This window comes from Pseudomonas marincola (genome assembly GCF_900116605.1).
Taxonomy (GTDB): Bacteria; Pseudomonadota; Gammaproteobacteria; order Pseudomonadales; family Pseudomonadaceae; genus Aquipseudomonas; species Aquipseudomonas marincola.
This window is the reverse complement of the sequence record NZ_FPBC01000004.1, coordinates 1-57,671: the sequence shown is the minus strand read 5'-3', so window position 1 is coordinate 57,671 and position 57,671 is coordinate 1. Positions and strand designations below refer to the sequence as shown.

At 53.2% G+C, this 57,671-nt stretch carries 51 protein-coding genes and 1 pseudogene (1 of these 52 running past the window's edge); 34 read left to right on the top strand and 18 right to left on the bottom strand.

Annotation, left to right across the window (positions count from 1 at the left end):
- Window positions 1-638, bottom strand: partial view of an AraC family transcriptional regulator gene (locus tag BM395_RS08145; protein WP_090511008.1) — the 5' portion only. The gene continues 106 nt to the left of window position 1, outside the view; the window shows 638 of its 744 coding nt (coding positions 1-638); the start codon lies at window positions 636-638; the stop codon falls past the left edge of the window.
- A gap of 160 nt (window positions 639-798) precedes the next feature.
- Between BM395_RS08145 and BM395_RS08140 the strand changes: the two genes are divergently transcribed.
- The gene (locus BM395_RS08140; RefSeq protein ID WP_244528951.1) at window positions 799-1,662 is read left to right on the top strand and encodes a UDP-2,3-diacylglucosamine diphosphatase; all 864 of its coding nucleotides are present in this window, start codon (window positions 799-801) and stop codon (window positions 1,660-1,662) included.
- Window positions 1,653-2,696: a glycosyltransferase family 4 protein gene (locus tag BM395_RS08135; RefSeq protein ID WP_090510468.1), complete on the top strand. Its 1,044-nt coding sequence runs from the start codon at window positions 1,653-1,655 to the stop codon at window positions 2,694-2,696. Before BM395_RS08140 ends, BM395_RS08135 begins: the two co-directional genes overlap by 10 nt.
- Before the next feature lie 9 nt (window positions 2,697-2,705).
- Here BM395_RS08135 and BM395_RS08130 read toward each other — a convergent pair whose 3' ends face one another.
- From BM395_RS08130 to BM395_RS08120, 3 genes are all read right to left on the bottom strand, one after another.
- Complete coding sequence (locus tag BM395_RS08130) at window positions 2,706-4,046, bottom strand: adenylate/guanylate cyclase domain-containing protein (RefSeq protein ID WP_418889746.1); 1,341 nt, start codon at window positions 4,044-4,046, stop codon at window positions 2,706-2,708.
- A gap of 206 nt (window positions 4,047-4,252) precedes the next feature.
- Window positions 4,253-4,837, bottom strand: coding sequence for an HD domain-containing protein (locus BM395_RS08125; protein WP_090510461.1), 585 nt, complete (start codon window positions 4,835-4,837; stop codon window positions 4,253-4,255).
- Between the two features lie 31 nt (window positions 4,838-4,868).
- Window positions 4,869-5,186, bottom strand: coding sequence for an Mpo1-like protein (locus BM395_RS08120; protein WP_069901858.1), 318 nt, complete (start codon window positions 5,184-5,186; stop codon window positions 4,869-4,871).
- A gap of 182 nt (window positions 5,187-5,368) precedes the next feature.
- Between BM395_RS08120 and BM395_RS08115 the strand changes: the two genes are divergently transcribed.
- On the top strand, window positions 5,369-6,403 hold the full coding sequence (locus BM395_RS08115) for an AraC family transcriptional regulator (protein WP_090510459.1): 1,035 nt from the start codon (window positions 5,369-5,371) through the stop codon (window positions 6,401-6,403).
- A 9-nt stretch (window positions 6,404-6,412) separates the two neighbouring features.
- Here the strand turns inward: BM395_RS08115 and BM395_RS08110 are convergent, their stop codons facing one another.
- Window positions 6,413-7,867, bottom strand: a complete 1,455-nt coding sequence (locus BM395_RS08110) for a TrkH family potassium uptake protein (protein ID WP_090510457.1) — start codon at window positions 7,865-7,867, stop codon at window positions 6,413-6,415.
- Between the two features lie 86 nt (window positions 7,868-7,953).
- Window positions 7,954-9,408 (bottom strand): TrkH family potassium uptake protein, encoded by a 1,455-nt coding sequence (locus BM395_RS08105; protein WP_069901861.1) that lies wholly within the window; start codon window positions 9,406-9,408, stop codon window positions 7,954-7,956.
- A 167-nt stretch (window positions 9,409-9,575) separates the two neighbouring features.
- Here BM395_RS08105 and BM395_RS08100 point away from each other — a divergent pair, with 167 nt between their 5' ends.
- Both BM395_RS08100 and BM395_RS08095 read left to right on the top strand, forming a co-directional pair.
- Window positions 9,576-9,947, top strand: coding sequence for a YkgJ family cysteine cluster protein (locus BM395_RS08100; protein ID WP_069901862.1), 372 nt, complete (start codon window positions 9,576-9,578; stop codon window positions 9,945-9,947).
- Window positions 9,948-10,171: 224 nt separating this feature from the next.
- On the top strand, window positions 10,172-10,747 hold the full coding sequence (locus BM395_RS08095) for an NAD(P)H nitroreductase (protein WP_090510456.1): 576 nt from the start codon (window positions 10,172-10,174) through the stop codon (window positions 10,745-10,747).
- A gap of 44 nt (window positions 10,748-10,791) precedes the next feature.
- On the opposite strand, the gene BM395_RS08090 is transcribed toward BM395_RS08095, so the two are convergent.
- The 5 genes from BM395_RS08090 to BM395_RS08070 form a co-directional block, all read right to left on the bottom strand.
- Window positions 10,792-12,129, bottom strand: coding sequence for a sensor histidine kinase (locus BM395_RS08090; RefSeq protein ID WP_090510453.1), 1,338 nt, complete (start codon window positions 12,127-12,129; stop codon window positions 10,792-10,794).
- 111 nt (window positions 12,130-12,240) lie between these two features.
- The gene (locus tag BM395_RS08085; protein ID WP_069901865.1) at window positions 12,241-12,642 is read right to left on the bottom strand and encodes a Spy/CpxP family protein refolding chaperone; all 402 of its coding nucleotides are present in this window, start codon (window positions 12,640-12,642) and stop codon (window positions 12,241-12,243) included.
- Window positions 12,643-12,786: 144 nt separating this feature from the next.
- Window positions 12,787-13,464, bottom strand: coding sequence for a response regulator transcription factor (locus BM395_RS08080; protein WP_069901866.1), 678 nt, complete (start codon window positions 13,462-13,464; stop codon window positions 12,787-12,789).
- Window positions 13,465-13,487: 23 nt separating this feature from the next.
- A complete protein-coding gene (locus BM395_RS08075) occupies window positions 13,488-13,910 on the bottom strand; it encodes an SH3 domain-containing protein (RefSeq protein ID WP_244528950.1) in 423 nt (140 codons plus the stop codon).
- A gap of 116 nt (window positions 13,911-14,026) precedes the next feature.
- Complete coding sequence (locus BM395_RS08070; protein ID WP_069901868.1) at window positions 14,027-14,326, bottom strand: YciI family protein; 300 nt, start codon at window positions 14,324-14,326, stop codon at window positions 14,027-14,029.
- A 140-nt stretch (window positions 14,327-14,466) separates the two neighbouring features.
- Between BM395_RS08070 and BM395_RS08065 the strand changes: the two genes are divergently transcribed.
- From BM395_RS08065 to rluB, 6 genes are all read left to right on the top strand, one after another.
- A complete protein-coding gene (locus BM395_RS08065; RefSeq protein ID WP_090510448.1) occupies window positions 14,467-15,342 on the top strand; it encodes a PHP domain-containing protein in 876 nt (291 codons plus the stop codon).
- A 1-nt stretch (window position 15,343) separates the two neighbouring features.
- Window positions 15,344-15,970, top strand: a complete 627-nt coding sequence (locus tag BM395_RS08060; RefSeq protein ID WP_090510446.1) for an L-threonylcarbamoyladenylate synthase — start codon at window positions 15,344-15,346, stop codon at window positions 15,968-15,970.
- A 104-nt stretch (window positions 15,971-16,074) separates the two neighbouring features.
- Complete coding sequence (locus BM395_RS08055; RefSeq protein ID WP_090510443.1) at window positions 16,075-17,289, top strand: tryptophan--tRNA ligase; 1,215 nt, start codon at window positions 16,075-16,077, stop codon at window positions 17,287-17,289.
- Between the two features lie 117 nt (window positions 17,290-17,406).
- Complete coding sequence (locus BM395_RS08050; RefSeq protein ID WP_090510441.1) at window positions 17,407-18,234, top strand: segregation and condensation protein A; 828 nt, start codon at window positions 17,407-17,409, stop codon at window positions 18,232-18,234.
- A gap of 2 nt (window positions 18,235-18,236) precedes the next feature.
- Window positions 18,237-19,214 (top strand): SMC-Scp complex subunit ScpB, encoded by a 978-nt coding sequence (scpB, locus tag BM395_RS08045; RefSeq protein WP_090510439.1) that lies wholly within the window; start codon window positions 18,237-18,239, stop codon window positions 19,212-19,214.
- 137 nt (window positions 19,215-19,351) lie between these two features.
- Window positions 19,352-20,455, top strand: coding sequence for a 23S rRNA pseudouridine(2605) synthase RluB (gene rluB / locus BM395_RS08040; protein ID WP_090510436.1), 1,104 nt, complete (start codon window positions 19,352-19,354; stop codon window positions 20,453-20,455).
- A 93-nt stretch (window positions 20,456-20,548) separates the two neighbouring features.
- Here the strand turns inward: rluB and BM395_RS08035 are convergent, their stop codons facing one another.
- The 5 genes from BM395_RS08035 to BM395_RS08015 all read right to left on the bottom strand — a co-directional run bounded on the left by BM395_RS08035 (window position 20,549) and on the right by BM395_RS08015 (window position 25,391).
- Window positions 20,549-21,475, bottom strand: coding sequence for a GGDEF domain-containing protein (locus BM395_RS08035; protein ID WP_090510433.1), 927 nt, complete (start codon window positions 21,473-21,475; stop codon window positions 20,549-20,551).
- Between the two features lie 248 nt (window positions 21,476-21,723).
- A complete protein-coding gene (locus tag BM395_RS08030; RefSeq protein ID WP_069901876.1) occupies window positions 21,724-22,464 on the bottom strand; it encodes a YciK family oxidoreductase in 741 nt (246 codons plus the stop codon).
- Window positions 22,465-22,553: 89 nt separating this feature from the next.
- Window positions 22,554-23,225 (bottom strand): N-acetylmuramic acid 6-phosphate phosphatase MupP, encoded by a 672-nt coding sequence (mupP, locus tag BM395_RS08025; protein WP_069901877.1) that lies wholly within the window; start codon window positions 23,223-23,225, stop codon window positions 22,554-22,556.
- On the bottom strand, window positions 23,225-23,923 hold the full coding sequence (ubiG, locus tag BM395_RS08020) for a bifunctional 2-polyprenyl-6-hydroxyphenol methylase/3-demethylubiquinol 3-O-methyltransferase UbiG (protein ID WP_069901878.1): 699 nt from the start codon (window positions 23,921-23,923) through the stop codon (window positions 23,225-23,227). The genes mupP and ubiG overlap by 1 nt, the downstream gene beginning before the upstream one ends.
- Before the next feature lie 145 nt (window positions 23,924-24,068).
- On the bottom strand, window positions 24,069-25,391 hold the full coding sequence (locus BM395_RS08015; RefSeq protein ID WP_090510431.1) for a TRZ/ATZ family hydrolase: 1,323 nt from the start codon (window positions 25,389-25,391) through the stop codon (window positions 24,069-24,071).
- 240 nt (window positions 25,392-25,631) lie between these two features.
- On the opposite strand from BM395_RS08015, the gene mtnA reads away from it, so the two are divergent.
- From mtnA to BM395_RS07910, 23 genes and pseudogenes are all read left to right on the top strand, one after another.
- Window positions 25,632-26,708, top strand: coding sequence for an S-methyl-5-thioribose-1-phosphate isomerase (mtnA, locus tag BM395_RS08010; RefSeq protein WP_090510427.1), 1,077 nt, complete (start codon window positions 25,632-25,634; stop codon window positions 26,706-26,708).
- Window positions 26,709-26,956: 248 nt separating this feature from the next.
- Window positions 26,957-29,602: a DNA gyrase subunit A gene (gene gyrA, locus BM395_RS08005; protein ID WP_090510424.1), complete on the top strand. Its 2,646-nt coding sequence runs from the start codon at window positions 26,957-26,959 to the stop codon at window positions 29,600-29,602.
- Window positions 29,603-29,757: 155 nt separating this feature from the next.
- Window positions 29,758-30,843: a 3-phosphoserine/phosphohydroxythreonine transaminase gene (gene serC, locus BM395_RS08000; RefSeq protein WP_090511006.1), complete on the top strand. Its 1,086-nt coding sequence runs from the start codon at window positions 29,758-29,760 to the stop codon at window positions 30,841-30,843.
- Complete coding sequence (pheA, locus tag BM395_RS07995; protein ID WP_170827798.1) at window positions 30,843-31,949, top strand: prephenate dehydratase; 1,107 nt, start codon at window positions 30,843-30,845, stop codon at window positions 31,947-31,949. Before serC ends, pheA begins: the two co-directional genes overlap by 1 nt.
- A gap of 104 nt (window positions 31,950-32,053) precedes the next feature.
- Window positions 32,054-33,163 (top strand): histidinol-phosphate transaminase, encoded by a 1,110-nt coding sequence (gene hisC / locus BM395_RS07990; protein ID WP_090510422.1) that lies wholly within the window; start codon window positions 32,054-32,056, stop codon window positions 33,161-33,163.
- On the top strand, window positions 33,160-35,415 hold the full coding sequence (locus BM395_RS07985; RefSeq protein ID WP_244528949.1) for a bifunctional prephenate dehydrogenase/3-phosphoshikimate 1-carboxyvinyltransferase: 2,256 nt from the start codon (window positions 33,160-33,162) through the stop codon (window positions 35,413-35,415). Before hisC ends, BM395_RS07985 begins: the two co-directional genes overlap by 4 nt.
- Window positions 35,415-36,101, top strand: a complete 687-nt coding sequence (gene cmk / locus BM395_RS07980) for a (d)CMP kinase (RefSeq protein ID WP_170860575.1) — start codon at window positions 35,415-35,417, stop codon at window positions 36,099-36,101. Before BM395_RS07985 ends, cmk begins: the two co-directional genes overlap by 1 nt.
- A gap of 181 nt (window positions 36,102-36,282) precedes the next feature.
- A complete protein-coding gene (rpsA, locus tag BM395_RS07975) occupies window positions 36,283-37,968 on the top strand; it encodes a 30S ribosomal protein S1 (RefSeq protein WP_069901883.1) in 1,686 nt (561 codons plus the stop codon).
- A gap of 272 nt (window positions 37,969-38,240) precedes the next feature.
- Window positions 38,241-38,525, top strand: coding sequence for an integration host factor subunit beta (gene ihfB / locus BM395_RS07970; protein WP_069901884.1), 285 nt, complete (start codon window positions 38,241-38,243; stop codon window positions 38,523-38,525).
- A gap of 230 nt (window positions 38,526-38,755) precedes the next feature.
- On the top strand, window positions 38,756-39,832 hold the full coding sequence (gene rfbB, locus BM395_RS07965) for a dTDP-glucose 4,6-dehydratase (protein WP_090510418.1): 1,077 nt from the start codon (window positions 38,756-38,758) through the stop codon (window positions 39,830-39,832).
- Window positions 39,829-40,722, top strand: a complete 894-nt coding sequence (rfbD, locus tag BM395_RS07960; protein WP_090510416.1) for a dTDP-4-dehydrorhamnose reductase — start codon at window positions 39,829-39,831, stop codon at window positions 40,720-40,722. Before rfbB ends, rfbD begins: the two co-directional genes overlap by 4 nt.
- The gene (rfbA, locus tag BM395_RS07955) at window positions 40,719-41,600 is read left to right on the top strand and encodes a glucose-1-phosphate thymidylyltransferase RfbA (protein ID WP_090510412.1); all 882 of its coding nucleotides are present in this window, start codon (window positions 40,719-40,721) and stop codon (window positions 41,598-41,600) included. The genes rfbD and rfbA overlap by 4 nt, the downstream gene beginning before the upstream one ends.
- Window positions 41,601-41,657: 57 nt before the next feature.
- On the top strand, window positions 41,658-42,578 hold the full coding sequence (locus BM395_RS07950; protein WP_090510409.1) for a glycosyltransferase: 921 nt from the start codon (window positions 41,658-41,660) through the stop codon (window positions 42,576-42,578).
- Window positions 42,575-43,537, top strand: a complete 963-nt coding sequence (locus BM395_RS07945; protein ID WP_090510406.1) for a UDP-glucose 4-epimerase family protein — start codon at window positions 42,575-42,577, stop codon at window positions 43,535-43,537. The genes BM395_RS07950 and BM395_RS07945 overlap by 4 nt, the downstream gene beginning before the upstream one ends.
- Window positions 43,537-44,541 carry an MraY family glycosyltransferase gene (locus tag BM395_RS07940; protein WP_090510404.1) on the top strand — a complete coding sequence of 335 codons (1,005 nt, stop codon included), beginning with the start codon at window positions 43,537-43,539 and terminating at the stop codon, window positions 44,539-44,541. Before BM395_RS07945 ends, BM395_RS07940 begins: the two co-directional genes overlap by 1 nt.
- A 75-nt stretch (window positions 44,542-44,616) precedes the next feature.
- Window positions 44,617-45,120 carry an acyltransferase family protein gene (locus tag BM395_RS23570; protein WP_244528948.1) on the top strand — a complete coding sequence of 168 codons (504 nt, stop codon included), beginning with the start codon at window positions 44,617-44,619 and terminating at the stop codon, window positions 45,118-45,120.
- Window positions 45,120-45,710: an acyltransferase family protein gene (locus tag BM395_RS23565; RefSeq protein WP_244528947.1), complete on the top strand. Its 591-nt coding sequence runs from the start codon at window positions 45,120-45,122 to the stop codon at window positions 45,708-45,710. Before BM395_RS23570 ends, BM395_RS23565 begins: the two co-directional genes overlap by 1 nt.
- A 120-nt stretch (window positions 45,711-45,830) precedes the next feature.
- The gene (locus tag BM395_RS07930; RefSeq protein WP_090510401.1) at window positions 45,831-46,649 is read left to right on the top strand and encodes an ABC transporter permease; all 819 of its coding nucleotides are present in this window, start codon (window positions 45,831-45,833) and stop codon (window positions 46,647-46,649) included.
- Window positions 46,639-48,009, top strand: a complete 1,371-nt coding sequence (locus BM395_RS07925; protein ID WP_090510399.1) for an ABC transporter ATP-binding protein — start codon at window positions 46,639-46,641, stop codon at window positions 48,007-48,009. Before BM395_RS07930 ends, BM395_RS07925 begins: the two co-directional genes overlap by 11 nt.
- The gene (locus tag BM395_RS07920; RefSeq protein WP_090510396.1) at window positions 48,002-51,538 is read left to right on the top strand and encodes a glycosyltransferase; all 3,537 of its coding nucleotides are present in this window, start codon (window positions 48,002-48,004) and stop codon (window positions 51,536-51,538) included. Before BM395_RS07925 ends, BM395_RS07920 begins: the two co-directional genes overlap by 8 nt.
- A gap of 681 nt (window positions 51,539-52,219) precedes the next feature.
- Window positions 52,220-52,324: pseudogene (locus BM395_RS23130) on the top strand (integrase core domain-containing protein); the annotation flags it as partial.
- 366 nt (window positions 52,325-52,690) lie between these two features.
- On the top strand, window positions 52,691-54,703 hold the full coding sequence (locus BM395_RS07915; RefSeq protein ID WP_090510393.1) for a polysaccharide biosynthesis protein: 2,013 nt from the start codon (window positions 52,691-52,693) through the stop codon (window positions 54,701-54,703).
- 105 nt (window positions 54,704-54,808) lie between these two features.
- The gene (locus BM395_RS07910) at window positions 54,809-55,612 is read left to right on the top strand and encodes an SDR family oxidoreductase (RefSeq protein ID WP_090510391.1); all 804 of its coding nucleotides are present in this window, start codon (window positions 54,809-54,811) and stop codon (window positions 55,610-55,612) included.
- Between the two features lie 141 nt (window positions 55,613-55,753).
- Here the strand turns inward: BM395_RS07910 and rfbC are convergent, their stop codons facing one another.
- Window positions 55,754-56,293, bottom strand: a complete 540-nt coding sequence (gene rfbC, locus BM395_RS07905; protein WP_090510388.1) for a dTDP-4-dehydrorhamnose 3,5-epimerase — start codon at window positions 56,291-56,293, stop codon at window positions 55,754-55,756.
- Between the two features lie 189 nt (window positions 56,294-56,482).
- Window positions 56,483-57,603, bottom strand: a protein-coding gene (locus BM395_RS07900) for an IS3 family transposase (protein WP_090510385.1) whose coding sequence is annotated in 2 segments (ribosomal slippage) — window positions 56,483-57,345 and window positions 57,345-57,603 — 1,122 coding nt in all. Because the reading frame shifts where the segments join, the coding sequence is not laid out codon by codon here.
- Window positions 57,604-57,671 lie beyond the last annotated feature (68 nt).

Sequence of the window (57,671 nt, the reverse complement as noted above, 5' to 3'; positions counted from 1 at the left end):
TGCACCGCCAACTGGGTGCTGATGAGTAATTGGCGACCCTGTTGCAGACGCCGTTGGCGTACAAAATCCATCGGCGTGATGCTGTTTTCGGCGAGAAAACGTGCATGAAAGCGCGCCGTTGATAAGCCGCTGATGCGCGCCAGATCATGAACTTGCAGCGGGTGCGCAAGATGCTGGTCGATGTAGGCGGTGATTGCCGCCATGGGCAAGCCGTGCGGCTCGCTGCGCACCTCGGCAGTCAGGCTGGCCAGCAGCAAGATGGTGCCTTGCTCGGCAATCAGCGGATCGTTGATCGGGCTGTTGGCCAGCCAATTGATCAACTGACCCTGGCGTGCGCTGAGGGCGCAGGTGCGGTTCTGTTCGAGCAAGCTGCGACTGGCATCAGCATGCCTGCCAAGGCGTTCTGTCAGCCAGGACTCTGAGGGCACATCAAGGACCAGGCAATCACTGCCTTGCGGGCTGCCACACGCATGTACAGCGCTGGGCGGAATCACGGCCATCATTTGCGGCGCCATCAGGCTCTCTTGTCCGGCGACTTCGAGTTGCAGGTCGCCGCGCAGGGCAAACACCACTTGCGAGTGCTCGTGGCTGTGGCTGAGCAACTCCTGATCGTAATGACGCAGTGTGAGTAGGGGCATGAACAACTCTCTCGGCAGAAGCGCCAGTTTATCAGGGCTGTAGTGCCGTTGGGCGGTTTTGCGCCAGCCTTGAGCTGCATGTAACCAATTTGCCATATGAGCTTCATATTCAGGTCATAGCGACCACTCAAGCTCAGGAAAACCCGCCCGGAGGTTGTCCATGAGCAGTGCTCAGATGATAAAACCCAGCCGCAAACAACGCGTCCGCACTCTGTGGATTTCTGATGTGCACCTTGGCACACGAGATTGTCAGGCCGAACATCTGGCCGCCTTCCTGAAACGCTATGAAGCCGACAAGATTTATCTGGTCGGCGACATCATTGATGGCTGGAAATTGCGCGGGGGCATCTATTGGCCGCAGGCGCACACCAACGTGATTCGTCGCCTGTTGACCATGAGCAAGCGCGGTACCGAGGTGATTTATGTCACCGGTAACCACGACGAGTTTCTGCGCGGTTATACCAGCCTGATGCTGGGCAATATCCAATTGGTAGATGAAGCTGAACACATCACCGCCGACGGCCGTCGCTTGTTGGTAATTCACGGCGATCAGTTTGATGTGATCACCCGCTATCACCGCTGGTTGGCGTTTTTGGGTGATTCAGCCTATGAGTTCACGCTCACTCTTAACCGCTGGTTGAATCACTGGCGGCGCCGGTATGGCTACGGTTACTGGTCACTCTCGGCGTATCTCAAGCACAAGGTCAAAAGCGCCGTCAGTTTTATCAGCGACTTCGAAGAGGCAATTGCCCACGAGTGTGTAAAGCGCGGGTTTAACGGCGTGGTTTGCGGGCATATTCACCATGCGGAAATTCGCCCGATGGGTGACGTCGAATACATGAACTGTGGCGACTGGGTCGAGTCCTGCTCGGCGTTGATCGAGCATATCGACGGCCATATCGAGCTATATCGCCTGGCTGAAGATCAGCAGCAACAGGCTGATTTGCACAAGCCGGCCAGCGCTGCCAGCACGCCAGAGGCCGGTACGGTGACGCCGAAAAGTGAGCCTGCTGCATGCGATTGATGATTGTGACCGATGCCTGGGCGCCGCAGGTAAATGGTGTTGTTACCAGTATTGCCGCGCTGATTGGCGAGTTGCGCGCGCTGGGCCACGAGGTCGAGGTATTGGCGCCGGATCGATTTCGCTCGGTGCCTTGCCCGACCTATCCGGAAATTCCACTGGTGTGGAATATTTGGCAGGTAGGTGCCGCTATTCGTCAGTATCAGCCTGACTGCGTCCATCTGGCCACGGAAGGTCCACTGGGCTGGGCTGCCAGACGCTGGCTGATCAGGCACAACATGGCGTTCTCCAGCGCCATTCATACGCGCTTTCCCGAATACATCAGTACGCGATACCGCTGGGTGCCGCTGAGCTGGGGTTACGCCTACCTGTGCGCATTTCACCGGCCCAGCAGGGCGGTGCTGGTGACCACCGAACGGATGCGGGATGCGTTCAAACAACGGGGCTTGCAGCGTTTACAACTGTGGCGCAAAGGCGTGCAGGGCGATGTGTTCACCCCCGCTAACAACGCTGCAAAGGCGCATGACCGAGCGGTGCAGTTTCTGTATGTCGGGCGCATTGCCCCGGAGAAAAACCTGCAAGCGTTCCTCGAGCTGGATCTGCCCGGCAGCAAGCATGTGGTTGGCGACGGCCCGCAGCGTGCGGCGTTCGCGCAGCAGTATCCGCAGGTAAAATTCCACGGTTATTTAAGCGGTGAGGCGTTGGCAGAGGCGTACCGGCAGGCCAGCGTTCTGGTGTTTCCCTCACTCACCGACACTTACGGGCTGGTGATGCTGGAAGCACTGGCTTGCGGCACACCGGTGGCGGCCTTTGCTGTGCCGGGGCCGCTGGATGTGTTGGAGCAGGGCGTGACTGGGGTGATGGATACGGATTTGCGGCGGGCGTGTCTGGCTGCGCTCAAACTTGATCGCAAGGTCTGCGCCGAGCATGCTGCGCGCCAGTCCTGGCGTGCATCGGCGCTGGAGTTTCTTGAGCAACAACCGCTACTCGATGGCGGCCGTTGTGGCTTGCAACTGGCTGGGGCGACGCCAAATTAAGCCTTGTGCTTACATGATGACTTTGTCGCGTAGCTTCTCGGCGGCTTGTTGCAGGGCGTAGATCACCCGTTCTTTGTCGAAATTCTGGATGCCATTGGTGTCCAGATACATCGAAAAACCGGGGATCTCATGTTCGACATAGCTGGACGTCGCGCCCAAGTCCCGGCGGAAGTCGACCACCTGATATATCTGCACCGGGCGGGTAAAGCCCTTGACGCTGATCTGGCCCTTGTCGCAGCACATGATCACGTCTTTAACCAGTGAATAGGTTTCGTGCGAGATCAGAATCTCGCCAGACTCGGCCGCACTTTCAAGGCGGCTGGCAAGGTTCACGTCGCGGCCGATAATGGTGTAATCCATGCGCGTGTCGGCGCCAAAGTTGCCCACCGTGCAGTAGCCGGTATTCAGGCCCATGCGGATTTCCAGTGGTTTGGTGATGCCCTGCGAACGCCATTGCTGGCGCAGTACCTTCATGACTTTGCGCATGGCAATGGCCATGGATACGGCTGCTACCGCGTCTTTCTTTGCGCCCTGGCTCGCCGGGTCGCCAAAGAACACCATAACGCTGTCGCCGATGAACTTGTCGATGGTGCCGCCGTACTTGAGGCAGATTTTCGACATTTCGTTGAGGTAGTTGTTAAGCAGGTCGGTCAGTGCTTCGGCCTCAAGCTCTTCGGACAGCTCGGTAAAGCCTTTGATGTCGGAAAAGAATACCGTCAATTTTTTCCGCTGGGTTTCCAGTCGAACGGTTTTCTTGCCGCTGAATATCGATTCCCAGACTTGAGGTGACAGATATTTGGCTAGGTTGCGTGCCAGTCGCGCGGCTTTTTCCTGCTCGCGTTTGATTTCGCAGCGCACGGCATCCAGGCGCAAACTCTGTTGATGCATGAAATAGCCGGTGATGCAGATGAATACGATGGTTGTGCCAATACTGGCCAATGCCAACAATGGCGGCGTATCGAGGTTGATCTGCGGGCTGATCGCCGCTGAAGTCAGCACGGTGCCGATGATTGTCGAGAGCACGGCGACTGCGCCGGTGCGCAAACCATCCGAGACCAATGCGCCGAACGTTACGGCGAGCAAGGCCATGAGGCTGGGCACGGGCGAGAAGCCCATGAACGCGATCGCAATGCCGCAGTGCAGGCCGTCGATGCCGAGCATAATGGCGTTACTGGTGTGGGGTTTATTCTGCTTGAGACGTTTCGACAGGTGTTGCGCGAGGTGCGGATAGAGCAACGCGTACGGCACTATCCAGACATTCTCGAAGGCGAGATGCTGGCAATAAGTGCCGACTGCAACGCTGGCCGCGATGATCAGATAAGCAATAACCCGCGAGTAATACTCCCGCATTGTTGCATCGGAAGCCGCGTTGTTTCGACTGGGGGGCGTGGCATTCATGCTGGAAGGGTTGTTCCCTGATAATTTTCTGACGTCTCTCACGGACGCCTATTCCCCTGCAAGGGCTGGGCCAGTCTTGCAGAGGTGGCGGGATCATAACCAAGGCATGCGGTGTCGCCAAGTGGCAATTGAGCTGTTTGGCTGCACGGGACAACGAATTATTCAGTGGCCTCCATCGCCGCTTTGTAGATCGAGTTTTTCGGTTTGGCGAAGACCCGGCGCAACATTGGCTCGAAGAACGTCAGCGGCAGGCTCTCAAACTCGGGATCAAAAGCAGCGCCATCGTACTTGGCACAAAACTCGATGGTGGCGTGGTATTGCGGGTGATCCTTGAATTGCTCGCGCAGGTGGCGATCCATCCCCAGATGATGGAAGAAGTAATAACCCTGAAAAATCCCGTGGTTGGCCACCATCCACAGGTTCTCGGCACTCACAAACGGCTTGAGTATGGCCGCGGCGATATCCGGGTGATTGTAGGAGCCGAGCGTATCGCCAATGTCGTGCAGCAGCGCGCAGATCACATACTCTTCATCGCGACCATCCTGATGGGCCCGTGTAGCCGTTTGCAGCGAGTGTTGCAGGCGGTCGATCGGGAATCCGCCGAAATCACCATCCAAAAGCTTCAGGTGGGTCAGGATGCGGTCTGGCAGATGGGCGGCGAAGGCGGTGAAGTCTTTGGCGATAATGGCCCAGTCGTCCGCAGTGCCTTGGTCCATGTGCGTGAAAGTGGCTTGAGCGCTCATTGAGTCGGTCTCCTCGGTGTGCTGATTGTTATTAGAATTTGATGCGCCCGGTGAAGGCATCCTTGAGCATTACCCAGTCGCCCATCAGCGAATAGAACGGGTAATCGAAGGTCGCCGGACGATTTTTCTCAAACACGAAGTGGCCGAGCCAGGCGAAACCATAACCGGCCAGCGGAACGGCCAGCAGCCATAGCCATTGTTGGGATGCCAGCGCGTAAGCAAGGATGCACAACACCAGCAAACTGCCGACATAATGCAGGCGACGGCAGGTCGGATTACTGTGCTCTTGCAGGTAGTAAGGATAAAACTCGGCAAAGCTTTGAAAACGTGATTCGGCAGGTCGGGTCATGGCGGTTCTCCGCTTATTATTGGCTATTCGCAGCGTGCCTGATGCGCGGCGGCAGTGTCACTTTGGGTTTTCGCAGTGTAGGTTGAGTGGCTCGCGCAGCCAGTGACAATAAGTGCCAGTTTAGTATCCTTCTCATTCAAACCGACCGGATTGGTCATAGCTGAATCTAATAAGAAACCACCATGAGTGAACGTACGACTTCATCGAATTGGGCTTTGGGCATCGTGCAGGCGCTTGAAATGGGCGGTGTCGATTGCCGGGCGATCTTCCCGGAACTGGGTCTCGACTACCGCGACCTGGAAAACCCCGATGCGCGCTTTGCTCAGGACGACATGACGCGGCTGTGGCAGCGGGCTGTGGCAATTTCCGGCAATCCGGCGATTGGTTTGAACATGGCTAAAGTGATCCGCCCAGCCTCGTTTCATGTGGTCGGCTACGCGTTGATGTCGAGTGCCAGCCTCAAGGAAGGGTTGGCGCGTCTGGTGCGTTATCAGCGAATCATCGCCGAAGGCGCCGATCTGAGCTTTACGCAAACGGCCAAGGGCTATGAGCTGGTATTGGCGATTCATGGCGATCGCCTGCCGCCAGCCCGGCAAAGTGCTGAGGCTTCGATGGCCTATGCGCTGGCGTTTTGCCGCTGGATCAGCGGGCGCATGATCCAGCCACGGCAGGTGTTGTTCCAAGGCTCGCCGCCGGACGATATCGAACCTTTCCAACAGGTGTTTCAGGCGCCGTTGAGTTTCAACTCCAGCCACTATGCACTGCTGTTTGAGCCTGCCGACATGGAGGCGCCGTTACCGACCGCGAATCATTCACTGGCGCAACTGCATGACCGTTTTGCAGGTGAGTACCTGACCCGCTTCTCTGAGAGCCGTGTCACGCATCAAACCCGACAAGTGCTTTGCCGGCTGCTTCCCCAAGGCGAGCCGAAGCGTGAACGGGTGGCGCAGACGCTGCTGGTTTCCCAGCGCACCTTGCAGCGCAGGTTGCAGGAGGAGGGCACCAGCTTTCAGCAATTGCTCGACGATACGCGCCGTGAACTGGCCGAGCAGTACTTGCAGCAGCCTTCGCTGACGCTGCTGGAAGCCTCGTATTTGTTAGGTTTTGCCGATCCGAGTAATTTCTTCCGGGCATTTCGACGCTGGTTCGGGGTAACGCCGAGCGATTACCGCGCTGCCCACCTGCAAGGTATAAAGGCCGACAAAGCCAGCGATTAATCCACGTGCTCAGTGACGCCAGAAGGTCGGCACGAACAGGATCAGCACCGTCAGAATTTCCAGGCGGCCGAGCAGCATGCCGGTGGTGAGAATCCACTTGGCGGTGTCTGGCAGGCTTGAGAAGTTACCGGCCGGGCCAATGATTTCGCCCATGCCCGGCCCCACGCCAGAGAGCGTGCTCGCCGCGCCGCTGAGTGCGGTAATCCAGTCCAACCCGCACAGCGTCAGCCCGAGCGCGAGTACCGCGATGGTGCTGGTGTAGACGAAGGCGAAGGTCAGGATCGAACGGACAATGTCTTCATCGAGGCGGTGGTTGTTGTAGCGCTGCTTGATCACGGCGCGCGGGTGCACCAGTTGCAGCAAGTTGGCTTTGAGCAGGCTGTACGCCACCTGAAAACGGAAAATTTTCAGGCCGCCAGCGGTAGAGCCCGAACAGCCGCCAACAAAGCCGATGTAGAAGAACAGCATGCCGGCAAATCCGCCCCACAGCGTGTAGTCGCCCAAGGCGAAGCCGGTGGTCGAGATTATCGATGTGGTGTTGACCGCCACATGGCGCACGGCCTCGAGCCAGTGCAGCTGGGTGGTGAGTGCGTACCACGAGCCCAGTACCAACCAGATCAGCAGCAGAATTCCGATAAAGCCGCGCACCTGCTGGTCGTGCAACAAGGCTTTGTAGTTGCCGCGCAGCACCGACACGTACAGCACGAATGGCAGGCTGCCGAGAATCATCAGCACCACTGCAACCCAGTGAATGGCCGGCTGCGACCAGTTGCCGAGTGAGCGGTCCGAGGTCGAGAATCCGCCAGTGGCGATAGCGGACATGGTGTGGTTGATCGAGTCGAACAAGCCCATGCCGGCCAGCCAGAACGCCAGGACACCGATCAGGCTCAGGCCGACGTAGGCCAACACCATGAACTTGGCCACCATGTGTGAGCGCGGCAGGATTTTTTCACTGCGGTCAGACGATTCGGTCTGGAACAGACGCATGCCACCGATGCGCAACATGGGCAGAATGGCCACCGCCATACCGATAAAACCCATGCCGCCGAGCCAGTGCAGCAACGAGCGCCAGATCAAGATGCCCTGCGACATTTCATCCAGGCCGCTGAGCACCGTGGCGCCAGTCGCGGTGATGCCGCTCATGCTTTCAAAGAAGGCGTCGGTGTAACTCATTTTCTGCGCGAGTACGAATGGCACAGAGGCAAAAACGCCGACCACCAACCAACTCGAAACGGTCAGCAGGTACATGTCGCGGGGGCGCAGATTGACGCCTTCTGGCCGGCCTCTGGCAATCAGCGCAAGGCCGGCAATCAGGCAGCAGATGCTCGACCAGAGAAAGCCGCCCATCTCGTTCGTGCGCTCGTATATCAGCAGGGTGATTACGGGCACCAGCATGCTGATGGCCAGGGTAATCAGAAAGATACCGTTGATGAATCCGATGATTCTCAGCGTCGGCCCTGACATGTTAATGCGCTACCCGTGTTGTCTTAGTCGCCAAGGCATTGCCCGACGTGGCTGCATTAAATAGTGCGCAAATATTGGCCACCGGGTTAGTGCCTCCAGAACGCGCGGGTGACCAGAACAAACACCGTGAGGATTTCCAGGCGCCCGAGCAGCATGCCGATGGTCAGCAGCCATTTGGCCGAGTCCGGCAGGCTGGCGAAGTTACCGGCTGGGCCAATAATCGGTCCCAGGCCCGGGCCAACGTTACATACCGCGGTGGCGGCGCCGGTCAATGCGGTGACCCAGTCCAAGCCGATCAGCGCCAGACCGAGGGCGATGATGCCGATGGTGATGGTGAAGAAGAACGAGAAAGTAATCAGTGAGCGAACGATGTCTTCGTCGAGGTTGTGGTTGTTGTATTGCTGTTTGATCACCGCTCGCGGGTGCACCAGCTGCTGCAAGTTGGCACGCAGCAATACATAAGCCACCTGAAAACGGAAGATTTTCAGGCCGCCCGAGGTGGAGCCGGAGCAGGCGCCCATAAAGGTCAGATAGAAAAACAGCATCATCGAGAAGCTGCCCCACAAGGTGTAGTCGCCAAGGGCGAAACCGGTGGTGGTGACAACGGAGGTGACGTTTACCGCGACAATGCGCACGGCGGTGAACCAGCTGTAATCGGAGTGCAGCCACAGCCAGGTGCCGAATACCATCCAGGTCACCAGCAAGAAACCCAGAAACCCGCGCACCTGATGATCCTTGAACAGGGCCTGACGATTTCCACGCAACGTGGCGACGTACAGGGTGAACGGCAGGCCGCCGCAAATCATCATCATCACCGACACCCAATGCACGGCGGGTTGTTCCCAATGCGCGAGGGATGAGTCGGACGTCGAATAACCGCCGGTTGAAATCGAGGTCATCGAATGGTTGATGGCATCAAACGGGGTCATGCCGGCGGCCCAGAAAGAGGCGAAGCCGATCACGGTGAGACCCACATATACCAGCAGAATGTACTTGGCGGCCATGTGCGAGCGCGGCATGACTTTCTCGCCCCAGTCCGATGATTCGGTTTGGAACAGGCGCATGCCACCGACGCGCAGCAGCGGCAAAATTGCCACGGCCATGCCGATAAAGCCGATGCCGCCCAGCCACTGCAGCATCGAGCGCCAGATCAACAGCCCCGGAGAAGCTGTATCCAGCCCGGTAATCACGGTAGAGCCCGTGGTGGTGATGCCCGACATGGTCTCGAAAAAGGCATCGGTGTAGCTGATGTGGTGAATCTGCACCATTGGCAACGCAGCAAATACGCACACCACCAGCCAGCTGCCGGTGGTTAACAGGTACATGTCGCGGGGGCGTAGATGAGCGTTTTCGGGGCGGCCCGGAATTACCAGGGCTAAACCTGCGATTGCGGTGATAAGGCTCGACCACAAGAACGGATCGAGATCGCCAGTGCGGTCGTAAATCAATAATGTCAGCACGGGAATAACCATGCTGAGTGACAACGTAAGAAGGAAGATGCCGAGGATGAAACCGATAATTCTTAGCGTCGGCAGGGCCATTTAATTGGGCTCGATTTGGGTACGGTGTGGAGTATGGCAAAAGGCGCCATTTTACTCACCTGTTGTGTGCTGTAAACCAACCTTAAAACGTCGCTTTACAATTTAACGGCGCTGCATAGAATAGCCGCCAGGTGCCGGCCCTTGCCGGTTTCTGAGCCCATTAAATCATGTCTAACGCTAATCCTTGTTTAACGTGCGGCGCCTGCTGCGCGTATTTTCGTGTGTCTTTCTTTTGGGGTGAGTGCCAGTCGGCTGGCGGCACCGTGCCGGATGATCAGGTGGTCCTGATTACCCCGCACCGGGTTGCCATGCGCGGCACTGAGTACAAACCAGCCCGTTGCAACTCGTTGATGGGTGAGGTCGGTGAAGGTGTGCGCTGCACGCTGTATGAAAACCGTTCCTCACCGTGTCGTGAGTTTGAAGCGTCCTGGGCCAATGGTGAACACAACCCTCGTTGTGATGATGCCCGCGCAGCCTATGGCATGCCGCCATTAACGCCGCCGGTACAACCGATGATCTCTCCCGAGCGCGTCGCATAAAGCCTCGCAGCCCCACACTTTCTGCATTTGCAGATGCTGTGGGCGCCGCTCAACTGCCCGTGACACCTTGACTATGCATGCCTGCTCGGACAGAGGCGTGCAGCGTCAGTGCGTGCAAGGACTACAGTTGGCAGTGCGTATGATGATTTAATGCAGCCAGTCGGTGACTGCAGCGCTGCTGTATTGTCGTGCCTGAATGTTTTACCTGTAGTTGGAGGTTTTCAATGGATGCACTGGATGCACTGCTTAACCGCGTTTCGGCGCCACGTTTGACCGAGCCGGGGCCTACGGCTGAGCAGCGCGAGCTGATGTTCAAGGCCGCGTTGCGCGCGCCCGATCACGGCCAGTTGCGGCCCTGGCGTTTCCTGACCATTGAGGATCAGGCGCGTGAGCAGCTCGGCGAGTTGTTTGTGCAGGCTTTGCTGGCGGGTGCTGAAGTTTCGACGCAGGCAGCGCTGGACAAGGCGCGGGCGATGCCGCTGCGTGCACCCTTGATGATTGTGGTCATTGCGGTGGTTCAGGATCACTACAAGGTGCCGGCGCAGGAGCAGGTGCTTGCCGCCGGTTGTGCTGCTCATGCAATTGAACTGGCCGCATACGCGCAAGGTGTTGGCGTGGTCTGGCGTACCGGCGACATGGCGTACAACTCAACCGTTGCCGCTGGGCTCGGGTTGGCGAGCCATGAGCAGATTGTCGGGTATCTGTATCTGGGCACGCCTGAGCGTGAATTGCGCACGCCGGCGCCGCTTGAGTGCGCTGACTTTGTGACGTCGTGGTCGGCCAAGTCGCAGGCTGAGTAATCGCCGCGACTTGACCCAGTGCTGCTCGGTTGAGCGGGCTCGACTCAGGCTCTGCCTGTGGCTTCATCGAGTAGCGGCAAGCAAAGGCGTGCGTTGAAGCCGCCTTGCGGGTGATTGCTCAAACTCAAGCTGCCGCCCAAACGTTCCGCGGCGCGCCGCGCAATCGCCAGACCCAAACCGTGGCCCGGAGCGCTCTGGCCCGGCGCGCGAAAAAACGGTTCGCCGAGTTGGGGCAAGTTCTCGGGGGCTGTGCCCGGGCCGTGATCGCGGATATTGATCCAGGCATTTTCGCCGCTGCGGCTCACGTCGATTTCGATCGGCTGATCCGCCGGATTGAAGCGCAATGCATTGCGCAGCAAGTTGTCGATAGCGCGTTCAAGCATCTCCGGCCAGCCTGTGAGTTTGATCGACTGATCCACGCTGATCTGGATGTTCTGTTCTGGCGCACTGAGCTGTGCGTCTTCTCGCAGCTTGTTTAACAGGCGTGGCAGATCAATCACTTGTTCAGCGCCGGGCTCGGCATCGAGGCGGGCGAGGGCCAGAATCTCACTGATCAATGCTTCGAGGCGATCGCATTCTTTGGTCAGGCGCGGCCAGAGTTTCTCGCGTTCCTCCTGGCTGGCGCGCTCGGCCAGTGCCAGAGCAATTCGCAGGCGCGCCAATGGTGAGCGTAACTCATGGGACACATCGCGCAGGAGTTGCCGTTGGCTGCCTATCAAGCCCTGCAAACGTGCGCCCATCCGGTTGAAGTCACGGGCCAGCAGGCCGAACTCATCCCGGCGTTGGCCGAGCAGCGCCAGGCTGTCTTGCTGATAGCTGGTTTGGCCAAGGTCATGCACCGCGCCGCGCAAGCGGCTTAACGGGCGGGTGATAGAAAGCGTCAGCAAAACGCTTAGTCCGGTCAGAACCACCAGCGCAATACACAGTGCACTCAGCGGCCAGAGCAGGCTGCCGCGATGCCAGGCGTCGAGTTCTGGGTGCGGAATACGGTAAATGAACAGAAAGGTTTCGCCGCTGGTTGGGCTGCTGTATTCGCTGGTCATACGCCGCCAGGGCAGGCGTTTTTTATTGGGCTGGCGGGACTCGAAATCAGCCGCACGCTGGGGAAATGTACCTTCGACTACCTGCTGACCATTCTCGCCGATGACCTGAACATTCAAGCGATAGCGTTTGCGGGCTTTCTCCAGCAGGTCTTGCGCGGACGCTGGTCCCTCACGTTCATAGCGCTGGGTCCATTGTTTGGCGAGGTTTTTAATGGCCGGATGATGATTGATGATCCAGGCATCCTGATTGAGCGCATGGCCAAGCAGTATCGACAGGCCGGCGACCAGCGCAATGGCCAACCAGAGACTTGCAAAAATTCGCCAGAACATTGAGCGCACGGTATCTCCTGCTATTCAGTCATACGCAACAAAGCCCGCGCAGCGCAGGCTGCACGGGCTTGTCGAATCGAATCAGGCTTTGGGGTCTGTATGGCCCCAAAGCCGTTCCGGTCAGTTGGCCGGTTTTGCCGCTTTTTCAGCTTCTTTAGCGGCGCGACGTTCTTGCATTTTCTTCAGCTGAGCATCAAACGCAGCCTGCTGCTCCGGCTTGAGCAGGGCACGCATGGCGCTCTGCTGGGTTTCGCGTGAAGCGTCCATCTCGGCTTTCATGGCTTTCTGCTCAGCTTCTGGCAGCTTGTCGAGATATTTGCGGGTGATGTCGTGACGGTCTTTCATCTGCTGACGCATCAGCTTGTGCATTTCTTGCTTCTGTTCTTTGCTCAGGTTCAGCTCTTTGAACATGCCGCCGCCATGATGGCCGCCTTCATGACGCGGGCCACCTTCTGGCATCGCGGCCATGGCCACGGCTGGCAGGGTCAGAGCGAGCAGAACTGCAGTTAGTGTCTTGCGCATGATGTATCTCCTGATCTTGATGCCGGTCTGTTACCGGATGAGTTCAGTGTACGGCGCGCAAAGTAAAGCGCAGTCAGCCAAGCGTAAAGCTTCGGTAAAGGCGGCTGCTTATCAGTAAAAGTGCCGCGGGCCTTTATTCATCACTCAAGCGTTGTAGTAATAGCCACGGCTGCGCAGGGCGACAATCCGGTGGCGGCCGTCGGCGTGGGTGCCGAGCTTTTTACGCAGGTTACTGACATGCATGTCGAGGCTGCGATCGTACAGCGTCAACTTGCGACCCAGCGCCAGTTGTGCCAATTCCTGCTTGTCTACCGGTTCGCCGGGTTGGCGGAGCAGGGCTTCGAGCACTTTGCTCTCTGAAAGCGTAAGGGCAATTTCCTGTCCGGCCACGGTTACAACGCCGCGTGCATGGCTGTAGCTCAGATCACCCTGTTCCAGTTGGCTCGGTGCGGCGGGCGGCAGCGTGCGGCGCAGAACTGCGCGCAGGCGTGCGGTCAGCTCGCGCGGATCACACGGCTTGGCCAGGTAGTCATCAGCGCCCAGTTCCAGGCCGAGAATGCGGTCGAACGGCTCGCCCCGCGCAGACAGCATCAGTACCGGAAGCTCCGGGAAGTCGCTGCGCAATTGTTTGAGCAGTTCCAATCCGCTGCCATCCGGGAGCATCACGTCGAGTACCACGGCGTCGGGTTCTTGCTCGGCCAATGCACGCTTGGCGCTCTCGCCATCATGGCAAGCGCTGACCGTGAACCCTTCCTGGCTCAACCAGTGATTGAGCAGCTCGCACAGTTCGACGTCGTCATCTATTAACAGTAATGCACTCATGTCATGACTCGTAATTACAGCGACTAATTTGCCCAGCCGGAACGTTTGCGGCCATTACCCCGCAGCAACGCGCCAAACAGTACACAGAGCAATGCCGTTGCTCCACCGATTGCAAACCACATTTGTTGTTCGCTCACCAGCGGTGCGGGTTGTTCAGCGCGTACACGCTTGAGTTCTAGCTTGAGGCGCTGATTGTCCTGGCGCAAGCGTTGCAGTTGCGCACTTTCGATCTCACGCTGGTTATTGTTCAGCTCGGCGGCGAGAACCTCGCGCTGCTGTTCACTTTGCGCCAGACGCTGTTGCAGCTCATCAAGTTTTACCTGAAGCACTGACTGCGCGGTGGGCTCTGTCTCGGACTCTGGGTTAACTGCAATAGTTTCTTCTGCCTGCACCTGCAAAGGCACAAGCCATGCAGTGAACAGCAAACACGGTAGAAGTTGACGCATCAAGACTCCCGAGCCTGAGCGGATGCTCCGGCGAATATTCGAATTATTATAAGTAGCCCAATCCGCGCTTCGGGCGCCAGCCCTTTTGCCAAGCGCGGTTCGGGTGAGGCGTGCGCTTAAGGCAGAACCAGCTTGAATGGCTTGACTACAACGGACTCATAAACGCCAGCTGCGCGGTATGGATCGGCGTCGGCCCATTCCTGTGCGGCGCTCAGTGAAGCGAATTCGGCGACAATCAGGCTGCCAGTGAAGCCCGCAGCGCCCGGATCGTTGCTGTCGATAGCCGGATTTGGACCGGCGAGGATCAGGCGGCCCTGGCTTTTCAACTGTTCCAGGCGCGCGAGGTGGGCCGGGCGGGCGGCAAGGCGGTTTTCCAGCGAGTTTGCAACATCGGTAGCAATGATGGCGTAGAGCATCTCAGTCCTTAATTCGAAGGTGGCAGGTGATGGGGCGTCGAAGCCAGGGCAGGTAAGACGAAGAAATCTTCAGTCCTGGCAGCATGAAACTGCATGTGCCTGCATAATAATAAACATAAATGACTGAGAAAGTGCCCGTTATGGAAGTTGATCTGCATTGTCACAGCACCGCCTCAGATGGCGCGCTGGCCCCCGCAGCCGTTGTTGCGCGGGCGTATGAGCGTGGCGTCCGGCTGCTCGCGTTAACCGATCACGATACCTGCGAAGGTATTGTTGAGGCGCGTGCGGCGGCAGATTCGCTGCAAATGCAGTTGATAAACGGGATTGAATTGTCCTGCATGTGGGGCGGGGCGACGATTCATGTGCTCGGTTACGGCTTCGATGCAGAGGCTCCAGCCCTGACCAAGGCGATCGCTGATTTGCACGACGGCCGTTGGCTGCGCGCGGCAGAAATCAGCCGCAAACTTGAACTCAAAGGCATGCCGGGCGCACTTGAAGGGGCGCGCGCTATCCAGCAGGAACTGGGCGACAGCGGCAATGCCCCGGCGCGCCCGCACTTCGCTGATTTTCTGGTTCGCCAGGGCCATGTGAAGGATCGCGCAGAGGCGTTCCGCAAATGGTTGGGCTCGGGCAAGCTCGGTGATGTGAAGCAACATTGGCCCTCTTTGGACGACGCAGTAAACACATTAAAGCAGTCGGGCGCGTGGATTAGTCTGGCGCACCCGTGGCAGTACGACTTTACTCGTAGTAAGCGACGCAAATTAATTGCGGCATTCGCCCAGGCGGGCGGGCATGCGCTGGAAGTAGTCAACGGCATGCAGCCGGCAGAGCAGGTGGGCGGTTTGGCTATTTTAGCGCGCGAGTTTGGCTTGATGGCGAGCGCGGGGAGTGACTTTCATGCGCCGGGCGACTGGTCTGAACTGGGTATGTATCGCCCGGTACCGGATGATCTGACGCTACTGTGGAGGCGTTTCAAGCATGTCCAGCAGTCTATTGTTGTCGGATCAGGGGTCTAGCATGAGCCAGTTTTTCCAGATTCACCCGCAGAGCCCGCAGAATCGCCTGATCAAACAGGCGGTCGAGATTATCCGTGCCGGTGGCGTGGTGGTTTATCCAACCGACTCGTCCTATGCGGTGGGCTGCCGGATTGGCGACAAGAATGCCATCGAGCGAATACGACGCTTGCGCCAGCTTGATGACAAGCACAACTTCACGCTGGTGTGTCGTGACCTGTCCCAACTGAGTGTGTTCGCCAAGATTGATACCGGCGCGTTCCGCCTGCTGAAAAACCACACCCCCGGCCCTTATACCTTCATTCTCAATGCCACCCGCGAAGTTCCGCGCATGCTCCTGCATCCCAAGCGTCGGACCATCGGTTTGCGTGTGCCGGGCCATCCGATCGCCGAGGCGCTGCTGGAGGAATTGGGTGAGCCGCTGATGAGTGTCAGCCTGATTCTGCCGGGAGATGACTTGCCCCTGAGCGATCCTTACGAGATGCGCGAGAAGCTCGAGCATCAGGTCGATCTGATTGTTGATGGCGGTCACGGCGGGCTGGAAGCCTCGACGGTGATCAATCTGGCAGAGGGCGAGCCTCAGGTTGTGCGGGTTGGCTGCGGTGATCCGAGCCCGTTCGAGGATGCTTGAGGTCTCGTGAAAAGCATCGTTACGATGATTTTTTCCGGTATATACCGCGCGACCGTCTTGGCTCGTTATACTCCAGCCATCTTTAGATCGAATAGGTTACCGGTTTGAATCCTGTTGAGTCAGAACGTCGCGTCTTGTCGGGGATGCGTCCCAGTGGTCGATTGCACCTTGGTCATTACCATGGTGTGTTGAAAAACTGGACCAAGTTGCAGCACACCTACGAGTGCTTCTTCAGCATCGTTGACTGGCACGCGCTGACCACCGAATACGATGAAGTGGGCAATATTTCCGGCCATGTGATGGACATGGCGATTGACTGGCTCTCAGCGGGGGTCAGCCCCAGCTCCTCAACCATGTTTATTCAGTCGCAAGTGCCGGAACACGCCGAATTGCACTTGTTGCTGTCGATGATCTGCCCGCTGAGTTGGCTGGAACGCCTGCCGACCTATAAAGAGGCGCAGGAACAGCAGCGTGGCAAGGACTTATCAACCTACGGGTTTCTCGGTTATCCGCTGCTGCAAGCCGCCGATATTCTGCTTTATCGCGCCGGTGTGGTGCCGGTTGGCGGAGATCAACAGGCGCATGTCGAATTTGCCCGCGATGTCGCGCGGCGCTTTAACCATCTATACGGACGCGAGCCCGGCTTTGAAGAAAAGGCCGAGGCGGCGATCATCAAGCTCGGTAAAAAACCGGCCAAGCTCTACAACAAGCTGCGTCAGGCTTATCAGGAGCAGGGCGATGTCGAGGCGCTGGACACCGCCCGTGCGCTGTTGAAAGAGCTGCAAAACATCACCATCGGCGACAAAGAGCGTTTGTTCGGCTATCTCGAAGGCGGCGGTAAAGTACTGCTGCCCGAGCCGCAAAGCTTGCTCAGCGACACCTCGCGCCTTGCCGGGCTTGATGGTGGCAAGATGTCCAAGGCCAACAGCAACGCGATTTACCTGTGTGACAGCCCGGATGCCATCGAAGACAAGATCAAGCGCATGCCGACTGATCCGGCGCGGGTGCATCGCACCGATCCGGGCAGCCCGCAGAACTGCCCGGTGTGGCCGCTGCACGAGATTTACTCCGACACCAGCACCTGCGCGTGGGCGGCTGAAGGCTGTAAAAGTGCCAGCATCGGCTGCCTTGAGTGCAAAGGGCCACTGATTGAGGCGGTGCAGCTGGATTTACAACCCTTGCAGCTGCGCGCGGCGGAGTACCGCGATAACCCGGATCTGGTCCGCCATATTCTCGCCGAGGGCGCCGACCGTGCCCGCGTTGAGGCGCGAGAAACCCTTGCCGAAGTGCGCTCGGCCATGGGCATCAATTACCGTTAATTGGCTATTGGCCCAGCGGCGGTGCTGTGAATTGTGCGCAGCGCCGCCCATTCTGTGTTTCCGCCCGGCGTAATTGCGCGCTAACATCACAGCCGTTCAGATTTGGAAGCCTGTGCCATGAGCACTGAAACACTCGATCAGCCACTCGACAGCCAGGCCGGCGCTCAGCAAGAGCTGCCGTTTGCCAAGGTCTATGGCGAGGCTTTCAATGACCTGCCAATCGACCTGTATATTCCGCCGGACGCGCTCGAGGTGTTCCTTGAGGCCTTTGAAGGCCCGCTGGACTTGCTGCTTTACCTGATTCGCAAGCAAAACATCGATGTGCTGGACATTCCAGTGGCTGAAATTACCCGCCAATACATGGGCTATGTCGAGCTGATGCAGGCCGTGCGTCTGGAGTTGGCGGCAGAATACCTAGTGATGGCTGCGATGCTGGCAGAGATCAAATCGCGCATGTTGTTGCCGCGCTCAAGCGACATGGTCGAGGAAGAGGATGACCCGCGCGCGGAGCTGATTCGTCGTCTGCAGGAATACGAACGCTACAAAGCCGCCGCTGAAGGGCTGGATACCTTGCCGCGCGTTGGCCGCGATTTAACGGTGCCGCGCCTGGATGCCCCGCAAGCCAAGGCGCGCAAGCTGCTGCCCGATGTCAGCCTGGAAGAGTTGCTGGTGTCGATGGCGGAAGTGCTGCGCCGCGCCGATATGTTCGAAAGCCATCAGGTGACCCGCGAGACGCTGTCTACCCGCGAGCGCATGAGTGACGTGCTGGAGCGCCTCAAGGGCGGTGAGTTTGTGCCGTTCGTTGAGCTGTTCCACGCAGAAGAAGGGCGGCTCGGGGTGGTTGTGACCTTTATGGCAGTTCTTGAATTGATCAAGGAATCGCTGGTCGAGTTGGTGCAAAATGAGGCTTATGGCCCTATCCATGTCCGTGCTCGAGCCGAATAAGCATGAATTTGAGTGATCCCCGCGAGTTATCAACTTTGCTTGAAGCCTTCCTGCTGGCTTCGGGCAAGGCGCAGTCGATAGAGCGTTTGTACGAGTTGTTCGAAGAAGCCGAACGCCCGGAACCTGCCGTGTTCAAGAAAGCCCTGAGCCTCTTGGCCAAGGCGTGTGACGGGCGGGCAGTCGAGCTGGTTGAAGTTGCCACGGGCTACCGGCTGCAGGTGCGCGAGAAGTTTGCACCCTGGGTTGGGCGCCTGTGGGAAGAGCGCCCGCAGCGTTATTCGCGGGCCTTGCTGGAAACTCTGGCGCTGGTTGCTTATCGCCAGCCGATTACCCGTGGCGAGATCGAAGATATTCGCGGTGTGGCGGTTAACAGCAACATCGTCAAAACCTTGCTTGAACGCGAGTGGATTCGCGTGGTGGGTTATCGCGATGTACCGGGCAAACCGGCCATGTTGGCCACCACCAAGCATTTCCTCGATCACTTCAATCTGAAAAGCCTCGACCAGTTGCCGCCGCTGGCCGAACTGCGCGAACTTGAGCCGGCGCAACCGGATTACAGCCAGGACGACGATGCGCCAGTACCGGACAGCCTGCAGGCGCGTGCCGATCTGGCGATGAGCGAAGACGCTGAGGCAACGCCAGATGCGCCTGACGCCAAGGAAACCAGTTTCAGCAGCCTGTTGGCTGAACTCGACAGCATGGAGCAGGGCTTGAAGGTCGACTTTGACGATCTCACCGAATTGCCGCAGACACCCGCAGAGGCGTCGGACAGCAATGAGGAAGACGGAACCGAGGATGAGTCTGGCCAATCTACTGCCGCCGCTGAGCCGTCAGAAACGACCCAGCCAGCACCGGTTGCCGCGCCAAGCGCAGAAGATGAAGCCGCAGCCGAGGCACGCGCTATTGCAGAAGCAGAGGCGGAAGAGGCGCGGGCGCTGCAGGAAGCGATTGCGGCTGAACTCAACGAGCGCAACTGGTAACGGCTAACGCCTGCGACCGGTCGGCGTAAAGTCCGCCGCGTTACGAATGGCTGGCTACTATTTCAACGGGCGCGTATGATGCGCGCCCTTCGATGAGATGTCGTTCCATCACTATAGAAACACCGGGAGGTGCCCAGATGAGTGAAACCCCAGAACATAGCCCCGCTGGCGAAAAACTGCAGAAAGTCCTGGCCCGTATGGGTTTGGCTTCACGCCGTGAAATTGAAACCTGGATCGGCGCTGGCCGGGTCAAGGTCAATAACGTCGCCGCAACCCTCGGCCAACGCGTAGATTTGCACGATGCGATTGCCATCGATGGCAAGTTGATCAAGCGCGAAGAAGCGGCTGAAACCGTACGTCGTGTGATTATTTACAACAAGCCCGACGGCGAAATTTGTACCCGTGACGACCCGGAAGGTCGCCCCACCGTATTTGATCGTCTGCCGCGCCCGAAAGAAGGCCGCTGGATCAATATCGGTCGCCTCGACATCAACACCACGGGCTTGCTGATGTTCACCACCGACGGTGAGCTGGCGAACCGCCTGATGCACCCGTCTTACCAGATGGACCGCGAATACGCGGTGCGTGTGCGTGGTGAAGTGGACGAGGAAATGATCGAACGCCTCAAGGCTGGCGTGATGCTGGAAGATGGCCCGGCCAAGTTCACCGACATTAAGGAAGCGCCTGGCGGTGAGGGCTTCAACCATTGGTACCACTGCGTGGTAATGGAAGGCCGTAACCGCGAAGTGCGTCGCCTGTGGGAATCGCAGGGCGTTGTGGTCAGCCGTTTGAAGCGCGTGCGCTTTGGTCCGGTGTTCATGACCTCCGACCTGACCATGGGCCGCTGGCGCGAAATGGGCCAGCGCGAAGTCGATATTCTCAGTGAAGAAGTCGGCCTCAAGCCTGTCGCTATGCCGGACATGAAAGAGAAAACCCGCGACAAGCTCGATCGCATGCAGCGCAAATCGGCCAAGCCGGTGGGTCGCGGTGAGCGTTCCGCGCGCACTTTGCGTCCGGCCCACGGTGGCCCGGCACGTGGTGAAGAGCGCGGCGGTCGTAACGATCGTGGTTCGGCAGTTGCTGAGCGCCCGGCTGACGTCAACAAGCGTGCTCCCGCCAAACCGCGCACCACGCGGCCAGGTGTTGAGTTGACCGAGCGTCCTTCGCGCAAACCGGCAGGTGCGCCGCGTCGTCCGGCTACCGACGGCCAGCGCCCGACTCGCGGTCGCAAGCCCGAGTAAGCGGCGAAATAAAAAATGGGACTCTGATGAGTCCCATTTTTTTGTCCGCAACAACCTGTCGCTGGCTTACTTTAGGTAGCTTACTTTAGGTGCTTAGCCCGCCATGCGCAGGCGATTGCGCCCGGCGCGTTTAGCGTCGTAGAGCGCGCCATCAACCCGGCCGAGCAGGCTGCTGGTGTTCTCGCCAAGTTGCAGGGCGGCGCAACCCAGGCTGATCGACAGGCCGAGTTGCTGGCAATGCATCGGCATTTGCATGGACACCACCGCGTGGCGCAAGCGCTCGCCGACCATTGCCGCCGCTTCACTGCCGGTACCAGAGAGCAGCACCAGAAACTCTTCCCCGCCGTAGCGGAACACCATGTCGACATTGCGCAGTTGCGACTTGATCGTCGCCGCGACGGCTTTGAGGACTTCATCGCCGGTGTGGTGGCCGAAATTGTCGTTGATCTGCTTGAAGTGGTCGATGTCGAGCATCAGCACTGAAAGCGGCGACTGATTGCGTTTGGCCAGCTCTACTTCACGTTGCAGTGACTGATCCATCGCCAGCCGGTTGCCGGTCTTGGTCAGTGGGTCGCGCAGCGAACTTTGCACGGCTAGGCGATACAGCAGCGCATTGCGCAGCGGGAAAACCAGGCTGGCAATCAGCGATTCGAGTTCGGCGAGTTCTTCTTCCTTGAAGCGCTGTTGACGGGTAAAGGTCAGGCAGCCGAGTTGTTCGCCGTCATGGCTGAGGTGGTAGGAGGTCGAATGACTGGCTGCTTCGCCGAGCTGCAGGCTCATGTCGGTTGAGTCCTGCACGTAGCTCAGGCTGTCGAACGTCACCAAACGCTGGCTCTCTGCCCGGAAGATGGTCAGGATGCGCTCAGCGTCGAGGCTGGTCTGCAACTGCATGCTGAGCTGCTGGCGCAGTTGTGCCAGGCTGACAGGTTGCAGTGTCGGCAGTTGCTTCTGTGCATAGCCGAGGCGCTGTAGCCGGGCTGTATCGAAGTCAACAGTATTGGTGTGTTCGGACGGAAGCATCAAGGGTGAACCTCTGGCGCTAAGTGCGGCAATACAGCCTTCTGAGCGAATTTCATGCCAGTAGTTTCAGTTATAGCAAAAATAGTGTGATTTAGATCACGGCGGGTCAGCCGACGCTGGCAGATAGCCATTATTGGCGGTCAGTCGTCGGAAAGTACTGAATTCGGGAGGCTTGGAGGGTGTTCAACAGCGGCAAGGCGTTGCCGCTGTTGAGAGATGGATGCCAAATAATTGCCGCAATCGGCGATTTACTGCGCGTCGAACGCCTGACCATTGACGCCGCTGCTGTCCGGGCCCATCAGATACAGGTAAACCGGCATGATGTCGTCTGGCAGCGGATTGTTCAGCGGGTTCTCGCCAGGATAGGCGTGCGCACGCATGTCGGTGCGGGTCGCGCCCGGATTGATGCTGTTGGCGCGAACCGGTGCGACGCCGTCGAGTTCATCGGCCAGGCCCTGCATCAGGCCTTCGGTGGCGAACTTGGAGACGCCGTACGCGCCCCAGTAAGCCCGGCCTTTGCGACCAACGCTGCTGGAGGTGAAGATGATCGACGCGTCGCTGGAGAGCTTGAGTAGCGGCAGCAGTGTGCTGGTGAGCATGAACATCGCGTTGACGTTGATGTGCATGACCCGCATGAAGTTCTCGCCCGAAAGCTGTTCGGCTGGGGTGCGCGGGCCAATGATCGAGGCGTTGTTGAGTACGCCGTCGATCTTGCCGAATTCAGTCTCGATCATCGCGGCCAGTTCATCGTACTGATGCGGCAAGGCTGTTTCGAGGTTGAACGGGATAACCACAGGTTGCGGGTGACCTGCCGCTTCAATGGCGTCGTATACCGCGCTGAGGTTCTCTTCGGTCTTGCCCAGCAGCAATACGGTAGCGCCATGCGCGGCGTAGCATTTTGCGGCCGCCGCGCCGATTCCGCGACCCGCGCCGGTGACCAGAATAACGCGGTCTTTGAGGAGGTCAGGGCGAGCGGTGTATTCGAACATGTTCAAGTCTCACAGGCTGCAGGTGGCGGGCTAGGGTGCGGCCACCTGTTGGAAGGTGACTGCCGATAGGCTCGGCAGTATTGCAGTTGTCAGCAGCTACACAGTGCGCGGTCGAGCACGCCAATGAGCTCCTGCGGGTTATCAACCACCACGTCGGCGCCCCAATGGCGCGGGTTGTCGTCAGGGTGAATATAGCCATAGGTGACGGCTGCGGTTTTGGTTCCCGCCGCACGGCCGGATTCGATGTCACGCAGGTCGTCGCCGACAAACAGCACACTGGCCGGATCCAGGCCGAGGGTTTTGCAGGCCAGCGTCATCGGCTCAGGGTCGGGTTTGCTGTTGGTGACGTGATCCGGGCAGATCAGAATGGCCGAGCGTTCGGCAAGGCCCAGCTGCTGCATGATCGGCTCTGCATAACGCAGGGGTTTGTTGGTGACAACGCCCCAGATCAGTTTGGCCTTTTCGATTTCGCCGAGCAGTTCAGCCATGCCGGCAAACGGATGGGTAAATACGGCGCAGTGCGACTGATAACGCTCCAGAAACTCCAGGCGCAGGGCCTCGAAAGTCGGCTCTTCGGGGCTCATGGCGAAGGTGGCAGCGACCATGGCGCGGGCACCGCCAGAAATCTGGTCGCGAATCAGCTTCTCATTAATCGGCTCCAGCCCGCGCTCCTGACGCATGGCCTGGCAGATGGCGATGAAGTCCGGCGCGCTGTCGAGCAGCGTGCCGTCCATATCAAACAGTACTGCGCGTAAACGCATCACGCCTCCTTGTGAGTCTGGATCATGTAGTTGACGTCTACATCGGCTGCAAGCTTGTAATGCTTGGTCAGCGGGTTGTAGGTCAGCCCGATGATGTCTTTGACTTCAAGGCCAGCCTGACGGCTCCAGGCGCCCAGTTCGGACGGGCGGATGAACTTCTTGAAGTCGTGCGTGCCGCGCGGCAGCAGGCGCAACAGGTATTCGGCGCCGATAACCGCAAACATGTAAGCCTTGGGGTTGCGGTTGATGGTTGAGAAGAATACTTCGCCGCCCGGCTTGACCATGCGATAGCAGGCGCGGATGACCGATGACGGGTCCGGTACGTGCTCAAGCATTTCCAGGCAGGTGACGACGTCGAACTGCTCGGGCATTTCTTCCGCCAGGGCCTCGGCGGTAATTTGCCGGTAATCGACTTCTACGCCGGATTCAAGTTGATGCAGGCGCGCCACGGCAAGCGGCGCTTCGCCCATGTCGATCCCCGTTACCGTGGCGCCACGCTGAGCCATCGACTCGCTGAGGATGCCGCCGCCGCAGCCCACGTCGAGGACTTTCTTGCCAGCCAGACCGACGCGTTCGTCGATCCAGTTGACACGCAGCGGGTTGATTTCGTGGAGCGGCTTGAACTCGCTCTCACGGTCCCACCAGCGGTGGGCGAGGGCTTCAAATTTGGCGATTTCAGCGTGGTCGACGTTGCTCATAAGTGTTCCTGATAAAGCTGCAGGCGGATGGCCGTGAATGCCGTGGCTCATGGTGCCAGTTTCAGTCGCCAAAGTGGGCGATCGAGGTCGGGCCAGTGTATGTCAGTTTGTCGCAGTACCCGCTATTCAGCGAGTGAGCGGCTATTTATGCCTTTTGGGCAATCTTCTCGCCCCATTGGCGAGTCGAGCTAAGAATCTGTTGTTCGTCCAGCCGGGTCAGCTGGCCGTTGCTCAGCAGCGGCTTACCGTTTACCCAGACATGTTCGACGCAATTGCGACCGGTGGCGTAGATCAGCTGTGAAACCGGATCGTACACCGGCTGCTGGGCCAGGCCGTTCAGGTCAAACACGCTGATGTCAGCCGCTTTGCCTACCGCCAGCGAGCCGGTGATCTCGTCGAGTCCCAGCGCTTGCGCGCCGTTCAGCGTGGCCATGCGCAATGCGCTGTGGGCATCGAGTGCGGTAGCAGAACCGGCGACAGCTTTTGCCAGTAGCGCGGCTGTGCGGGTTTCGCCAAGCAGGTCGAGGTCATTATTGCTGGCCGCGCCATCGGTGCCTACTGCCACATTGACGCCGGCCAGACGCAGTTTCTCGACCGGGCAGAAACCGCTGGCCAGTTTGAGGTTCGACTCGGGGCAATGAATCACGTTACTGTTACTGGTAATCAGCAGTTCAAGGTCTTCATCGTCAATCTGGGTCATGTGCACAGCCTGAAAGCGCGGCCCCAGCAAGCCGAGGCGGGCCAGTCGCGCCAATGGGCGTTCGCCGGTCAGCTCCAGGCTCTGCTGCACTTCAAAGGCGGTTTCGTGCACGTGCATATGAATACCGGCATCGAGCTCTTCGGCCAGTACGCGGATGTTTTCCAGTTTATCGTCGCTCACCGTGTAGGGCGCGTGTGGGCCGAAAGCGACCTTGATGCGCGGGTGGTGTCTGAGTTCATCAAACAGGCGCATGCCTTTGTGCAGCGATTCGCTGGCATCGCGGGCGCCCGGAATCGGGAAATCGAGCACAGGGATAGTGATTTGCGCGCGAATACCGCTGTCGTGCACGACCTTGCAGGCGGTTTCCGGATAAAAGTACATGTCCGAGAAGCAGGTAATGCCGCCTTTTATCTGCTCGGCAATCGCCAGCCGGGTGCCGTCTTCAACGAATTGCTCATCAATCCATTTGGCTTCCGCCGGCCAGATATGTTCCTGCAGCCATGTCATCAGCGGTAAATCATCAGCCAGGCCGCGAAAAAGGGTCATGGCCGCGTGGCCGTGGCTGTTGATCAGGCCCGGCGTGAGCAGCCGGCCGGGTAACTCCAGTACTTCGAGCGCCGCGTGCTGCAATGCCTCTTCTCGCGGGGCGATCAAGGCAATCTTGCCGTCGCGAATGCCCAGGCCATGGTCTTTCAGTACCACTGCGGCAGGCTCAACCGGAACTAGCCAGGTAGGTAGCAGGAGCAGGTCGAGTGGGGCTTGGGTCATGGTTTGGTTTCCGCGAGTCATTTAACCTGCGAGTTTATAGGGGATCGCGGCAGGCTTGAAGCGCTAAAGGGCAAGGCCCGGCCTAATGTTGTGTGGTCTACCTTTTAATAGGCTGTTGGATTGGCCGGTAGTTTGGTCTTGGGGTGATTGTTCGGGTTGTTTCGATGCGGTGGTGATTGCTGCTGATAAATAAAACCATCGGCGTATAATCGCCGCCTTTTGCTCCACGGGGGATGTGTCATGCGCGAGCAATTGCTGGCAGCGGAGAAAGTTAAAGCCATTGAATGGCGTGATGGTGCTCTGCATCTGCTTGATCAGCGCGTACTGCCATTCGAGGAGAAGTGGTCGAGTTACCACACGGCTGCCGATGTTGCCGATGCTATTCGGGCGATGGTGGTCCGCGGTGCGCCGGCAATCGGCATTGCCGCAGCATTTGGTCTGGTGCTCGGTGCGCGTGCGCGCCTGCTTGAGGGCGGTGACTGGCGCGAGGCGCTGGAGCAAGACTTCACCCGGCTGGCGGACTCGCGGCCGACCGCGGTCAATCTGTTTTGGGCGCTGAATCGCATGCGCGAACGCCTCGACAAGCTCAAGCCAGAAGATGACCCGCTGGCGCTGCTGGAAATCGAAGCGATCGGCATCTATGACAGCGATCGTGAAGCCAATCTGACAATGGCGCAGTTGGGCGCGGAGCTTATCCGCAAGCAGCAGGGCAATCCGCAGAATCTGCTGACACATTGCAACACCGGCGCGCTGGCCACTGGCGGCTTCGGCACGGCGCTTGGCGTTATCCGTGCGGCGTATCTTGAGGGGCTGGTTGAACGTGTGTACGCCGACGAAACCCGGCCTTGGCTGCAAGGCTCGCGTCTGACGGCCTGGGAGCTGCTTAATGAAGGCATCCCGGTCAGCCTGAATGCTGACTCGGCAGCTGCCCACCTGATGAAAACCCGTGGCATTACTTGGGTAATTGTCGGCGCTGACCGGATTACCGCCAATGGTGACGTGGCCAACAAGATCGGCACTTATCAGCTCGCGGTGAATGCCATGCACCACGGCGTGCGTTTTATGGTGGTGGCGCCAAGCTCGACAATTGATATGGAGTTGGAGAGCGGCGACGATATTCCGATTGAAGAGCGTGATGGCTGCGAGTTGCTCGAAGTCGGCGGTCATCGTGTGGCGGCTGAGGTTGATGCAGTCAATCCGGTGTTTGATGTCACACCAGCTGATCTGATCGATTTTTTGGTCACGGAAAAGGGTGTAGTCGAGCGTCCGGACAAGGCCAAACTGACACAATTGATGTGCCGCAAGCGTCTGCATTGAGCGGCTGAATGCCGGAGTTTGCGTGTGGTCGGCTATGCCCCGTTGGGGGATAGGTGCAAGGCGCTGATTGTGGTAAGCTCCGGCAGTTATTAAAGGTGCCCTCACAGGCGCCCTCAAGTGCGCAGATACATGGCATAACTCATTGATTTGTCGTGAGTCGTGGTTGGCCTAGTGCTCAGCCCGACAGGCTTCGATTGGTTCAGGAAGAACGAGTCGGAGTTTCACCAGAAAAAGGAACCAGGCTACTCATGGGCGAACTGGCCAAAGAAATCCTCCCGGTCAATATCGAAGACGAACTGAAGCAGTCCTACCTCGACTACGCGATGAGCGTAATCGTCGGGCGTGCTTTGCCTGATGCGCGTGATGGCTTGAAGCCCGTGCATCGTCGTGTGCTCTATGCAATGAGTGAGTTGGGCAACGACTGGAACAAGGCGTACAAGAAGTCTGCTCGTGTGGTCGGTGACGTAATCGGTAAGTATCACCCGCATGGTGATACCGCGGTGTATGACACTATCGTACGTATGGCGCAGCCGTTCTCGCTGCGCTACCTGTTGGTAGACGGTCAGGGCAACTTCGGTTCGGTCGACGGCGACAACGCCGCTGCGATGCGATACACCGAGGTGCGCATGACCAAGCTGGCGCATGAGTTGCTGGCCGACCTGCACAAGGAAACCGTGGATTGGGTACCTAACTACGACGGTACCGAAATCATTCCGGCGGTTATGCCTACCAAGGTTCCGAACCTGCTGGTCAACGGCTCCAGCGGTATTGCCGTGGGCATGGCCACCAACATTCCGCCGCATAACCTCACCGAGGTTATCAATGGCTGTCTGGCGCTGATTGCCAACCCTGAGCTGACCGTCGATGAGCTGATGCAGTACATCCCGGGCCCGGATTTCCCGACGGCTGCGATCATCAACGGTCGCGCCGGTATCGTCGAAGCCTATCGCACCGGTCGTGGCCGTATTTACATGCGCGCCCGTGCCGAGATCGAAGACATCGACAAGGTGGGCGGTCGCCAGCAGATTATCGTCACCGAGCTGCCTTACCAGCTGAACAAAGCGCGCTTGATCGAGAAGATCGCCGAGCTGGTTAAAGAGAAGAAGCTCGACGGCATCACCGAGCTGCGCGATGAGTCTGACAAAGACGGCATGCGCATCGTGATCGAACTGCGTCGCGGTGAAGTGGGCGAGGTTATTCTGAATAATCTTTACGCCCAGACCCAGATGCAGGGCGTGTTCGGCATTAACGTGGTGGCCCTGATTGACGGCCAACCGAAGGTGCTGAACCTCAAGGACATGCTCGAAGTGTTCATTTTGCATCGTCGCGAAGTGGTCACACGACGCACGGTGTTCGAACTGCGCAAAGCGCGCGAGCGCGGTCACATCCTTGAAGGTCAGGCGGTTGCCCTGTCCAACATCGATCCGGTTATTGCCCTGATCAAAGCCTCGCCAACTTCGGCCGAAGCCAAGGAAGCGCTGATCGCCCATGCGTGGGAATCGAGCGCGGTTCAGGCCATGGTTGAGCGCGCTGGCGCTGACTCGTGCCGTCCGGAAGGCCTCGATCCGCAGTACGGTCTGCGCGATGGCAAATACTACCTGTCGCCAGAACAGGCTCAGGCGATTCTTGATTTGCGCCTGCACCGCCTGACCGGTCTTGAGCACGAGAAGCTGCTTGCCGAGTATCAGGAGATTCTGGCGCAGATTGGCGAGCTGATCCGCATCCTCACCAGCGCTGAGCGCCTGATGGAAGTGATCACCGAAGAACTGGAAGGTATCAAGGCTGAATTCGGTGACGCACGTCGTACCGAGATTCTTGATAACCGTCTGGACCTGACGCTGGCCGACCTGATTACCGAAGAAGAGCGTGTGGTCACCATTTCCCACACTGGCTACGCCAAATCGCAACCACTGGCCGCGTATCAAGCGCAGCGCCGTGGCGGTAAAGGCAAGTCGGCCACTGGGGTTAAAGATGAAGACTACATCTCGCATCTGCTGGTCGCCAACAGCCACACCACGCTGCTGCTGTTCTCCAGCCGCGGCAAGGTTTACTGGCTGAAGACTTACGAAATTCCAGAAGCATCGCGCGCTGCGCGTGGTCGTCCGCTGGTCAACTTGTTGCCGCTCGATGAGGGTGAATTCATCACCACCATGTTGCCGGTCGACGAGTACACCGAAGGTCACTTCATCTTCATGGCGACCGCTGGCGGTACCGTGAAGAAGACCCCGCTTGAGCAGTTCAGCCGTCCGCGCAGCGTTGGCTTGATCGCGCTGGATCTGGATGAAGGCGACACGCTGATTTCGGCTTCGATCACCGACGGTAATCGTGAAGTGATGCTGTTCTCCGATGGCGGTAAGGTTACCCGCTTTAAAGAGAGCGACGTGCGCGCAATGGGTCGTACGGCCCGTGGTGTTCGCGGCATGCGTCTGGCCGAAGGGCAGAAGCTGATCTCCATGCTGATTCCGGAAGAGGGCAGCCAAATTCTGACCGCGTCCGAGCGCGGCTATGGCAAGCGCACCGAAATCGGTGAATTCCCTGAGTACAAGCGCGGCGGTCAGGGCGTAATCGCCATGGTCAGCAACGAGCGTAACGGCAAGCTGGTCGGCGCTGTGCAGGTGCTCGACGGTGAAGAAATCATGCTGATTTCCGATCAGGGCACGCTGGTGCGCACGCGGGTCGGTGAAGTGTCGAGCCTGGGTCGTAATACTCAGGGCGTGACGCTGATCAAACTGGCTAAGGATGAAAAACTGGTCGGCCTCGAGCGCGTCCAAGAGCCTTCGGAAGAAGAGCTTGAGGAAGGCGAAGAAGGTGTTGTGGTTGAAGGCGATGAAGTCGTCGATACCGGCAGCGCTGAACAGGCTGGCGATGAAGCAGTAGAACCCGAGGCGGAATAATCCCCTCAGCAAAAACGCCGGATAAGTCACGATGATTATCCGGCGTTTTTCGCTACGAATTTACGGTGAAGAGTGGCGTTCAGCGCCCACTCATCCCGACTTGAAGCATGTGTGTCCGCCCGAGTGCGGTTTCCGGTGACTAAAGAGAGATGGATGTGAGCAAGCGAGCCTTTAACTTTTGCGCCGGCCCCGCCGCGCTTCCTGAAGCTGTTCTGCAGCGTGCCCAGAGCGAACTTCTCGACTGGCAAGGCCGTGGCCTGTCGGTTATGGAGATGAGCCATCGCAGCGATGAGTATCTCGCCATCTCGGGTAAGGCGGAGCAGGATCTGCGCGACTTGCTGACCATCCCTAATGACTACAAGGTGCTGTTTCTGCAAGGCGGCGCGAGCCAGCAGTTTGCCGAAATTCCGCTGAACCTGTTGCCGGAGGACGGTGTTGCCGACTATATCGACACCGGTATCTGGTCGAAGAAGAGCATCGACGAAGCCAAGCGTTACGGCCATATCAATGTTGCGGCCAGTGCCAAGCCGTATGACTACTTTGCGATTCCGGGGCAAAACGAATGGCAGCTGTCGAAAGATGCCGCCTACGTGCATTACGCCAGCAACGAGACCATCGGCGGCTTGCAGTTCGACTGGATTCCCGAAGTTGGTGACGTGCCGCTGGTGGCCGATATGTCCTCCGACATCCTTTCGCGTCCGCTCGATGTGTCGAAGTACGGCCTGATCTACGCCGGTGCGCAAAAAAATATCGGCCCGAGCGGCCTGGTTGTTGCCATCGTCCGCGAAGACCTGCTGGGTCGTGCACGCAGCAGCTGCCCGACCATGCTCAATTACAAAATTGCTGCAGACAACGGCTCCATGTACAACACGCCTGCAACCTTCTCCTGGTATCTCTCCGGTCTGGTCTTTGAGTGGCTGAAGGAGCAGGGCGGTGTCGAGGCGATGGAGCTGCGCAATCGTGCCAAGAAAGAGCTGCTGTACGCTGCAATCGATAGCAGCGAGCTGTACAGCAATCCGGTTGCGACTAATGCACGCTCGTGGATGAACGTACCGTTCCGTCTGGCCGATGATCGTCTGGATAAACCATTCCTTGCCGGCGCTGATGCGCGCGGCTTGCTTAACCTTAAAGGTCACCGTTCGGTTGGCGGCATGCGCGCCTCGATCTACAACGCGGTCGGCCTCGATGCGGTGCAGGCGCTGGTTGCCTACATGGCTGAATTCGAGAGGGAACACGGCTAATGAGCAACGTAGTGTCCGAGCAAGAACTGCAGGCCTTGCGCCTGCGTATTGACAGCCTCGATGAGAAAATTCTTGAGCTGATCAGTGACCGTGCGCGTTGCGCAGAAGAAGTGGCGCGGGTCAAGATGGCCGCACTGCCCGTTGGCGAGACGCCAGTATTCTATCGTCCTGAGCGTGAAGCGCAGGTGCTCAAGCGCGTGATGGACCGCAATAAAGGCCCGTTGGATAACGAAGAGATGGCGCGTTTGTTCCGCGAAATCATGTCTTCGTGCCTGGCGCTGGAAAACCCGCTGAAAGTCGCCTACCTCGGCCCTGAAGGCACCTTCTCGCAAGCCGCTGCCATGAAGCACTTTGGTCACGCAGTTGTCAGTGTGCCAATGGCGGCAATTGACGAGGTGTTCCGCGAAGTGGCTGCGGGCGCAGTCAACTTCGGCGTGGTCCCGGTTGAAAACTCCACCGAAGGCGCAATCAACCACACGCTCGACAGCTTCCTTGAGCACGACATGGTAATTTGCGGTGAGGTCGAGCTGCGTATTCACCACCACCTGCTGGTCGGCGATACCACCAAGACTGACAAAATCACCCGTATCTACTCGCACGCACAGTCGCTGGCGCAGTGCCGCAAGTGGCTGGATGCGCATTACCCGAATGTTGAGCGCGTTGCGGTTTCCAGCAACGCCGACGCGGCCAAGCGGGTGAAAGGTGAGTGGAACTCTGCAGCAATCGCCGGTGATATGGCGGCTAATCTGTATGGCCTGACCAAACACGCTGAAAAGATCGAAGACCGTCCGGATAACTCCACGCGCTTCTTGATAATCGGCAGCCAGGAAGTGCCGCCAACCGGTGACGACAAGACGTCGGTGATCATTTCCATGAGCAACAAGCCAGGTGCGCTGCACGAGCTTTTGGTGCCGTTCCACAAGAACGGTATCGACCTCACGCGTATCGAGACGCGCCCGTCGCGAAGCGGCAAATGGACCTATGTGTTCTTCATTGATTTCGTCGGCCACCATCGCGATCCGTTGATCAAGGATGTGCTGGAGAAGATCAATCAAGAGGCCGTCGCGCTGAAAGTGCTGGGTTCCTACCCGAAAGCGGTTCTATAAAGCACTGCGCAAATCTGTAGCGGTCTTTAGCAACTATCGCAATGGCGTCGCCTGCTGTTAATGCGTGCGACGCCACTGAGACGATTGGCAAAACGAGGCAAGCAATGAGTTGTGATTTCCTCGCCCTGGCCCAGCCAGGCGTGCAAAAACTGTCGCCCTACGTGCCAGGCAAGCCGGTTGATGAGCTGGCCCGTGAACTGGATCTTGATCCGCTGACCATCGTCAAGCTGGCCAGTAACGAAAACCCGATGGGCCCGAGCCCCAAGGCGCTCGAGGCCATTGCAGCCGAGCTTGCTGAACTGACGCGTTATCCCGATGGCAATGGTTTTGCGCTGAAGAGCCAGCTTGCTGCGCGTTGCGCCGTGCAAACCAATCAGATCACCTTGGGCAATGGCTCCAACGATATTCTGGAACTGGTGGCGCGGGCCTATCTCGCCCCCGGCCTGAATGCTGTGTTCAGTGAGCACGCATTTGCGGTGTATCCGATTGCCACGCAGGCCGTGGGCGCGCGCTGCAACATCGTCCCAGCCAAGGATTACGGTCACGACCTTGAGGCCATGCTGGCGGCAATCGATGCCGATACCCGCGTGGTGTTCATCGCCAACCCGAACAACCCGACTGGCACCTGGTTTGGCCCGCAGGCGTTGGCTGCATTCCTTGATCAGGTTCCGGAGTCGGTGCTGGTTGTGCTTGACGAGGCGTATATCGAATACGCCGAAGGCGAAGAGCTGCCAGATGGCCTCGATTATCTGGCCAAGCACAGCAATTTGCTGGTTTCGCGGACGTTCTCCAAGGCTTACGGTTTGGCTGGCTTGCGGGTGGGCTATGGCATCAGCTCGGCGCAGATTGCCGATGTGCTGAATCGAGTGCGCCAGCCGTTCAACGTCAACAGCCTGGCCATTGCCGCTGCTTGCGCAGCGCTCGCTGATGACAGCTACCTGCAGCAGAGCCGTGAGTTGAATGACGCCGGCATGCAGCAACTCGAAGCCGGTTTCAAGGCGTTGGGCCTTGAGTGGATTGCGTCGAAGGGCAACTTCATCGCCGTCAATGTCGGTCGTGAAGGCATGCCGGTTTATCAGGGCTTGCTGCGCGAGGGTGTGATTGTTCGCCCTGTGGCCAATTACGGGATGCCGAACTACTTGCGCGTCTCGATCGGCTTGCCAGCTGAGAACGCGCGGTTCCTTGAAGCGTTGGCCAAGGTGTTGAGCGCGTGAGCGATTTGCACAAAAACACCCAGCCCGTTGCTGCTCAAGCGCCGATTATCAATCGTCTGGTTGTCGTGGGGCTGGGGCTGATTGGCGGCTCTTTTGCCAAGGGTTTGCGCAGCAGTGGCCTGTGCCGTGAAGTGGTTGGCGTTGACCTGGATGCGCCGTCGCGCGTGCAGGCTGTCGAACTCGGCGTGGTTGATCGCTGCGAGGCTGATCTGGCAACGGCGTGCATTGGAGCCGACGTCATTCAGTTAGCTGTGCCGATACTCGCCATGGAGCGCTTGCTGGCTGAATTGGCCAAGCTCGATCTGGGTAATGCGGTGCTTACCGATGTTGGCAGCGCTAAAGGCAATGTGGTGCGGGCTGCGCGCGAGGCGTTCGGCGCCATGCCGGCGCGCTTCGTGCCGGGCCACCCGATTGCCGGCTCCGAGCAAAGTGGCGTCGAGGCGGCTAATGCGGCGTTGTTTCGTCGGCATAAAGTCATTCTTACGCCGCTGGACGAGACCGACGCGCAAGCCGTCGCGCTGGTCGAGCAGCTTTGGCGCGCACTGGGCGCCGATGTTGAACAGATGCAGGTCGATCACCATGACCAAGTGTTGGCGGCCACAAGCCACTTACCGCATCTGCTGGCGTTTGGTCTGGTTGATTCGCTGGCCAAGCGCAGTGAAAACCTGGAGATATTCCGTTACGCCGCTGGTGGCTTTCGCGACTTTACGCGCATAGCTGGCAGTGATCCGGTGATGTGGCACGATATCTTCCTCGCCAATCGCGAGGCGGTGCTGCACAACCTGGACTTATTTCGCGACGATCTCGACGCTCTACGTGCCGCGGTTGACGCAGGCGACGGGCATCAACTACTGGGCGTATTTACGCGCGCCCGGGTAGCCCGTGAGCATTTCAGCAAAATACTGGCCCGCAGGGCCTATGTGGACGCTATGCACTCGAATAATCTGATTTTTCTGGCTCAGCCAGGCGGTAACGTAAACGGGCGCATTCGTGTGCCGGGCGACAAGTCGATTTCCCACCGCTCGATCATGCTCGGCTCGCTGGCCGAAGGCGTGACCGAAGTCGAAGGTTTCCTTGAAGGCGAAGATGCGCTGGCGACCCTGCAGGCATTTCGCGACATGGGTGTGGTCATTGAGGGGCCGGATCACGGCCGCGTGACGATTCATGGTGTAGGCCTGCATGGCTTGCAAGCGCCGCCGGGGCCAATCTATCTGGGCAACTCGGGCACATCGATGCGCCTGCTGAGTGGCCTGCTGGCTGCGCAAACATTCGATACCACGCTGACTGGCGACGAATCGCTGAGCAAGCGTCCGATGAACCGTGTGGCCAAGCCGCTGCGTGCAATGGGTGCATTGATCGACGCCGCGCCGGAAGGGCGTCCGCCGCTGACTGTGCGCGGTGGTCGTCGTCTGGGCGGTATGACTTACGAAATGCCAATGGCCAGCGCTCAGGTTAAATCCTGCCTTTTGTTGGCGGGGCTTTACGCAGCCGGTTCCACTACCGTGATCGAGCCAGCGCCGACCCGTGACCACACCGAGCGCATGCTGCGCGGTTTCGGTTATCCGGTGACGGTTGAAGGCAATAGCGCCACCGTCGAGTCCGGTCACAAGCTGACAGGCACGCACATCGAGGTGCCGGCTGATATCTCATCGGCTGCGTTCTTCCTAGTTGCAGCGAGCATCGCCGAGAACTCTGAACTGGTACTTGAACATGTTGGCGTCAACCCGACGCGCACCGGCGTTATTGACATCCTCAAGCTGATGGGCGGCGACATTACCCTTGAGAATGAGCGTGAAGTCGGCGGCGAGCCGGTTGCAGATATTCGCGTGCGCTCAGCTAAGCTTAAAGGTATCGATATTCCGGAAGATCTGGTGCCGTTGGCAATCGACGAGTTCCCGGTATTGTTCATCGCTGCCACCTGCGCTGAAGGGCGCACTGTGCTGCGCGGCGCTGAAGAGTTGCGGGTCAAGGAGTCTGATCGCATTCAGGTGATGGCGGATGGCTTGCTGAGTCTGGGCGTCAAAGTCGAGCCGACCCCCGATGGCATTATCATCGAAGGTGGCAGCATGGGCGGGGGCGAAGTCTATGCGCATGGCGACCACCGCATCGCGATGGCCTTCAGTGTGGCCTCGCTGCGTGCGACCGCGCCAATCAAGATTCACGATTGCGCCAACGTCGCCACCTCGTTCCCTAACTTCCTGGCATTGGCTGGCAAAGTGGGCATGCGTGTAACAGAAGAGGGCAAGTCGTGATGAGCAAAGCGCCGGTAATCGCAATCGATGGGCCAAGTGGCTCGGGTAAAGGCACGGTTGCCGGTTGTTTGGCTCAGCGTTTGGGGTGGGCGTTGCTGGATTCCGGCGCGCTTTACCGCCTGCTGGCTTTTTCCGCGCGCAACCATGGCGTCGACCTGAGCAACGAAGAATCGTTGAAAGTGCTTGCCGCTCATCTGGATGTTCAATTTATCGCGGCGTGTGCCGACTTCGATCAGCGCATTATTCTGGAAGGCGAGGAGGTTACCAACGCCATCCGTAATGAGCAGATTGGCGCCAACGCCTCGGTTGTTGCAGCCTTGCCGGGCGTGCGCGAGGCCTTGCTAGAGCGTCAGCGGGCATTCAGCGAGATGCCGGGGCTGGTTGCCGATGGTCGCGACATGGGCACTGTGGTGTTCCCGGATGCACCACTGAAAATCTTCCTGACAGCCAGTGCCGAGGAGCGTGCGCGCCGACGCTACTTGCAGTTGAAGGCCAAGGGCGATGATGTTAATCTTGCGAGTCTACTTGATGAGATTCGCCTGCGGGATGAGCGTGATACTCAGCGTGCTGTAGCGCCGTTAAAGCCTGCAGATGACGCGATCGTGCTGGACTCGACAGAGATGACCATCGAGCAAGTGATTGAAAGAATTCTGAGTGAGGTCGCCATTCGCGATCTCGCCGGTTGAGAAGCCTGAATACTCGGGCTTCTTCAGATTAGCCGCAAGCTAACGCTTGTAACTAATTTGAACAGGGCGGCATGCGTGGGACCAGTCCTAAGCCCGTGTGCCGCTTTTAATATAAACGTACCCACATTGTCTGGAGTGTGGTTTGGGCAGAATCCACTGCCCTGCATCTACAGGAATCAACATGAGCGAAAGCTTTGCGGAACTCTTTGAAGAAAGCCTAAAAACCCTCGACATGCAGCCGGGCGCCATCATCACTGGCCTGGTAGTCGACATCGACGGTGACTGGGTTACCGTTCATGCCGGTCTGAAGTCTGAGGGCGTCATCCCGCTCGAGCAGTTCTTCAACGAACAAGGCGAGCTGACCATCAAGGTCGGTGACGAAGTCCACGTTGCGCTGGACGCGGTTGAAGATGGCTTCGGTGAAACCAAGCTGTCCCGCGAAAAAGCCAAGCGCGCTGAGTGCTGGATTGTTCTGGAAGCAGCTTTCGCCGCTGAAGAAGTGGTTACGGGCGTTATCAACGGTAAGGTTAAAGGCGGCTTCACTGTCGACGTTAACGGCATCCGTGCGTTCCTGCCAGGTTCTTTGGTCGATGTGCGTCCAGTGCGTGATACCACTCACCTGGAAGGCAAAGAGCTGGAGTTCAAGGTCATCAAGCTGGACCAGAAGCGCAACAACGTTGTTGTTTCTCGTCGTAGCGTCCTCGAAGCTGAGAACAGTGCTGAGCGTGAAGCTCTGCTCGAGTCTCTGCAGGAAGGCCAGCAAGTTAAAGGTATCGTCAAGAACCTCACAGATTACGGCGCATTCGTTGATCTGGGCGGTGTTGACGGCCTGCTGCACATCACAGACATGGCTTGGAAGCGCATCAAGCATCCTTCCGAGATCGTCAACGTTGGTGACGAAATCGACGTTAAGGTTCTGAAATACGATCGCGAGCGTAACCGCGTATCGCTGGGCCTGAAGCAGCTGGGCGAAGACCCGTGGGTTGCTATCAAGGCTCGTTACCCAGAAAACACCCGCGTTGTTGCACGCGTAACCAACCTGACCGACTACGGCTGCTTCGCAGAGCTGGAAGAAGGCGTGGAAGGCCTGGTGCACGTATCCGAAATGGATTGGACCAACAAAAACATCCACCCGTCTAAAGTCGTTCAGGTTGGCGACGAAGTGGAAGTTATGGTTCTCGACATCGACGAAGAACGCCGCCGTATCTCCCTGGGTATCAAGCAGTGCAAAACTAACCCGTGGGAAGACTTCTCGGGTCAGTTCAACAAAGGCGACAAGATCTCCGGCACCATCAAGTCGATCACCGATTTCGGTATCTTCATTGGTCTGGATGGCGGCATCGACGGCCTTGTTCACCTGTCCGACATCTCCTGGAACGAAGTAGGCGAAGAAGCTGTACGCCGCTTCAAGAAAGGCGACGAGCTGGAAACCGTTATCCTCTCCGTTGATCCGGAGCGTGAGCGCATTTCCCTGGGCATCAAGCAGCTGGAAGACGATCCGTTCTCCAACTATGTTTCCGTTAACGACAAAGGCACCATCGTGCGCGGCGTTGTGAAGGAAGTTGATGCTAAAGGCGCAATCATCGACCTGGGCAACGAGATCGAAGCCACTCTGAAAGCTTCTGAAATCAGCCGTGACCGCGTTGAAGACGCGCGCAACGTTCTGAAAGAAGGCGAAGAAGTTGAAGCCAAGATCATCAGCGTTGATCGTAAGAGCCGCGTAATCAGCTTGTCGATCAAGTCGAAAGACGTTGAAGACGAAAAAGAAGCAATCAAAGAGATGCGCACCAAGCAGGACGAAGCTGCTCCTGCTGGTCCGACCACCATCGGTGATCTGATCCGCGCACAAATGGAAAACCAGAACTAAGTTCAGGTAGACCATAGAAAAAGGGCGACTTCGGTCGCCCTTTTTTTTAGCTGCGGTTTAGGGGTGAAGGGTATATCAAAGCGATATTTGGCAGCATAGTGACTTGATTTATGACACTGCATGATGTCAAATTGCCGCCGCTGGAAATCGAGCGTTTGTGGCAAAAGTGAATGCGCCGCTAATCCCTTGATTTATATACTGTTCAAAATTCTGAAGGCGTGCTAAAACCTTTATATCGAGTGATCTAGCTGCTTGAAAAAGAAGGGAAAACCATGACCAAGTCAGAGTTGATCGAAAGAATAGTAACGCACCAGGGCCAGCTCTCATCCAAGGATGTCGAGCTAGCCATCAAAACCATGCTTGAGCAAATGTCTCAGGCGCTGGCTACCGGAGATCGGATAGAGATCCGAGGCTTTGGTAGCTTTTCGCTACACTTCAGGGCGCCACGAGTAGGGCGCAACCCGAAGACAGGGCAGTCCGTCTGTCTGGATGGCAAATTTGTACCGCACTTTAAGCCAGGGAAGGAACTCAGAGACAGGGTGAATGAGGACGAGTGAGGCTTAAAGCGTGGCTTGAGAACGAATTTCTCTTTTATGAAAGTCTTTGGCATCAATGACAGCTGTTTGATGTCTGATATCAGTTAGTGAAACAACCTTTACGCTGTAAGATTGATTATTTAGAAGGAATAGATAGCGGATATCATTTTACTATAATGATAATCATTTCTATTTGTGAGGGATAGACAGCTATTACATGCGCTGTCTCTATTTTAAAGGTAATTTTTCAAGTGAAAATTCTAGTCACTGGCGGTGCTGGCTTTATTGGTTCTGCTGTAATTCGTCATATTATTTCGAATACTGCAGATTCTGTAGTTAACGTCGATAAACTTACCTATGCCGGTAATTTAGAATCTCTTGCCGAAGTTTCCCTGAGTGAGCGCTACGTATTCGAGCGTGTGGATATTTGCGATTGTTCGGAAATTGATCGTATCTTCGCTCAGTATCAGCCCGACGCAATCATGCACTTAGCTGCAGAGTCGCATGTGGATCGCTCGATCAGCGGACCGTCCGAGTTTATCCAGACGAACATTATCGGCACCTACACATTACTGGAGTCAGCTCGCCAATACTGGGCGAGTTTGGATGAAGAACGCAAAGCAAAATTCCGCTTTCATCACATATCAACTGATGAAGTTTATGGAGACCTTGAAGGTCCCGAAGACCTGTTCACTGAGACGACACCATATCAGCCAAGTTCACCTTACTCTTCTAGCAAAGCAAGTTCGGATCATCTAGTGAGAGCATGGCGTCGCACTTATGGTCTGCCGACGTTGATCACTAATTGCTCCAACAATTATGGGCCATACCACTTCCCTGAGAAACTTATTCCTCTGATCATTTTAAATGCGCTGGAAGGGAAGTCCTTGCCTGTATATGGCAAGGGAGATCAAGTTCGCGATTGGTTGTACGTTGAAGATCATGCCCGCGCTCTTTATAAAGTCGTCACTGAAGGTAAGGTCGGAGAGACCTACAATATCGGCGGGCACAACGAAAAACAAAACATAGAAGTGGTGCATACTCTGTGTGCTTTGCTTGATGATTTATGTCCTGAGTCACCTCACCGTCCTCATCACAGTTTAATTACTTATGTGAAAGATCGCCCAGGACATGATCAGCGTTATGCCATCGACGCGAGCAAGATTCAACGTGAACTTGGCTGGTCTCCAGAAGAAACATTCGAAAGCGGAATCCGAAAAACGGTAGAGTGGTACCTGAGCAATGCCAGTTGGGTGGAAAATGTTAAAAGTGGAAGTTATCAGCAGTGGATTGATCTGAATTACACCGGCCGTGTTAGTGTAGTATGAAAATACTTTTGTTTGGTAAAAATGGTCAAGTTGGCTGGGAGTTACAGCGCGCACTTGCCCCACTCGGAGAACTAATTGCCCTTGATCGCCATGTCATTGACGGTATAAGCGGTGATCTGTGTAATCTAGATTTATTACGGGCATCGATTAGAACCATTAAGCCTGAGATAATAGTAAACGCTGCTGCATATACCGCTGTTGATAAGGCTGAATCCGAAAATCAGCTTGCTGATCTGATAAATGCTCGTGCAACTGAAGTTATGGCCGAGGAGGCTGTAATATTAGGAGCCTGGCTAATTCACTATTCTACAGATTATGTGTTCAGCGGCGCAGGCTCAACGCCTTGGCAAGAATCAGATTGTGTTTCGCCAGTGAACTACTATGGTTTAAGTAAGCTAGCTGGTGAGCAGGCAATTCAAGCTTCCGGTTGTAAGTATTTAATCTTTCGCACCAGTTGGGTCTACAGTGCGTTCGGCCATAATTTCGCCAAGACTATGCTGCGCTTAGCTAAAGAGCGTGAATCATTAAATGTCATTGCTGATCAAGTTGGCACCCCTACTGGAGCCGATTTGATAGCTGATGTCACAGCGCACGCAATCCGAAAATCGATAACTAAGCCTGAGCTGGCCGGAATATACCATTTAGCCGCAGCTGGGGAAGTATCATGGCATGGTTATGCCTGTCATGTATTCAATATAGCGAAGCTGCAGGGCGAAAAACTATTGGTAGAGGACGTCAACCCCATTGAAACAACAGCGTATCCAACTCCCGCCCGTCGACCGCTTAACTCACGGTTGAATACACAGAAGTTACGTAAGACTTTTTCAATACATTTACCGGATTGGCAGTGTGGCGTAACTAGAATGTTAATGGAAGTTTTTAATAAATGAATACAAATAATCGTAAAGGCATTATTTTAGCTGGCGGTTCAGGCACTCGTTTGCATCCACTTACATTAGGTGTATCGAAACAGATGTTGCCGATATATGACAAGCCAATGATTTTTTATCCGCTATCGGTTTTAATGCTCGCTGGGATGCGTGAGATATTGATTATTTCAACACCTGAGGACCTACCAAATTTTCGAAAGTTACTTGGCGATGGAGGTTCATATGGGATTGAGCTTACTTATGCAGTACAGCCAAGTCCTGATGGTTTGGCGCAAGCATTTATTATCGGCGAAGAATTTATAGGCGACGATTCGTGTTGTCTTATCCTTGGTGATAATATTTTCTATGGACAGCACTTTTCAGAAAATCTTCACGCAGCGACTGCTCAGGTAAATGGAGCAACAGTTTTCGGTTATCATGTATCTGACCCTGAGCGGTTTGGTGTTGTTGAGTTTGATGAAGCCGGTCGGGCACTGAGTATTGAAGAAAAGCCGTCAAAGCCTAAGTCAAACTATGCTGTGACTGGGCTATATTTCTATGATAATGAAGTTGTAGAGATTGCAAAATCGATAGAACCATCTGAGCGTGGTGAGTTAGAAATAACAGATGTTAATCGAGCGTATCTAGCACGGAAAGCACTCAATGTTGAGATTTTAGGCCGCGGTTTTGCTTGGTTAGACACTGGTACTCATGACTCTTTGCTAGAGGCCAGCCACTTCGTTCATACCATTGAACAGCGCCAGGGGCTCAAAGTAGCTTGTCTTGAAGAAATTGCTTTTCACAATGGATGGATAACAGCTGAACAGTTACGAACGCAAGCTGATGCCTTGAAGAAAACGGGATACGGGCAGTATTTGTATAAAATTTTAGAGGCATGAGGAACACCAAGCTTATCTTCGAATCTGACATCAACATAATCAATCAGTGGATATTGCATGCCATTAGAACATCCAAAAGTTGCAGTTTTATTGGCCGCATATAATGGTATGCGCTGGATTGAAGAGCAGTTGAATACAATTTTATATCAAACTGATGTGAAGTTGACAGTTTTTATCAGTATTGATCCTTCAACAGACGGTACTGAGCTTTGGTGTCACAGCTATGCGGCAGATAATTCAAACGTTTATGTGTTGCCTTCTGCCGGAAAGTTTGGTGGTGCAGCACTAAACTTTTTCCGTCTATTTCGTGATGTAGACATCTCTTCTTTTGATTATGTTGCATTGTCCGATCAAGATGACCGCTGGCATTCAGATAAATTGAGTAGAGCAATAAAAATATTAGAAAGTACTAGTTATGATGCTTATTCAAGCAATGTAATTGCATTTTGGCCCAGCGGAAAGAAATCTTTTCTCAATAAAGCACAGCCCCAGGTTGAGTGGGATTATTTGTTCGAAGCGGCAGGGCCAGGTTGTACTTATGTATTTAGCAAGGCACTTGGAAGTAATCTCAAGACAGCGATCACCGATAATTGGGAGGCTATACAGAAAGTAGGCCTTCATGATTGGTACTGCTACGCGTATGCGCGTGGCAATTCCTACGAATGGTATATAGATCCCGTACCATCAATGGATTATAGGCAGCATAGTAATAATCAAGTCGGGGCAAATCAGGGGTTGAAACCCTTAATTATACGGTATAAAAAAATCCATAATGGATGGTGGTTCAATCAAGTTAAATTAATAGTAGATATAATCGGTAAAAGTAGCGATCCTTTTGTTAAAAAATGGCTAGGATTGCAGCCGCTGCATTTACTGTTACTTTCTTTTAAAGCATGGAACTGCCGCAGACGGGTTCGTGACAAATTCTTATTTTTCTGTATTTGCTGGCTAACTGCTCTGACAGGGGGTAAGCCATGAAACAATCAAAAAAAATACTTGTAACTGGCGCATCAGGGCTAGTTGGTAGAGCATTTGTGGAGCGATTACTAAAGGATGGTGATTACGAACCCGTTATCGCTGCGAGAGGAGCGACTGGCTTCGAAAGCTCATGCGTAATATTACCATTTGATCTTGCTAGGCAGACTAATATATCCATTTCAGATGATATTGAAGTTGTCGTTCATGCTGCGGCACGAGTGCATGTCATGGAAGAGCCAGCTGCAGAGGCGCTATCAGAATATCGTAAGATCAATGTTGAAGCTACAGAGCGTTTAGCGCGCCAAGCTGTAAGCGCTGGTGTTAAACGGTTCATATTCATCAGTACAATAAAAGTTAATGGTGAAGAAACAATATTGGATCAACCGTTTACTGCTGATGATAAGCCTGCACCCAGTGACCCATATGCAGTTTCTAAGTACGAGGCTGAGCTCGCCTTAAAAGAAATTGCAGCGACTACAAGTCTTGAAGTCGTTATTATAAGGCCCGCACTTGTTTACGGACCCGGGGTAAAAGCTAATTTCCATCGATTAATGAAGTGGTTGGGTTCGGGGTTACCGCTTCCTTTGGGTGCTATTAAAAACAAACGAAGCCTCTTGTTTGTCGATAATCTAGTGGACTTGATTATTACCTGTGTTGTGCATCCGGCAGCGGGTAATCAAATTTTTTTAGCGTGTGATGGATATGACCTATCAACAACTGAGTTGCTTCAACATCTATCCAGAGCACTCAGTAAAAATAATATTATTATCCCTGTATCAGAAAAGCTACTTCTAAAAATGGCAAGTCTGATAGGTAAGCGGTCCGTCGCACGACGACTACTAGGTTCTTTGCAAATTGATATAAGCAAAAATCATGAAGTATTAGACTGGTATCCGCCGATTAGTGTCAAATTGGGTATAAAGAATACAGTTGATTATTATTTGAGATCTAGACATTGATGAGTGCTTTGTGGATTTTACCTTTAGTTCTCTGCGTATCTTGGGGGGGGACTTATTTTTTAAGACGTTATGCTCTCATGGACGTTCCTAATGAGCGAAGTTCCCATTCTGTTCCGACCCCAAGAGGGGGCGGAGTTGCTATAGTTCTCGCATTCATTTTGGGGATGGTATTATTATTTGAGCATGATTTGGTTCAAATCTCCCTTTTCTTCGGTGTTGTTGGGACCGGGCTAGTAGTAGCTATTATCGGTTTTGCTGACGATCACGGCCATATCGCAGCTAAGTGGCGACTCATAGGCCATTTTGTTGCATCTATTTGGGCACTATATTGGTTGGGAGGTTTGTCTCCAATCCAAGTGTTTGGTGTAACGTACGACCTTGGTTGGCTAGGCCATATTCTAGCTTGCACATACCTTGTGTGGATGCTGAATTTATATAATTTCATGGATGGAATAGATTTACTAGCAAGCGCCGAGTGTGTATTTGTATGTTTAGGTATGTGTATAGTTTTTTATGTTCAAGGACATGTAAGTCTTATTTTCTATACGACAATACTTGCTATGGCTGTACTAGGTTTCCTTTTTTGGAATTACCCGCCTGCAAAAATATTTATGGGAGATGCAGGAAGTGGTTTTCTTGGGATCGTACTAGGTGTATTAACTATCATCTGTAATAACATAAGCTCTGAACTGCTATGGAGTTGTTTAATATTATTGGCTGTATTTATAGTTGATGCAACTATTACGCTTTTTTCACGACTCTTCAATGGTGAAAACATATACCAAGCACATAGGACTCATGCTTATCAGATTGCTGCCGTAAAGCTAAACAGTCATTTATGCGTCATAAAGTTAGTATCCCTGGTTAATTTTTTTTGGCTTCTCCCGCTCGCCTATGCTGTCGCCACAAAGGCAGTTGCAGGGGTTGTCGGTTTAGTCGTTGCTTACTTTCCATTGATAGTTCTAGTAATAAGGTGTCGTGCTGTACATGTGTCGTTGCGATAATTTTATGCTTGTGGCGTGAACGCTAAATTAAAAAAACTGATTAAACTAAAGTGATAGATAGTATGGAGATATTAGATGCAGCATAAAGATAATAACTTGAACTTACTTAGATTAGTTGCTGCATTGTTTGTGCTTTATGCTCACTCTTTTGCATTCTATGGAAATGCCCCTAAAGGCTTCCTGGGACTGGAATCCTATGGCGGTCTAGGCGTAAATATTTTTTTTATAATCAGTGGATATTTAATTGTAAAAAGTTGGGATGCTAACCCTCATACTTTCGATTTTATGGTTAAAAGATCACTGAGGATTTTTCCCGCTCTGATCGTTTTAGTATTAATCACTATGTTTTTAGTAGGACCAATATTTACAACACTTAGCCTAGAGGATTATTTTGGGCATCCCCAGTTCACCAATTACTTTAATAATATTATTCTGAGTCCTGTATTTTACCTACCAGGTGTACTTGAAAATGCGCGAATTGCTAATGCAGTGAACGGTTCGCTCTGGAGTTTGCCTGTCGAGTTCTTCATGTACCTTATAGTTTTGTTTATGGGCATATCTTTAGAAGTAGTCGTGTGATGTACGCCGCTCTTGTATTTACATTTATAATGGTGATTTATTTCTGGTGCTGGAAGGGGGCTGAGGCATTTGTAATATATGGCACCGATGTAAGGCAAATTTTTATCACCGGTATTTATTTTCTAATAGGCACTTGCTTTGCGAAATGGAAATTAGAGCGTTTATTTACGCTGTCAGGTGTTTGTGTTCTCATCATGTTGACAGTTCTTATCGCACCTTATGAACTATTCGCCAAGTATATTTTATGGTTCACATTACCATACATTGTCCTCGCCTATGGATTGTCGACGAGTAAAATGGGTAGTTTAGTCAACCGGGTTGGGGATTGCTCATATGGAGTTTACATATATGCCTTTCCAGTACAACAGTTTGTGCTGCTCGTTTATCCTGAAATATCTTATGTATCGTATCTGCTTGTTACGTTGCTTATTACGTTATTCTTGGGTTATTGCTCTTGGCATCTTATAGAAAAGCACGCCTTGAAGCTTAAACCCAAGGATAAGCGTGTTATTAATTTTGATGTGCCAAATATCTCATCAAGCAATGCTGTTGTAGAAGGTTCTACTAATCTACCTAGGTCAACTTTATGATATTTTAGAGGTTAAATAAATACAATTAACCGTTATGGTGTTTGTAGTTCCTACGTCGTGCTCGGTGATTGACTACCCTTAGAAAATCATCTGTATGCTACTAATAGAGATTGGTAATTAATGCAAAGTTTCCCAGCAAATCCACGATCAATAATTGATGGCTTCTGGAACAACCGCCATTTGATCAAGTCATTTGTGATCAGAGATGTCCTCGGTCGATATCGTGGTTCAATCATGGGGCTGTTGTGGTCATTCTTGAATCCACTTTTTATGTTAGTTGTCTATACCTTTGTTTTTAGCGTGGTATTCAAGGCACGCTGGGGAACGGGCAGTGACTCTAAAACTGAGTTTGCTCTGATATTATTTTCTGGGTTAATAGTTTTTTCGCTATTTGCTGAATGTATTAATCGTGCCCCAACGCTGATAGTTAATAATCCGAATTATGTTAAGAAGGTCATTTTTCCGCTTGAAATATTGCCTTGGATCAATCTTGGCTCTGCATTGTTTCATAGCGTGATAAGCTTAGTCGTTTGGATGCTTGCGTACATAATATTTTTTGGACTGCCGCACATTACTGTTTTTTATTTGCCTCTTGTTCTTATACCTTTATTGCTATTGATTATGGGACTCAGTTGGGCGTTATCATCGTTAGGGGTATATCTAAGGGATGTTTCACAGTTTATAGGAATTGTTACAAGCACCATGATGTTTCTATCCCCGATTTTTTATCCAGTTACAGCGTTGCCAGAGAGCTATAGGTGGGTTCTTTATTTGAATCCTTTGACCCCGGTAATCGAGCAGATGCGAAACGTATTGTTCTGGGGAAAGATTCCTGATTTCAAAATTTTAGCAATATATACAGTTATCATGCTATTAGTTGCTTTGCTTGGTTTCGTTTGGTTCCAGAAAACTCGGAAGGGCTTCGCTGATGTCATCTGATGTTACTATCAAAGTTGATAATTTGAGCAAATGCTATCAAGTGTACGAGCAGCCAGTTGATCGTTTGAAGCAATTTGTATTGCCAAAACTACAAAGCGTGTTTAGAGGTAGTTCTGAAAAGTATTATCGTGAGTTTTGGGCGTTAAACGATGTCTCATTTGAGGTGCGTAAGGGTGAAACTGTAGGAATTGTTGGACGTAATGGCAGTGGCAAGTCGACTCTTTTGCAGGTCATTTGTGGAACGCTTCAGCCAACGGCTGGTTCCGTAACTACATCCGGCCGGATTGCTGCTCTACTAGAACTAGGCTCAGGTTTCAATCCTGAATTTAGCGGACGTGAAAATGTTTACATGAATGCAGGCATATTAGGCCTAACCAAGCAGGAGATTGATGAGCGTTATGACGCTATTATTGATTTCGCTGATATTGGAGCGTTTATTGAACAGCCGGTAAAGACATATTCTAGCGGCATGTATGTAAGGCTGGCATTTGCTGTTATCGCCAATGTTGATGCCGATATTTTGATTGTTGACGAAGCCTTAGCAGTTGGCGATATATTTTTTACGCAAAAGTGCATGCGCTTTTTAACGGACTTCAAAAAGAAGGGCACGATCTTATTTGTTACTCACGACACAAACAGCGTCATGAGCCTGTGTGATCGTGCTGTTTGGCTAGATCATGGCAAACGTCTTGCTTACGATAAGTCTAAGTATGTCTGTGAGGCATATTTAGCTGAATTTTATGCTTCGTCTACTTCCGTCCAGCCAACGGAATCCTCGAGCCTCAATCAAGAATCGAGTGGGCGCCATGCACCAAGTCAAGATGAGTTTCGAGATTTTAGACAAGATTTTATTAATGCTTCATGTCTAAGAAATGATATTGAGGTATTCAAGTTCAATGATTCCAGTCAATCTTTTGGTACCAAGAGCGCATATATAACCGATGCCTATCTTGCCAGTCCCGATGGAGTCGCCGCAGCTTGGTACGTCGGTGGAGAATTAGTACAGTTGCATATAAAGGCATATACAGATGTAGTAGTTAATAATCCGATTGTAGGTTTCTTGGTCAAGGATAAAAATGGGCAGCATCTGTTTGGTGATAACACATATTTATCCTTTTCAGATGGTGAACTCGCAATTCCTGGCTCTACAACTTTCAATGCTATGTTTGAATTTCGGATGCCTACATTACCTGCTGGTGATTACACCATAGGTGTTGCGATAGCTGAAGGCACGCAAAAAGAACATGTCATTCATTCTTGGGTGCATGATGCCTTGGCTTTTAAATCACACAGCAGTAGCGTCTCCACAGGTTTGGTTGGCATTCCAATGAAAAAAATTGAGTTAAAAGTCAATGAGTGAAAAATATAAATTCTCTTATGAGCCTATCAGTGTTTATGCGTGTGCTGTAGACCTCATCAAGCTATACTCAGCCCCAGGCTCAATCCATATAGATCTCGGCTGCGGTTATGCTGCTATAGCAGGGGCGCTAGTTGATTCAGGTATTAAGTACATTGGCTTCGATGCGAATCTCGATAGCGTCAATCAGTTAACAGCTAATGGCATTGATGCCTATTGTCTTGATTTGAACGACCTGGATGAACTGCTACTCAAAGTTGAAAGCTTATGCGCCAACTATAAAACGATAACAATTTCGATGCTGGATGTCATTGAACATCTAGATTATGAATGCCAGATTCTAACTAGATTGAAGACGGCATTTAGCAGTGATCAGCAGTATCATCTAATCCTGTCCGTTCCGAATACGTCGCATACTGATGTTGCAGTCAAGTTGCTTTCTGGTGAGTTTACTTATCTAGATACAGGATTGTTAGACAAAACACATACTGTTATCTATACAGAGCACAATCTTTCAGAAGTCGTAAAACGCAACGGTTGGTCGCAGGTTGCAATAAAAGACTATCGTCTTGAGTTCAGTGAGCAGTTCCAATTTGGAGAGTCTATTGTCCTGAATCGAGATACTGGCATAGGTCATGATTTGCGTCAGCTAAAGGGTTTACTAGATAGTAATGCAGATGTTTATCAATTTGTTCGTGCATACAAACCGACTTTCCAGCAGGCTTTTGATACTAATCATCTTGCATTGTCAGATAAATTAAAATTAGGTTTGTATTTCATTAAAGATGCGGATTGTGATGCAATCCTGAAATTTTCTGAAATTATATATTCTTCAGACTTTAAAGATCAGATTTTTTTGTATGTCCATGAGTCTGATTTGCGTCGGTTCCATGACAGCCCATTCAGTAACTTTCGAACCTATAATGACTGTTTGGACGGTGCTGTTATCGGTGATTTTACTGAGGCAGACTTTTATCTGTTTGTCAATGACCCTGCGCATGTGTGCCTTGACTCGTTGTCCTCGTTCTTATCTGATTATCAATTTATCAGGGGAAGAGAGTTAATCGTTATTGCTGATGAATCGTATATATCATGTTTATCAAACCAATTCGAAAGCATAATTGCTCTTCGACATATAAACTCCTGGCAGATTATCATTCCAAAGTTGTTTCTTGCTAAATATTCAGGTCCAGTCATTTATTTGCCCAATCATCGGGCTTGGATAGATTTTATAATTGAGGCCGGTCTATTTTGTGGTGTTAAAAATAGTCATTACCTCAGGCAGTCAACCTATAACGTATCTCCATTAATTGAGTATGATATAGAATACAAATATCTAATCAGCAAGCATGAATTTTCTAGGTATATATTTAGGTCTGGCGTTTGGTCAGATTTAACGTCTGATGTTTTCGAATCCTTGTTGTCTAGAAATGTAACTCTATTAGAGTCATTGGCGGACTTAGAGGCTGGTGTAGATTCATTGAGGAATAACCTGTCTCAAGCTGATTCTGACTATCGAAATCTTATTAATAGTCATTCATGGCGGCTAACTAAGCCGTTACGTTTCTTGCGGAGGTTGGCTGGTCAGTTCTCTTGCATGATAGCGCGTGTTTTCTCTGCTGATAAATTTACTTTGAAATATTTTGTTCGTCGCTGTTATTCCAAAGTTCCTGGCTTAAGATATTTATGGAGCTATTATTCAAGGCTCAGAATTAACGTTTCTTCTGCGCTCAAAGGTAACTCATTTTCTAAGAATAATTCGAGGGCCCTCGCGAACTTGACAAAATCAAGGTTCGAATCAGATAACGCTCTGCAATTTGGTGAAGTAGTCTGTGGACAGTTACCTGTTTTAGACATTTCTGCTGTGTCTTTTAATAGTTCTCGGTGGGTAGAGCCTTTCATAAAATCATTGATTTCGCAGGATTACCCTTTATCTAAGATTGCCTTTACTTTAGTGGATCACGGTTCTACTGACGATACTTTAAGTAAGTTTTATCAATTCATTGCTCCTCACAGTAATAAATTTTTTAAAGTCAATTTTATTCAGCAACCTAATCTTGGCTTTGGAGCGGGGCATGATCGTGCGATACGTTCTGGTTCCTCTGATTATTGTTTGATAGTCAATCTTGACTTGGAGTTTTCACGTTCAGCTATTTCATCTGTAGTCAGCGTTGCACTTGATGACCTTGCATCAGGTTCTAATTTTGCGAGTTGGGAGTTTAGACAAACACCTTATGAACATCCCAAATATTACGATCCAGTTACTTTAGAAACCAATTGGTCGTCTCATGCTTGTATACTTATATCGCGTTTGGCGTATGAAAAGTGTGGTGGGTATGATGATGCAATCTTCATGTATGGGGAGGACGTAGAGTTTTCTTATAGATTGCGTTCCTATGGTTATAGGCTCAAGTACGTGCCTTCAGCGCAGGTATTGCATCATACTTATGACCATGAGGGCGAGGTCAAGCCCCTTCAGTACACTGGAAGTGTATTGGGTAATGCATTCATTCGACTACGCTATGGGTCTTTTATCGATCGCCTTTATGCTTACGGCTTATATGGGGTTTTGTTTTTTATCCCTTCACCTTTCAAAGGGGCTAAACAGGCACTGTTGTCAAATGCTCGCAAACTTTTAACTTTAACCCCTCATTTTTTGAAGGGTAAAGGACCTGTCGATGCGGCATTCCCGCTTAGAGGGTTCGACTACGAAATGATTAAAGAAGGTGCATTTTGGCCTGTTGCAATAATCGATAGTCAACGGGATTATCCTCTCGTTACTATCATTACGCGTACCTATAAAGGACGAGGTACACTGTTAGGCCAGTCGATGTCCAGCGTATTCAATCAAACGTATCCCAATATTGAGCTGATCGTAGCAGAAGACGGCGGTGACACTCAAAAAAATTATGTTATGCAGAGATCCCTTGCTGCACCAAAAAATGTGAACGTTCGATTTATTGCTAATGAAAAAATAGGCCGTTCTGGTGTAGGTAATGCGGCGCTTAAGGCATCCACTGGCTCATATATAATGTTCCTTGATGACGATGACTTACTATTTGCTGATCATGTAGAAACATTGATGCATTGCCTCTTGTCAGATAACAATTTCGACGCTGCTTACAGTTTGGCTTTCGAGGTCTTGACTAGTATGGATGCTGACAAAATGTATTATCTTGAGAGTTCGATCCATACGCCAAGTTCTTTCTTTCAAGAGTGGGATTATCAGAAGCTTTTGCTGAGTAATTATATTCCTATTCAGTCTATTATTTTCAGTCGTAAGCTATACGAACTTTGGGGAGGTTTTGATCTTGAGTTGGATCAATTAGAGGATTGGAATCTTTGGTTGCGTTATGGTTATAAAGCAAATTTTAAATTTGTCCCTAAAACCACTTCTCTTTTTCGCACTCCCTCTGATATGGAGACTAGATTGAAGAGGCATGCTGAGTTACATGGGGCTTACAATTCAGCCTTGGATAAAGCGGTATCTGCTACCAAAGAGTTTGGTGGTTTTACTATTGGTGTTCCATGAGTTACCTTGTTTGTTCGTATGTCATTCATTGAGGTCTCCTCGCTTTCACTAACAGATGACCTGAAGTCCAATTCCAACCGCCAAGGAGATTGGATATGCAAAAAATTTTCACTGAAGAATAATTCATTGGCTTACTGCTGCAACGCCGAGATCGCTTCGCTTATCAAGGATCCCTGCGTTGACATGGCTTTTAGGAGGTCAGTTACTATCTCTGACGTAGTTAGTTTGGCCGGATGTGTGTATCGAATGCTTGGAGCCTGAAAGAACTTGAAACCGAAGCGCTCGGCTTAAGAAAATGCTCACTGCGTCAATGCTTGAGGTGGAGCGCACCCACCCTTGAGGCTTTTCGAAAAAATGGTGGGTGCACCCTGGCGTCGGCCGGGTGCGCCATATGCGGCCGCATTATCAGTGACCGCCTGGCGCTTTAGGTGATTCGAACTCTAGTGCATTGTGTACCAGCCATGGCCGGGTCGTACCTAGAGTTTGTGTGAGCGTATTGTCACCCTGGCTAATCTATGGCGCAGCAATGATTTACTTGAAGATGCGCCAAGCTGGCGAGATGGTCAACGACAAGCGGTTAGGTTGTGCCATGCTGACCTAAACTCATCACCGTTGAGTCAAGTTTTTTGATTGAGTCAGGTGGTAGCCCAATCCGAACTTTTTTTTCGAATTGTGTAAAGTCGTTTTCGTGATCAATGCCTGAACGAACACTGGTTCATCAGTCTGACGCAGGCCAAGGTGATCATTGAGTATTCGCGGCGGGTGAACAACCAAGAGCGATCGCACCAGGCTAAGCAACTGACCTAAAAATCCGTTACTTTTACTCAGGGTTCTGAAGTCAACAGCAGCTAGAAATGGGAAGATATTTGTGGTTGTCTATGGGCATTTTGTTTATTAATGTACAAGTTAAATTCCTGAGGGATAATGTCACCAATTTGGCTTTATTTGTCGTGATTTAGAGAGCTGTTCAAGGTGTGCTTCCTAAAGAAAATTCAACCTAATGATCTGCATAGTAGTTCCTTTAATTTCAGTTAAGGAAGTGGGTTGTATTTGAATATTTATCGTTTTGCACTTACCACTTCATTTCTTTCGCTTCAAGCCTTGAAAGCTTATACTGACAGCCATCGCCTCTGAAATTGGGATTTTCAAGTCATGCGCTCTAGATTTGGTCAGCTACGCAGCGTTTTACTTTCGTTGCCTCGGCGCCAGAAACGGTTGATACAAGTTTTCGCAGATGTTTGCCTTGTCTGGGTTTCTTTGTGGCTTTCTTTCATTGTGCGTCTTGGAATTGAAGGCGCATTCAACCCTCTTGAAGTGCACTCTTGGCTATTTGTTTGTGCACCAATTGTCGCTATCCCTTTGTTCATCCGTTTCGGTATGTATCGCGCCGTGATGCGCTATTTTGGTAATGATGCGCTGGTTGCGATTATCAAAGCTGTTAGCCTTTCTTCGTTAATTTTAGCTGTTGTTGTATATTGGTATAGCAATCATGATGCTGTCATACCTCGGTCCATAGTTTTTAACTATTGGTGGTTGAGCTTGGTTATTATTGGTGGTTTGCGTTTGCGTTTGCTTATGCGCCAATATTTTATGGGCAACTGGTTCTTTGCTTCCCATCATCATTCTGCTTTAAGTCGCGATACTGGGTTAACAAAGGTAGCTATCTACGGTGCTGGTGTTGCTGGTAACCAACTGGTCGCAGCCCTACGAATGGGGCGTTCTATGCGACCTGTCGCATTCATTGATGACGACTCAGGTATCGCTGACAGAACTATTTCTGGAATTCGTGTATATAAGCCTAAACATATTCGCCAGATGATCAATGTAACTGGCGCGGAAGAAATCCTTCTTGCGTTACCATCCTCCACTAGGGCACGACGCCGTGAAATTCTGAGCTATTTAGAACAGTTCCCATTACATGTGCGTAGTGTGCCTAACTTCACGGACCTCGCTAGTGGACGCGTCAAGGTCGATGATGTCCAAGAAGTCGATATTGCCGATCTGTTAGGCCGTGATTCGGTTCCTCCGCGCAAGCATCTGTTAGAGCAGTGTATTTTCAACAAGTCAGTAATGGTCACGGGGGCTGGTGGGTCTATCGGCTCAGAGCTGTGCCGCCAAATTATCACCTGTTGTCCAGTTACTCTTGTGCTGTTTGAGCATAGTGAATTCAATCTCTACAATATTCATGGTGAACTTCAGCAGCGTATTGAACGTGAATCTCTAAACATACAGCTTGTCCCTATCCTTGGGTCAATTCGTAATTCCGAACGGCTTTTGGGGGTCATGAAAGCTTGGTCGGTTGATACTGTATACCATGCGGCAGCCTACAAACATGTTCCGATGGTCGAGCATAACGTTGCTGAAGGCGTGCTCAATAACGTTCAAGGCACAGTTCTCACAGCCCAAGCTGCGATTCAGGTGGGTGTCGAAAATTTTGTACTTATTTCTACCGACAAAGCCGTTCGTCCTGCCAATGTCATGGGTAGTACAAAACGCCTAGCTGAAATGATCTTGCAGGCACTAAGCCGTGAGTCCGCTCCAATTCTGCTGGGCGAGTCTGACGTTGTTCATCATGTCAATAAAACGCGTTTTACTATGGTTCGCTTCGGCAATGTGCTCGGCTCTTCAGGTTCGGTTATCCCGCGGTTCTATGATCAAATCCGTCAGGGTGGGCCAGTCACTGTCACTCATCCAAACATCACTCGCTATTTCATGACCATTCCTGAGGCTGCGCAATTGGTAATTCAAGCTGGTTCCATGGGGCAGGGCGGGGATGTATTTGTATTAGACATGGGCCAGCCTGTACGAATTGCTGAGTTGGCCGAGAAGATGATTCACTTGAGTGGCCTCAGTTTGAGGACTGACAGGTGCCCACATGGTGACATCAGTATTGAGTTCACAGGTCTTCGGCCTGGGGAAAAACTCTATGAAGAGCTTTTGATAGGCGATAATGTAACGCCTACTGAGCATCCAATGATTATGCGAGCCGATGAAGAACATCTGCCTTGGGATGATTTTCGGCCAATTCTTACAGGGTTGTTTTCTGCTATAAAGGCTGATGACCTCGATAGAGTCCGCTGGGTCTTACGCTCGACGGTGAGTGGCTATAAGCCCGAAGGTGAAATTGTTGATTTGGTTTATTTGCAGCACCACCGAGAGACTTAATTCTAGGGCTTTGTCTCTATCATTCAGCATTATGATGTTGTGTCGTTATCAAGATTCACCTCGCTACACTCGGATCATCAATAACTGCAACAAGGCGAACTAGGTATGCAAAATCGCATGATGATCACGGGTGCAGGCTCCGGGCTGGGGCGCGAAATCGCTCTCCGCTGGGCTCGTGAAGGCTGGCGCTTAGCTTTAACTGACCTGAATGAGTCTGGTTTGGCTGAAACTTTGAGTCTGGTGATTGCTGCCGGTGGGGAGGGTTTTACACAACGATGCGATGTCCGAGATTACAGTCAGCTCACCGCGCTCGCTCAAGCTTGTGATGAGCGTTATGGTGGTATTGATGTAATTGTTAACAATGCAGGCGTTGCTTCAGGTGGCTTTTTTGACGAACTGTCGCTTGAGGACTGGGATTGGCAGATCGCGATCAATCTCATGGGTGTTGTCAAAGGGTGCAAGGCATTTTTACCGTTACTCAAACGTAGCAAGGGCAAGATTATTAACATCGCCTCGATGGCTGCCTTGATGCAAGGCCCTGCGATGAGCAATTATAATGTGGCCAAGGCCGGCGTTGTCGCTTTGTCGGAGAGCCTACTGGTTGAGCTCAAAGCTCAAGAAGTTGGTATTCATGTGGTGTGCCCGTCTTTTTTTCAAACCAACTTACTAGATTCTTTTCGTGGCCCTACTCCAGCCATGAAAGTGCAAGTGGGTAAACTTTTGGAAAGTTCTCCCATCAATGCAAGCGATATTGCGGATTATATTTATCAGCAAGTTAGTAAAGATGAGTTTATGATTCTACCGCATGAGGCAGGTCGCATGGCTTGGGCGCTTAAGCAAAAAAATCCGCAACTCATTTACGGTGAAATGACCAGCATGGCTGATCGCATGCGGGCAAAGTCCAGGTAGTTTTCTTTGTTCACAAGTTGCCTAGAGCCCGATACAGTCGGATTTGTCTTATAGCATGCTAAGAAAATGGCAATTAGGAAAATTAACCAATTGCCATTTTTTATCCCGAAGTTCAATGCCTGGCTTGGAAGTTAATTCCTATCATTCTTGGTTGAGCAATTGCTGAAGTGTCGGATTGATTTTATCTTTCGCAGATAGCTGTGGACTTTCGATTGGCCAGGGAATGCTCACATCTGCATCATTCCAGATCAGGCCACCCTCATCTTCGGGAAAGTAGAGCTCTGTACATTTATATTGAAAATCAGCCACTTCGCTTAAAACGCAGAATCCGTGAGCATAACCTGGCGGTACCCAGAGTTGCAGATGGTTTTCATCGTTAAGCTCAACGCCTACGTATTGTCCGCAGGTTGGTGAGTCCGGGTTAATGTCTACGGCTACGTCGTACACAGAGCCTCGGCTAACACGTACTAGTTTGCCCTGCGGGCGTGAACGTTGGAAGTGCAGGCCGCGAAGCACGCCGCGTTGTGAACGGGAGTGGTTATCTTGTACAAATGGAAGCTCAATGCCTACGTCTTTGTAGCGCTCTGTCTGAAAACTCTCAAGAAAAAAGCCACGATGATCTCCGAATACTTTCGGCTCAATAATAAGTACCCCTGCCAGCGCTGTTTCAGTGACCTTCATTAGTGATGTCTCATCCATTGTTGATTTGTGTCTGCTCAGTGTTGGAGCGCACTCAAGCATTATCTGTTTCAAATTCTATCACGCTGCGAAGTAGTCCAGGCATGCGATGATCTCTTCTTGCGACGTCCGACGTCTCCCCTGATTTGAGTCACCCAAGGTTTTCCTAGCCCCCCGACGTCTCCCCCGTCTTCAGTAGCAGTTGGCTTTAGAGTCCTGAGTAAATGTAACGGCTTTCGAGGCCAGTTGCTCGGCATAGGCCGATGGAGTCAATCCACCAAGTCCTTTCTTCGGTCGCTCTTCGTTGTACTCCCGCCGCCAAGACTCAATGATCACCTTGGCCTGCGGCAGACTGGTGAACCAGTGCTCGTTCAGGCATTCATCACGAAAACGGCCGTTAAACGATTCGATGTAAGCGTTCTGGTTGGGCTTACCCGGCTCAATTAAAAACAATTTCACTCCACGTTGATGAGCCCAGGTCAGCATGGCGCGGCCGCAGAACTCCTTGCCATTGTCTGTACGGATCGATTTGGGCAATCCCCGTGACATAGCCAGACGATCCAAAATTCGCGTGAGCGTGTGCCCACCAATGGCGCGTTCTGGCACGATGGCTACAGCCTCATGAGTTGCATCGTCAACCACGGTCAAACTCTTGATCACGCGCCCCTCAGCCGTTCGATCAAACAAGAAGTCCATCGACCAGATCTGATTGGCGGTACGCGGGCTACCTAACGGTTGTCGATCCGCTATCGGGATTTTCTTGCGCTTACGCCTTTTTACTTGCAAGCGGGCCTCGGTATACAAGCGTTCTACCCGCTTGTGGTTGACCATCTCGCCAGCTTGACGCAGCTTCAAGTAAATCATTGCTGCGCCATAACGTCGGTGTCTATGAGCCAGGGCTACAATGCGCTCACGCAAGTTCTGGTTACGGTCTGGCCTTGGCTGGTATCGCAGCGCGCTGGCGCTCATGCGGATCACCTGAAGCGCCCGGCGCTCACTCAAACCGCGGGCCGTCATATGGCGCACCAGCTCGCGACGTGAGGGTGCGCTCACCACTTTTTTCGCAAAGCCTCACGGGTGACTTCGATCTCCAGCATTGACTCGGCGAGCATTTTTTTCAGTCGGGCGTTTTCGGTTTCAAGCTCTTTCAGGCGCTTGGCATCCGACACGCTCATCCCACCAAATTTACTACGCCAGACATAATAACTGGCCTCCGAAAAGCCGTGCTGACGGCGGAGTTCCTTGATCGGTAACCCAGCCTCAGCTTCACGTAGGAAACCAATGATTTGCTCTTCAGTGAAACGTTTTTTCATGTCCAATCTCCTTGGTTGTTGGAATTGGACTCTAAAAGTGAGTGCTACTCAAATCGGGGGAGACGTCG

Bases quoted from the DNA above. Each gene is read 5' to 3' on its own strand.
- BM395_RS07950 (WP_090510409.1), top strand. From the start codon at position 41,658: ATGCCATTAGAACATCCAAAAGTTGCAGTTTTATTGGCCGCATATAAT.
- BM395_RS07930 (WP_090510401.1), top strand. From the start codon at position 45,831: ATGCAAAGTTTCCCAGCAAATCCACGATCAATAATTGATGGCTTCTGG.
- rfbA (WP_090510412.1), top strand. From the start codon at position 40,719: ATGAATACAAATAATCGTAAAGGCATTATTTTAGCTGGCGGTTCAGGC.
- ubiG (WP_069901878.1), bottom strand. From the start codon at position 23,923: ATGAGCAACGTCGACCACGCTGAAATCGCCAAATTTGAAGCCCTCGCC.
- mtnA (WP_090510427.1), top strand. From the start codon at position 25,632: ATGCGCGAGCAATTGCTGGCAGCGGAGAAAGTTAAAGCCATTGAATGG.
- BM395_RS08065 (WP_090510448.1), top strand. From the start codon at position 14,467: ATGGAAGTTGATCTGCATTGTCACAGCACCGCCTCAGATGGCGCGCTG.
- BM395_RS07910 (WP_090510391.1), top strand. From the start codon at position 54,809: ATGCAAAATCGCATGATGATCACGGGTGCAGGCTCCGGGCTGGGGCGC.
- BM395_RS08100 (WP_069901862.1), top strand. From the start codon at position 9,576: ATGTCTAACGCTAATCCTTGTTTAACGTGCGGCGCCTGCTGCGCGTAT.
- BM395_RS08030 (WP_069901876.1), bottom strand. From the start codon at position 22,464: ATGTTCGAATACACCGCTCGCCCTGACCTCCTCAAAGACCGCGTTATT.
- BM395_RS08105 (WP_069901861.1), bottom strand. From the start codon at position 9,408: ATGGCCCTGCCGACGCTAAGAATTATCGGTTTCATCCTCGGCATCTTC.
- BM395_RS08080 (WP_069901866.1), bottom strand. From the start codon at position 13,464: ATGAGTGCATTACTGTTAATAGATGACGACGTCGAACTGTGCGAGCTG.
- BM395_RS08140 (WP_244528951.1), top strand. From the start codon at position 799: ATGAGCAGTGCTCAGATGATAAAACCCAGCCGCAAACAACGCGTCCGC.
- rpsA (WP_069901883.1), top strand. From the start codon at position 36,283: ATGAGCGAAAGCTTTGCGGAACTCTTTGAAGAAAGCCTAAAAACCCTC.
- BM395_RS08060 (WP_090510446.1), top strand. From the start codon at position 15,344: ATGAGCCAGTTTTTCCAGATTCACCCGCAGAGCCCGCAGAATCGCCTG.
- BM395_RS08135 (WP_090510468.1), top strand. From the start codon at position 1,653: ATGCGATTGATGATTGTGACCGATGCCTGGGCGCCGCAGGTAAATGGT.
- BM395_RS08050 (WP_090510441.1), top strand. From the start codon at position 17,407: ATGAGCACTGAAACACTCGATCAGCCACTCGACAGCCAGGCCGGCGCT.
- BM395_RS08095 (WP_090510456.1), top strand. From the start codon at position 10,172: ATGGATGCACTGGATGCACTGCTTAACCGCGTTTCGGCGCCACGTTTG.
- rfbD (WP_090510416.1), top strand. From the start codon at position 39,829: ATGAAAATACTTTTGTTTGGTAAAAATGGTCAAGTTGGCTGGGAGTTA.
- BM395_RS08125 (WP_090510461.1), bottom strand. From the start codon at position 4,837: ATGAGCGCTCAAGCCACTTTCACGCACATGGACCAAGGCACTGCGGAC.
- gyrA (WP_090510424.1), top strand. From the start codon at position 26,957: ATGGGCGAACTGGCCAAAGAAATCCTCCCGGTCAATATCGAAGACGAA.
- BM395_RS08110 (WP_090510457.1), bottom strand. From the start codon at position 7,867: ATGTCAGGGCCGACGCTGAGAATCATCGGATTCATCAACGGTATCTTT.
- BM395_RS07925 (WP_090510399.1), top strand. From the start codon at position 46,639: ATGTCATCTGATGTTACTATCAAAGTTGATAATTTGAGCAAATGCTAT.
- ihfB (WP_069901884.1), top strand. From the start codon at position 38,241: ATGACCAAGTCAGAGTTGATCGAAAGAATAGTAACGCACCAGGGCCAG.
- BM395_RS07920 (WP_090510396.1), top strand. From the start codon at position 48,002: ATGAGTGAAAAATATAAATTCTCTTATGAGCCTATCAGTGTTTATGCG.
- BM395_RS08075 (WP_244528950.1), bottom strand. From the start codon at position 13,910: ATGCGTCAACTTCTACCGTGTTTGCTGTTCACTGCATGGCTTGTGCCT.
- BM395_RS23570 (WP_244528948.1), top strand. From the start codon at position 44,617: ATGCAGCATAAAGATAATAACTTGAACTTACTTAGATTAGTTGCTGCA.
- mupP (WP_069901877.1), bottom strand. From the start codon at position 23,225: ATGCGTTTACGCGCAGTACTGTTTGATATGGACGGCACGCTGCTCGAC.
- BM395_RS08115 (WP_090510459.1), top strand. From the start codon at position 5,369: ATGAGTGAACGTACGACTTCATCGAATTGGGCTTTGGGCATCGTGCAG.
- scpB (WP_090510439.1), top strand. From the start codon at position 18,237: ATGAATTTGAGTGATCCCCGCGAGTTATCAACTTTGCTTGAAGCCTTC.
- BM395_RS07945 (WP_090510406.1), top strand. From the start codon at position 42,575: ATGAAACAATCAAAAAAAATACTTGTAACTGGCGCATCAGGGCTAGTT.
- BM395_RS07915 (WP_090510393.1), top strand. From the start codon at position 52,691: ATGCGCTCTAGATTTGGTCAGCTACGCAGCGTTTTACTTTCGTTGCCT.
- cmk (WP_170860575.1), top strand. From the start codon at position 35,415: ATGAGCAAAGCGCCGGTAATCGCAATCGATGGGCCAAGTGGCTCGGGT.
- BM395_RS07940 (WP_090510404.1), top strand. From the start codon at position 43,537: ATGAGTGCTTTGTGGATTTTACCTTTAGTTCTCTGCGTATCTTGGGGG.
- pheA (WP_170827798.1), top strand. From the start codon at position 30,843: ATGAGCAACGTAGTGTCCGAGCAAGAACTGCAGGCCTTGCGCCTGCGT.
- rluB (WP_090510436.1), top strand. From the start codon at position 19,352: ATGAGTGAAACCCCAGAACATAGCCCCGCTGGCGAAAAACTGCAGAAA.
- BM395_RS08035 (WP_090510433.1), bottom strand. From the start codon at position 21,475: ATGCTTCCGTCCGAACACACCAATACTGTTGACTTCGATACAGCCCGG.
- BM395_RS08130 (WP_418889746.1), bottom strand. From the start codon at position 4,046: ATGCGGGAGTATTACTCGCGGGTTATTGCTTATCTGATCATCGCGGCC.
- rfbC (WP_090510388.1), bottom strand. From the start codon at position 56,293: ATGAAGGTCACTGAAACAGCGCTGGCAGGGGTACTTATTATTGAGCCG.
- BM395_RS08120 (WP_069901858.1), bottom strand. From the start codon at position 5,186: ATGACCCGACCTGCCGAATCACGTTTTCAAAGCTTTGCCGAGTTTTAT.
- hisC (WP_090510422.1), top strand. From the start codon at position 32,054: ATGAGTTGTGATTTCCTCGCCCTGGCCCAGCCAGGCGTGCAAAAACTG.
- BM395_RS08085 (WP_069901865.1), bottom strand. From the start codon at position 12,642: ATGCGCAAGACACTAACTGCAGTTCTGCTCGCTCTGACCCTGCCAGCC.
- BM395_RS08015 (WP_090510431.1), bottom strand. From the start codon at position 25,391: ATGACCCAAGCCCCACTCGACCTGCTCCTGCTACCTACCTGGCTAGTT.
- BM395_RS23565 (WP_244528947.1), top strand. From the start codon at position 45,120: ATGTACGCCGCTCTTGTATTTACATTTATAATGGTGATTTATTTCTGG.
- BM395_RS08070 (WP_069901868.1), bottom strand. From the start codon at position 14,326: ATGCTCTACGCCATCATTGCTACCGATGTTGCAAACTCGCTGGAAAAC.